Annotated in this window: 37 protein-coding genes; 14 read left to right on the top strand and 23 right to left on the bottom strand. The window is 68.7% G+C overall.

Annotated elements, in window-relative coordinates; all coding sequences use genetic code 11:
- Positions 1-177 precede the first annotated feature (177 nt).
- Positions 178-930, bottom strand: coding sequence for an energy-coupling factor transporter transmembrane component T family protein (locus BPODLACK_RS20345; RefSeq protein ID WP_159406089.1), 753 nt, complete (start codon positions 928-930; stop codon positions 178-180).
- A complete protein-coding gene (locus tag BPODLACK_RS20340; RefSeq protein WP_159406088.1) occupies positions 927-3,020 on the bottom strand; it encodes an ABC transporter ATP-binding protein in 2,094 nt (697 codons plus the stop codon). The genes BPODLACK_RS20345 and BPODLACK_RS20340 overlap by 4 nt, the downstream gene beginning before the upstream one ends.
- A gap of 240 nt (positions 3,021-3,260) precedes the next feature.
- Here BPODLACK_RS20340 and BPODLACK_RS20335 point away from each other — a divergent pair, with 240 nt between their 5' ends.
- The 3 genes from BPODLACK_RS20335 (at position 3,261) to BPODLACK_RS20325 (ending at position 5,543) form a co-directional block, all read left to right on the top strand.
- Positions 3,261-3,782 (top strand): peptidase, encoded by a 522-nt coding sequence (locus BPODLACK_RS20335; protein ID WP_159406087.1) that lies wholly within the window; start codon positions 3,261-3,263, stop codon positions 3,780-3,782.
- Between the two features lie 150 nt (positions 3,783-3,932).
- Positions 3,933-4,661 (top strand): TMEM165/GDT1 family protein, encoded by a 729-nt coding sequence (locus BPODLACK_RS20330; RefSeq protein ID WP_159406086.1) that lies wholly within the window; start codon positions 3,933-3,935, stop codon positions 4,659-4,661.
- Between the two features lie 120 nt (positions 4,662-4,781).
- On the top strand, positions 4,782-5,543 hold the full coding sequence (locus tag BPODLACK_RS20325) for an SDR family NAD(P)-dependent oxidoreductase (protein WP_006437718.1): 762 nt from the start codon (positions 4,782-4,784) through the stop codon (positions 5,541-5,543).
- A gap of 15 nt (positions 5,544-5,558) precedes the next feature.
- Here BPODLACK_RS20325 and BPODLACK_RS20320 read toward each other — a convergent pair whose 3' ends face one another.
- From BPODLACK_RS20320 to BPODLACK_RS20310, 3 genes are all read right to left on the bottom strand, one after another.
- Positions 5,559-6,731, bottom strand: a complete 1,173-nt coding sequence (locus BPODLACK_RS20320; RefSeq protein ID WP_159406085.1) for an MAB_1171c family putative transporter — start codon at positions 6,729-6,731, stop codon at positions 5,559-5,561.
- A 20-nt stretch (positions 6,732-6,751) separates the two neighbouring features.
- A complete protein-coding gene (locus BPODLACK_RS20315) occupies positions 6,752-7,264 on the bottom strand; it encodes a hypothetical protein (protein WP_159406084.1) in 513 nt (170 codons plus the stop codon).
- 181 nt (positions 7,265-7,445) lie between these two features.
- Positions 7,446-8,021 carry a helix-turn-helix transcriptional regulator gene (locus BPODLACK_RS20310; RefSeq protein ID WP_006437721.1) on the bottom strand — a complete coding sequence of 192 codons (576 nt, stop codon included), beginning with the start codon at positions 8,019-8,021 and terminating at the stop codon, positions 7,446-7,448.
- A gap of 295 nt (positions 8,022-8,316) precedes the next feature.
- Between BPODLACK_RS20310 and BPODLACK_RS23665 the strand changes: the two genes are divergently transcribed.
- On the top strand, positions 8,317-9,357 hold the full coding sequence (locus tag BPODLACK_RS23665; protein WP_236577736.1) for a hypothetical protein: 1,041 nt from the start codon (positions 8,317-8,319) through the stop codon (positions 9,355-9,357).
- 27 nt (positions 9,358-9,384) lie between these two features.
- On the opposite strand, the gene BPODLACK_RS20300 is transcribed toward BPODLACK_RS23665, so the two are convergent.
- Positions 9,385-11,025, bottom strand: coding sequence for a TM0106 family RecB-like putative nuclease (locus BPODLACK_RS20300; RefSeq protein WP_159406083.1), 1,641 nt, complete (start codon positions 11,023-11,025; stop codon positions 9,385-9,387).
- A gap of 116 nt (positions 11,026-11,141) precedes the next feature.
- Between BPODLACK_RS20300 and BPODLACK_RS20295 the strand changes: the two genes are divergently transcribed.
- Both BPODLACK_RS20295 and BPODLACK_RS20290 read left to right on the top strand, forming a co-directional pair.
- The gene (locus tag BPODLACK_RS20295; RefSeq protein ID WP_159406082.1) at positions 11,142-11,834 is read left to right on the top strand and encodes a DUF6474 family protein; all 693 of its coding nucleotides are present in this window, start codon (positions 11,142-11,144) and stop codon (positions 11,832-11,834) included.
- A 146-nt stretch (positions 11,835-11,980) separates the two neighbouring features.
- Positions 11,981-12,601 carry a hypothetical protein gene (locus BPODLACK_RS20290; RefSeq protein WP_159406081.1) on the top strand — a complete coding sequence of 207 codons (621 nt, stop codon included), beginning with the start codon at positions 11,981-11,983 and terminating at the stop codon, positions 12,599-12,601.
- A 79-nt stretch (positions 12,602-12,680) separates the two neighbouring features.
- Here the strand turns inward: BPODLACK_RS20290 and BPODLACK_RS20285 are convergent, their stop codons facing one another.
- From BPODLACK_RS20285 to lysX, 8 genes are all read right to left on the bottom strand, one after another.
- Positions 12,681-14,081: a fatty acid desaturase family protein gene (locus tag BPODLACK_RS20285; protein ID WP_159406080.1), complete on the bottom strand. Its 1,401-nt coding sequence runs from the start codon at positions 14,079-14,081 to the stop codon at positions 12,681-12,683.
- 58 nt (positions 14,082-14,139) lie between these two features.
- Positions 14,140-15,237: a ferredoxin reductase gene (locus tag BPODLACK_RS20280; RefSeq protein ID WP_159406079.1), complete on the bottom strand. Its 1,098-nt coding sequence runs from the start codon at positions 15,235-15,237 to the stop codon at positions 14,140-14,142.
- Between the two features lie 253 nt (positions 15,238-15,490).
- Entirely contained in the window at positions 15,491-16,336 is an 846-nt protein-coding gene (locus tag BPODLACK_RS20275) for an alpha/beta fold hydrolase (protein ID WP_236577734.1), read from the bottom strand.
- An 18-nt stretch (positions 16,337-16,354) separates the two neighbouring features.
- Positions 16,355-17,575: a PQQ-dependent sugar dehydrogenase gene (locus tag BPODLACK_RS20270; RefSeq protein WP_159406077.1), complete on the bottom strand. Its 1,221-nt coding sequence runs from the start codon at positions 17,573-17,575 to the stop codon at positions 16,355-16,357.
- Positions 17,576-17,633: 58 nt separating this feature from the next.
- Entirely contained in the window at positions 17,634-19,187 is a 1,554-nt protein-coding gene (locus BPODLACK_RS20265; RefSeq protein ID WP_159406076.1) for a succinic semialdehyde dehydrogenase, read from the bottom strand.
- A gap of 65 nt (positions 19,188-19,252) precedes the next feature.
- The gene (rraA, locus tag BPODLACK_RS20260; RefSeq protein ID WP_006437731.1) at positions 19,253-19,741 is read right to left on the bottom strand and encodes a ribonuclease E activity regulator RraA; all 489 of its coding nucleotides are present in this window, start codon (positions 19,739-19,741) and stop codon (positions 19,253-19,255) included.
- A gap of 34 nt (positions 19,742-19,775) precedes the next feature.
- Positions 19,776-20,699, bottom strand: a complete 924-nt coding sequence (locus BPODLACK_RS20255; RefSeq protein ID WP_159406075.1) for an alpha/beta fold hydrolase — start codon at positions 20,697-20,699, stop codon at positions 19,776-19,778.
- A 244-nt stretch (positions 20,700-20,943) separates the two neighbouring features.
- Positions 20,944-24,378 carry a bifunctional lysylphosphatidylglycerol synthetase/lysine--tRNA ligase LysX gene (lysX, locus tag BPODLACK_RS20250; RefSeq protein WP_159406074.1) on the bottom strand — a complete coding sequence of 1,145 codons (3,435 nt, stop codon included), beginning with the start codon at positions 24,376-24,378 and terminating at the stop codon, positions 20,944-20,946.
- 126 nt (positions 24,379-24,504) lie between these two features.
- On the opposite strand from lysX, the gene BPODLACK_RS20245 reads away from it, so the two are divergent.
- The gene (locus BPODLACK_RS20245) at positions 24,505-24,732 is read left to right on the top strand and encodes an RNA-binding S4 domain-containing protein (protein ID WP_006438786.1); all 228 of its coding nucleotides are present in this window, start codon (positions 24,505-24,507) and stop codon (positions 24,730-24,732) included.
- Positions 24,733-25,238: 506 nt separating this feature from the next.
- Here the strand turns inward: BPODLACK_RS20245 and BPODLACK_RS20240 are convergent.
- The 4 genes from BPODLACK_RS20240 to gltB form a co-directional block, all read right to left on the bottom strand.
- Entirely contained in the window at positions 25,239-25,580 is a 342-nt protein-coding gene (locus BPODLACK_RS20240; protein ID WP_159406073.1) for a hypothetical protein, read from the bottom strand.
- Between the two features lie 193 nt (positions 25,581-25,773).
- Positions 25,774-26,661: a cutinase family protein gene (locus BPODLACK_RS20235; protein WP_159406072.1), complete on the bottom strand. Its 888-nt coding sequence runs from the start codon at positions 26,659-26,661 to the stop codon at positions 25,774-25,776.
- 134 nt (positions 26,662-26,795) lie between these two features.
- Positions 26,796-28,250: a glutamate synthase subunit beta gene (locus BPODLACK_RS20230; protein WP_006438790.1), complete on the bottom strand. Its 1,455-nt coding sequence runs from the start codon at positions 28,248-28,250 to the stop codon at positions 26,796-26,798.
- Positions 28,243-32,826 (bottom strand): glutamate synthase large subunit, encoded by a 4,584-nt coding sequence (gltB, locus tag BPODLACK_RS20225; RefSeq protein WP_159406071.1) that lies wholly within the window; start codon positions 32,824-32,826, stop codon positions 28,243-28,245. Before gltB ends, BPODLACK_RS20230 begins: the two co-directional genes overlap by 8 nt.
- A 558-nt stretch (positions 32,827-33,384) precedes the next feature.
- Between gltB and BPODLACK_RS20220 the strand changes: the two genes are divergently transcribed.
- The 4 genes from BPODLACK_RS20220 (at position 33,385) to BPODLACK_RS20205 (ending at position 37,138) form a co-directional block, all read left to right on the top strand.
- Positions 33,385-34,446 carry an alpha/beta hydrolase fold domain-containing protein gene (locus BPODLACK_RS20220; protein ID WP_159406070.1) on the top strand — a complete coding sequence of 354 codons (1,062 nt, stop codon included), beginning with the start codon at positions 33,385-33,387 and terminating at the stop codon, positions 34,444-34,446.
- A gap of 2 nt (positions 34,447-34,448) precedes the next feature.
- A complete protein-coding gene (locus BPODLACK_RS20215) occupies positions 34,449-35,087 on the top strand; it encodes a response regulator (protein ID WP_024498963.1) in 639 nt (212 codons plus the stop codon).
- Between the two features lie 10 nt (positions 35,088-35,097).
- On the top strand, positions 35,098-36,387 hold the full coding sequence (locus BPODLACK_RS20210) for a sensor histidine kinase (RefSeq protein ID WP_024498962.1): 1,290 nt from the start codon (positions 35,098-35,100) through the stop codon (positions 36,385-36,387).
- Between the two features lie 286 nt (positions 36,388-36,673).
- The gene (locus BPODLACK_RS20205) at positions 36,674-37,138 is read left to right on the top strand and encodes a hypothetical protein (RefSeq protein ID WP_024498961.1); all 465 of its coding nucleotides are present in this window, start codon (positions 36,674-36,676) and stop codon (positions 37,136-37,138) included.
- A gap of 189 nt (positions 37,139-37,327) precedes the next feature.
- On the opposite strand, the gene BPODLACK_RS20200 is transcribed toward BPODLACK_RS20205, so the two are convergent.
- The 3 genes from BPODLACK_RS20200 to BPODLACK_RS20190 form a co-directional block, all read right to left on the bottom strand.
- Positions 37,328-38,056, bottom strand: a complete 729-nt coding sequence (locus BPODLACK_RS20200; RefSeq protein ID WP_442903279.1) for a hypothetical protein — start codon at positions 38,054-38,056, stop codon at positions 37,328-37,330.
- 195 nt (positions 38,057-38,251) lie between these two features.
- Positions 38,252-40,759, bottom strand: coding sequence for a helix-turn-helix transcriptional regulator (locus BPODLACK_RS20195; RefSeq protein ID WP_236577733.1), 2,508 nt, complete (start codon positions 40,757-40,759; stop codon positions 38,252-38,254).
- Entirely contained in the window at positions 40,746-42,452 is a 1,707-nt protein-coding gene (locus BPODLACK_RS20190; RefSeq protein WP_096272707.1) for an Hsp70 family protein, read from the bottom strand. The genes BPODLACK_RS20195 and BPODLACK_RS20190 overlap by 14 nt, the downstream gene beginning before the upstream one ends.
- A 356-nt stretch (positions 42,453-42,808) precedes the next feature.
- Here BPODLACK_RS20190 and BPODLACK_RS23800 point away from each other — a divergent pair, with 356 nt between their 5' ends.
- The 3 genes from BPODLACK_RS23800 (at position 42,809) to BPODLACK_RS20175 (ending at position 49,584) form a co-directional block, all read left to right on the top strand.
- Positions 42,809-45,958, top strand: coding sequence for an IniB N-terminal domain-containing protein (locus tag BPODLACK_RS23800; protein ID WP_159406069.1), 3,150 nt, complete (start codon positions 42,809-42,811; stop codon positions 45,956-45,958).
- Positions 45,959-46,114: 156 nt separating this feature from the next.
- Positions 46,115-48,040, top strand: a complete 1,926-nt coding sequence (locus BPODLACK_RS20180; protein ID WP_006438488.1) for a dynamin family protein — start codon at positions 46,115-46,117, stop codon at positions 48,038-48,040.
- Positions 48,040-49,584 (top strand): dynamin family protein, encoded by a 1,545-nt coding sequence (locus BPODLACK_RS20175; RefSeq protein ID WP_006438487.1) that lies wholly within the window; start codon positions 48,040-48,042, stop codon positions 49,582-49,584. Before BPODLACK_RS20180 ends, BPODLACK_RS20175 begins: the two co-directional genes overlap by 1 nt.
- Here BPODLACK_RS20175 and BPODLACK_RS20170 read toward each other — a convergent pair.
- Together BPODLACK_RS20170 and BPODLACK_RS20165 are read right to left on the bottom strand one after the other, a co-directional pair.
- Positions 49,553-50,089 (bottom strand): hypothetical protein, encoded by a 537-nt coding sequence (locus tag BPODLACK_RS20170; RefSeq protein WP_157228352.1) that lies wholly within the window; start codon positions 50,087-50,089, stop codon positions 49,553-49,555. The genes BPODLACK_RS20175 and BPODLACK_RS20170 overlap by 32 nt on opposite strands.
- Before the next feature lie 103 nt (positions 50,090-50,192).
- The gene (locus tag BPODLACK_RS20165) at positions 50,193-50,618 is read right to left on the bottom strand and encodes a DUF779 domain-containing protein (protein WP_159406068.1); all 426 of its coding nucleotides are present in this window, start codon (positions 50,616-50,618) and stop codon (positions 50,193-50,195) included.
- Positions 50,619-50,864: the final 246 nt, after the last annotated feature.

The raw sequence follows: 50,864 nt of genomic DNA, 5'->3' as shown, positions 1-50,864 counted from the left end.
CACAACACGATCAACTACTCACCCGCCCCCGACTACAACTCCAAGCAACCCCTCCACGGATCCAGGCTCAGGGAGCGACGGGTTGGCTTCGCTCGCACCTCAGGGAGCGACGGGTTGGCTTCGCTCGCACCTCAGGGAACGAGGGGTTGGCTTCGCTCGCACCTCAGGGAGCGGGGTCTAGAGAATCAGCGTCACCGCGACGGCCACGCCGCAGGCGGCGGCGATCACGATGAGCGCCAACAGATCTGCGCGTCCCGGCCGCGCCGGATGAGCCGTGAGCCGGCCGGTGCCACCGCGCGCGGTGATCGCCTCGGCCATCTCCGCGCTGCGGCGGAGCGCCGACGACATGGCCGCGGTGATGAGATCTATGATCCCCATCTCCGCCGACGGGTGGTCGCTGCGCCCCTTCGCCGTCGGGCGCAGCTTGTGAGCCGCGCGCAACATGCGCAACTCCTCGATCAACAGCGGAAGACCCCTGAGACACAACGCGATCGCGACCGCCCATTCGTCAACCGGTAGCCGGAGGCGACGCAGTGGGCCCATCAGCCGCGCGAGCGCGGGCGCGACGTCGGCCATCGGGGTGGTCCAGATGACGAGGATCGAACTCGCGACGAGGACGAGCGCGAGGGTGACGGCACGCAGGAAGATCAGCGCCCCGTGCAGGCCGGCGAAGGAGACGTTGAACGCGACGCCGATACCGATCAGGCCCCAGAACCACCAGGGCGGACGCGGGATGGCACCCAACGGGATCCCGGCGACCAGAGCGGTGAGGACGACGATCGCGGCCACCATCCCCAGTGCCGGCCACGACGGCAGCACCCAGGTCATGACGCCGAGGATCAGCACGATCACCAGCTTGGTTCCCGCCCACAGTCTGTGGACGAAGGAATCGCCGGGGACCTGCCGCAACGGGACCGTGCGCATCGTCATTGGGCACCTCCGTCCCAGCCGGACGGCTGATCCGCGTTCTGATGGGTGTCGGGCAGCAACCGTCCGTCGACGAGCCGAACCCGGCGGGTGCACACCGAGTCCAGTGATTCGAAGTCGTGCGAGATGATCACGATCGTCATGCCCTCGGCGCGCAGACGGGCGAGGAGGGCGACGATCTCTTCACGGGCCAACGGATCGAGACCGGCGAGGGGCTCGTCGAGCACGAGCATGTCGGGGTGGCGCGCGATGAGCCCGGCCAGCACGACGCGACGCATCTGGCCGCCCGACAGGGAATCGACCTTGGTGGCCGCCATCTGCCGTGGCAACCCGACGAGTTCGAGGACACGGGCGACCTCTGCGGTGCCGACCTTCTCGCCACCGGCCGCCATGATCTCGTCGGCGACCGTGACCTTCTGTAGCTGCAGGCGCGCGTGCTGGAAGCCGAGCCCGATCGCGCCGACATGCTCACTGACGGGCTCGCCGGCGTCGAAACCCGCTGCCGGAGTGAACTTTCCGGCTGTGCCGAGCAGGTGGCAGGTGCCGGTTCGCGGTGACAGGAGTCCCGTCATGATCCAGGCGAGGGTCGTCTTTCCCGAGCCGTTGCCGCCGACGATGAGCAACCCCTCGCCGCGGTACACGGTCAAGGTGATGTCGGTGAGGGCGACGACCTCCCAGGGCGATCCGGGCAGGTGCGCGTAGCCCACGTGATCGAGCACCAGCAGCGGCCCACCGATGTGTGGTCCGGGCGCCGCGAGAGATGTCGCGGACTCGGTCGGTGAGGGATGGTCGAGGTCGGCGTGCGGGTCCGGCATCCAGTGCGGCGGATGAGGAACCACGCGACCGGCCTCGAGGTGGATGACACGGTCGGCGGCCGCGGCCTCGCTGCCGCGGTGGGTGATCAGCACGACCGCGATCCCGCGTCGGGCAGGCAACGACGCAAGCAGGTGGAGGAGTTGCCCGCGCCCCTCCGGGTCGACCATCGAGGTGACCTCGTCGGCGATGAGCAGTTGCGGATCCCGGGCGAGGGCCGCGGCGATGGCGAGGCGCTGCTGCTGCCCGCCGGACAGATCGGTGGTCTCGCGGTCGCCGAGACCACTCAGCCCGACCTCGGCGAGGAGCGCTTCGACGTCCACGTCGGCATCCGGCGGCAGACCCCACACCACGTCGTCGGCAACTCGTGACCCGAGCATCTGGATCTCCGGGCGCTGCAGGACGAGCGCGGTGCCGCCGTGGACGCCGAGCCCGGCCAGGCCCGGACGGTGGACGACGCCGCTGGTCGGGGCGCGACCGGCCAGGATCTTCGCCAGCGTCGACTTGCCCGAGCCGTTGGCGCCGACGACGGCGACGGACTCGCCGGGGTCGATGCGCAGGTCGATGTCGTGGAGGACCGGCCTCGCCTCCGGGCTGTACGCGAAACCGACGCCTTCGGCAGTGACCGGGAGCGGCGCGACGTCGGTCGCCGTGGATCCCGGACCGTCGGAGGTGAGCGTGTCCTCGCTGGGCACGTCGCGCAGCCGGGCGATCACCCCGCCGAGGATCCACCAGGCCGCGAGGAGTGAGATCGCGGTACCCACTGTCCCGGAGACCCAGATCCACGCCCACCAATGACTGGCGATGCTGCGGCTCATCGCATCGAGGGCGTCGCCCACGCCGTCGGTGGGTCCCCACCCGTGCAGCCATTTGGCGACGCCGTGGATGGAGTTGGTCATCGCCTCGATGGTCAGTTCGCGCAGGGGCACCAGCACGAGGAGCACCAGTACGGAGACACCGCCGAGGATCGGCGAGGCCACGAGGGTGGCCAGTCCGAGAGCTCCGACCCCACGACCACGGCGTTTGATGTCCCCGACGATCCCGCCGACCAGTGCCGAACCGAGGACGGTGGCCATCGCACCCGTGCCCGCCATGGCGAAGGCGACCGCCGTCGTCGCCACCGTGGCGGTGAGAAGTGCCCGCGGCCGGGTGCGGGCTGCGATGAGGGCAAGAGGAACCGGGGCGAGCAGACCGGCCGCCTGCGCCAGCGGGATGACCGAGGCGATGACCACCGCGGCAACGGTCAGGCCACCGAAGATCGCGACGGACGCAAACTCCATGGGCCGCAGCGCAGGCGAGTTCTTCACCGGTCCAGTGTGCCTGGTGTCCACCCCTGCCCCGGGCGCGGCCATCGGCGACGGCGCCTGGCCGTCGGTCGATCACATGTAAACGAACCGTCACAAGACGGTGGTTCGGGTTGTCCGTTTCGCGCCCGCGGTGGATTCTTTTCACACCGGTGGTCTTCGACGGACCCGGGTCCCGATGACCAGGTCCCCCACCCGAATCGGAGGGAGGACGCGATGCAGCCGATTCCGATCGGACTCACCCCGTTCCAGCACGAAGGCAAGCTGAACGGCATCCTGATCTCCGGTCGCTGGCCGGAATCCACCCTGGAATGGACGCAGACCCTCGTCGGCTCGGTGCGGATCGCTTGCCGGCCGGGTTTCCTCCCGACGACGACGATCTTCGGCGTCGTCGAGCAGCGCCCGGCCCAGGGCGGCGAGAACACGGTCGGGATGATGGTCGCGATCGGGAACGTCATCGACGACAGCTTCGTCGAAGCGGGCAGGTTCCTGAACAATCCCCCGGCCCTGGTGATGCTGCACCCGCCGTCGCAGACACGTCCGTCACTTCCGGAATGCTCGGAGGTCGCGTCCGGCTGCGTCCTGCTGCCCGGACTCCCCGAACTCGGACTCGAGCATCGAGCCGGGTGGGCGGAGGCGGAGGCCGACGGGACGGTCGTGAATCTCCGCAACGAGGTCGGTATCGACCCCAATGCCGATCCCGACACCGCCGTGCTCGCCATGCTTCTCGCAGCTTAGGCACCCCGAGGCACCCCGAAGGTTCTCCGACAGGGCTCCCGCACGCTGGTTTCCGGGTCGCCGAACAATTCTTTTTGTGCCCCCGACCTGCACAGATACGGGTTACTGAGGAGTTGCATTCGCCAGTTAGGTCTCACTAACCTGGCGTTCGTGATTGCTGCCCTGCTCCTGAGTTTCGGCGTGATCTTCGTCGCCGAACTGGGCGACAAATCACAGCTGATGGCCATGACCTACGCCCTGCGATACCGCTGGTGGGTCGTCATCCTCGCCATCACCGTCGCCACCACCGCGGTCCATGCCGTCTCGGTGTTCTTCGGTCATTTCCTCGGAATGTCTCTGCCCACCGATCTGATGTCGGTCCTGGCCGGCCTCGCCATGCTCGCCTTCGGACTGTGGACCGTCTACGGCGACCGCCTCGACGACGAGGAGCGGAACCGTGCGAGCCGGGTCGGTGCGTCGGTGTTCCTCGCCGTGATGTCGGCCTTCTTCCTCGCCGAACTCGGCGACAAGACGATGCTGGCCACCATCACGATCGCCACCGACCACGATTGGCTCGGCGTGTGGATCGGTTCGACGGTCGGCATGGTCGCTGCGGATGCCCTGGCGATCGGCGTGGGCGTACTTCTCGGCAAGCACCTCCCCGAACGCGTCATCGCGATCGGCGCGGCCGTGCTGTTCTTCGGTTTCGCGGTGTGGCTCACCGCATCCGGTCTCGTCGGTGCGTCGACTCCGATGATCGCCGCGACGATCACCGCCGCGGTCGGCATCACCGGTGTGGGCGCGTTCCTCATCCAGCGCGACCGTCGGCTCCGCGGCGCCGACGACGAGAACGCCGAACCAGCCACTCCCGAGCGTTCGCTCGGTCGTCACGAGGGCTGAGCGCGGGGGCTCCACAACCTCTGACTATCGTGAACGTGCACCCTGCGCCGGTGCACGTCGTCCACTTCACCGGGACACGGGTCCGGCGGCAATCGGTACCGCGAAAGGACTATTCAACCCATGGACGTTTCAGGCGCTTCCGTTCTGGTCACCGGCGGGGCATCTGGCCTCGGCGCAGCCACCGCCCGTCGCTTCGCCGCCGCAGGCGCTCAGGTCTTCGGCCTCGACCTGCAGGACTCGATCGACAAGGCGGCCCCCACCGACGGCGTCACCCTGATCCCCGCCGACGTCACCGACGAAGCACAGGTCCAGGGCGCGATCGACACCATCGCCGAGTCGGGCGCACCGCTGCGCGTCGCCGTCAACTGCGCAGGCGTCGGCTGGGCCGCACGCATCCTCGGCAAGGACGGCCCGCACGACCTCGGCCTGTTCCGCAAGGTCATCGACATCAACCTGGTCGGCACCTTCAACGTCATGCGGCTGGCCGCCAACCGCATGTCGGAGGAATCCACGATCGACGGTGACGGCCAGCGCGGCGTCATCATCAACACGGCATCGGTGGCGGCCTTCGAGGGCCAGATCGGTCAGATCGCATACGCCGCGTCGAAGGGTGGCGTCCACGCGATGACCATCTCGGCTGCACGCGACCTCGCCCGCATCGGCGTGCGCGTCTGCACCATCGCACCCGGCACGATCAGCACCCCGATGCTCGCCGGCGTCACCCCCGAGTTCCAGAAGACCCTGGCCGAGGCGATCCCGTTCCCGCAGCGTCTCGGCGAGCCCGACGAGTACGCACAGCTCGCCGAGTTCATCGTCGAGCACAACTACCTCAACGGCGAGACCATCCGGATGGACGGCGCGATCCGGATGGCTCCGCGCTAGTCCGGAGGCCTTGCACTAGGCGGCCGGCTCCGGGTGACCACCTGCGGGAACGTGGGTGGCCTCCGAGAGCCCAAGCGCAGTGGACAACCTGATCAGCGGTGCGGCATCCGCTTCCAGACCCTCGCCGTCGGCGGGGGCGAGGTCGCGGACCGCGCCGCTGGTTTTTTCTGCGACCGCGGGCGACGTCATCCCGTCGACGGCCGCGCGCAGCATCCTGGCCTGGACCCCGACCTCCGCGTAGTCGAACGCCACCGACAGGTGCGGGCTGATCTGGGTCAGCGCGTCTCGGGTCTCGACGACCCGCCGGTGCAGTCGCGTCGTCGGCGACAGCGGACCGGGATCGGGAAGGACGACCTCGGGTACCGCCTCGGTCACCAGGCGCCACAGGGGCAGGAGTTCGATGTCGAGTCGTCGGCGACGCCGGTTCGCGAGGAAGGTCTGCACCCGCGCGTAGACCATGGGGTAGCTGATCCCGGAGAGGAAGACGACGATTCCCAGGATCGCGACGACACGGTTGGTCGTCACCAGCCACGGTGAGCGCACCACGTTGGTCGCCGACACGATCACGAACACGATCTGCCCCACGGCGCTGAGCGCCAGCAGTCCCAGCCCGCCGATCAGCAGACCCAGTGAGACACGCAGATAGCCGTCGGCTGTGGCGTAGAACTTGCGGACGCTGTTGACGCACGCGGCGAATCCGTAGGTGAGATATCCGCTGGCGATCAGCATGAAGAGGGCGAAACCCCAGTTCTGCACCGTCCACTCACTGATGGTCGCGGTACGGATCTCGACCGGGATGACCAGCATGGTGACCTGTAGCCCGACGAGCGAGGCGACCAGAGGCAGGGCCTCCCACCCGGCGCGGCGCTCGCGGCTCACGCGATCCGGGAAGAAGAACACGATGACGAGTGCGGCCACACCGATCGCCAGAAGTGCGTAGAACGCCACCCGCGACAGACCCGGGAAGCCGTTGTCGTCGAGAGCGGCCGACACCGACTCGTCGACGACGACGAACGCCAGCGTCAGCGAGGCGACCGCCACCATCATCGCGAGCGGCTGAAGCCCCCAGCCGGCACGCCGGATCTGATCCAGGCGCCAGCAGAAGGCGAAGGCGAAGACGGCCGCGGCGATCGCGTTGACCACCCCGACGCCGACGTCGATGTTCTGGGAGAAGGCAGTGAACGTCACGGCGCTTTCACCCGCACTGATCACAACCACCCGCGGTGACCGCCCAGGAGTCGCTGAAGTCCGCGTAGTTCATCGTGCGACGCCGTGCTGCCGACGCCGGTGCCGGCCTCCTCTGCCCACGCCAGGATCATCGACGCGAGCATCTCCGCTTCCCACTCGCGATCGTCCGAGTAGCAGGTACGGCGAAGCGCCGCGGCGGACTCGTCGCGGGTGAGCGATGCCAGACCTTCGGCCGACACCTCGCCGAGGATCTGATGGCCGGCGATGAGATGACCGAACTCGTGGATGACGATCTGGTCCCGGTGGAGTCTGGACGTGTTTGCCTGATGGAAGAAGTAGTCCGCGTCGGCCGCGGCCAGCCAGATGCCGTTGGGAACCCCGGTCGGCAGAGGGTGGGCGATCAGGCGAATCGGACGTCCCCGACGCTCGCCGTACCGGTCACACAGCTGTGTGACGTCGAGCGGGAGATCGAGATCGAGCCCCTTCAACGAGGTGCGACACAGCGCCCGTAATGCGCGTTCTGATCGACGCATGCCGTCAATCGAACCATGAGCGCGCACACCGAGGCGATTCGTGTCCACGAAACCAAGGGCCCGCTGCGTTTTCCCAGTTCACACGGCGTCCGAACTCTCCAGGCCGACACCCCACGGCCCGTGATCGTCAGTGACACTCGTGATCGGTGAGAACCCGGATCTGCGGATCCTCCAGACGATCTCAGTCCTCGCCCGAGTCTCCCACCACCCGCAGACGCGAGTCGGCCGACGGCTTCTCGTCGCTGAGCCCTGCCGCGATGACGTCCGGCGGATCCTTCGGCAGACCCTGCTGCTCGCGCAGGACCTTGATCAGTTCGTTCACCACGGTCACCGAATCGCTCGACAGCCCCGCCAGACGGAATGCCGCCAACTGAACGTTGGTGTCCGCCTGCAGCCGCATGAGATCGATCTCGTCGCGAGTGCGCTGCGCGGCCCGATCCTCGAGGAAGTAATGCACGTCGACACCGAATGCGGCCGCGATTCCCTCGACGGTTCGGAACGACGGGGACTTCGCTTTCCCCGATCGCAGCTGACTCAAATACGACTCGCCGAGACGGAATCCCCGCTCCGTCGACCTCGCCGCGATCGCCTTGGCACTGTATGCCCTCCCGTTCGGACCGGGAACGGTCCGAAACAGCTCCTCGAGTCGCCGGGCGAACAGCCCCGGATCGAGTGCATCCGATTCCTTCGTTCTCGAACGATCGGAGTCGGTGCGTCCGGTGTCGCCCATAGGCTTCTCCGCCCCTCCTGCAGTCATGACCATCTTCTCCGAGACGCAAAACTTGAATTTGCAAACATTAAAGCCCGCTGTACACGGCTATCGCAATGACCGGTACGGTCAGAAGGTACCGGAACGCGGCCCACGATGCGTATCACCTGTGGTGATGCTGTAACGAACGTTAGTGTGGCGTTCTTCACATTCTTGGGGGTCCCAGGTTGCCGACACGCTCACGGCAGATGAATGTTTGTCCTCGCTGCGATCCACATGACCCACTGACGCCGGCTGTCGCACCCGCGAACCTCTCCACCGACTGTACGCCTGGGAAACCACGATGACCCACCGCCTGCCGACCCCCCGACGCGACCGCCGACGGCGCCGCTCCCTCGCATCCCTGCTCGCCGCCATCGCGGTGATCGCGCTCGTCGCGCTTGCGCCCGGCGTCGCGTCGACCAGCCCGGTCGGGTCGGGAGGCACCGAATCGGACGCCACGGAATCGGACTCAGCGGGATCGGACTCAGCGGGGCAGGACTCGGTCGGATCCGGGAGTACCGGTGTGGGCGGCTTCGGCACCGACACCAGCGGTGACACCGACACCACCGCCGACGCGGATGATGACGCTGCGGATGGTGACGCCGACTCGACGCCGTCGGGCAATCGGGGACCCGGAGGTCCCTGGCATCACGGTGACGGGCATGGGCACGGCCACCACGGGCACGGACCGACCCCATCGGGAACCGGCACCTCCACCAGCCCGAGCACCTCCACCGACCCGGGCACCTCCACCAGCCCGAGCACGTCCACCGACCCGGGCACCTCCACCAGCCCGAGCACGTCCACCGAGAGCTCGTCGACCGAGAGCTCGTCGACGACCAGCGCGGAGACCGAGACCTCCACAACCGGGGTCTGGGTACCGTTTCCGCCGGTGACCGGTCGGCCGAACGTACCGGCCCCGACCCTGCCGCCGGTCGTGTCGAACCCTCCCCGCTCCGGCGAGGGGAACCTGCCCGCCCCCGCTCAGGTCCCGACAGTTCCCGCGCCCAGCGGATCACCCGCGCCGACGACACCTGCCGCCTCGGTTCCGGGTCCTCCCCCGGCGCCTGGTGCGCCCGCAACCGGCGGGTCCGCAGCGGAGTCCCGCGCCGAATCCGGCGCTTCCGACGCTTCTGCCGCCGACGAGTCAGCCGTCCTCATGGCGAGCCCGCAGGGTCCGTCCGGTCCTCAGGCCCTGCCCGGCGAATCGCCCGACACCGTCCTGACCGGCGTGAAGAAGTTCCTGATCGGTGTCGCCCCCGGTGGATTGTTGCTGCTCGGGGCGGTCGCGCTGTTCGGCAGCGGATCGTTCCTGGACTCGCTGCGGTCACTGCGCTCCTGACGCCGCCCGGTCCTCGGTTCCGAGATATCAGTACCGGGCCAGCAGGTCCCGCTCGTGCGGGATCTCGTCGACGGCACGTCCGGAGATCCACTCGCGGAGCACCTTCGTGGCCCGGACGTCGTCCTCGTTGTACTCGAGGAGCCGCTGCCGCTGACCGACGTCGGGACGTCCGCCGCCGAGCGCGACCGCGGCGCGATACCACTCCATCGACGCCTCACCGCTGGCGTCGTCGTCGCGCCAGGCGAATCCGGCGACGGGAGCGACGCGCTTCAGCCCTTTGCCGCGGGGACAGATGAAGTTGTCGCCGACCGCCTCGTAGATGTCGACCCACTCCTCGGATGCGATGAACGCCTCCACCTCCCGCCGGGTCGGGATACCGGGTTCGCCGGCGAATCGGTCGGCCGAACCCAGCAGCCAGCGATTCTCGGCCTGCTGTGAGTAGCAGTACGCCGCGAACGTCTTCCCGGTCTCGCGGGCGGCCACCCGTTCGGCGGTCAGCCACGCCCAGAACTCCGCGAACGACCTCGCCTCGTCGCGCGTGGGCAGCGGGTCCCAGGTGACGAACGGCCGGTAGACCACCGGTTCGTCGGGCGCGGTGGTGTCGGTACGCAGCGTGCCCCAGAGGTAGGCGCCGTGTTCGCCGAAGCTCTCCATGTCGACGTCGACCTCGATGTCGGCGCGATGCACCCGCGGGGTGTCGCGGCGCCGGACGAGTTCGGTTCCGGTCAGCCAGGCGATCGCACCGATCACCGCATCGTCGAAACGTGCACTGCCCGGCCAGTTCTCCGGCGGGGCCCCGCGTTGTGCGGCGAGCTGGTCGATCGTGGTGATGCCCGCCTCGACGAGTGCGGTCCCCTGATTACCCGTGGCGACGAGCGAGACGTCGCGGCGGGCCTCGAGTTCCGGACCGCACTTCACCCACCAGGGGCACGAGCGGCACTCGGCGACGCGTCGTGGTTCGGTCGGCACCTGCTGCGCGGCAATGGCCCGACGCCGGTCGAGGACCTCGGTGTAATCGTCGAGCATGCCACCGGTGTCGTGCACGACGATGCAGTCGGCGTCGACGCCGATCACCCCGCCGCGCAGGTCGCCGGTCTGCGACGACGGGGCGCGACCGATCTCGACCAGCATCGCGGTCAGCTGGGCGAGGCGCAGGTTGTCGCGACGGTTGGGCCGTGCGGTGCGGTACGGGTCGGGTGTGGGCGCCCACCCCCACAACGGGCTGGTGACCAGCGACGGCGGCCGGCCCGGGTCGGGGGCGGACCTCGCGGGCTGGGTGATCCGGTGGTTGACGACGATGACGGGGACGTAGCCGTCGCCCACTCTCACCAGGAGTTCGGCGTGACCGCGTCGCCCGTGTTCGATGTCGGTGGGCAGCGCCGCATTCCAGATCCACGCGACGTTCGCGTCGCACGCCTTCAGGGTGGCCGCGACCCGCTCCGCCGCCCTCGACTCCGCGTCGATCACCACGAACGCGCCGGGCTGATCACTGTGGATGCCGCGGAGGAGTTCGCGGACCGCGGCCCGATGATCGGCCGCGGCCTCCTTGCGTCGCTGCACGCCGGGCGGGTCGGGTTCGGAGCCGGGACGCCCCTCGTGACCGAAGTCGAGGGCGACCCGGTGCTCGCAACCCGCGAGATCGCGCGGCGACAACACCACAGAGGCCACGCCATCCCTTTCTCGGCTCGAGCGGTCGGACGCGTGGCCCCACCGGACCACGTGTCATGCTTGTACTTGTTACCACGCCCGCAGCGGTCCACTCGGCAGCAGCGAAAGGTCATTCGATGGGTTTGTTCTCCTCCGACGGTAGGTCGCGGGCTCAGCGCCGCGCAGAGGCCAAGGCTCTCAAGGCAAAAGCCAAGATCGAGGCGAAGTTCGACGCCAAGCACCGGCGGAAGGAACAGAAAGCTCGTCGAAAGACCGAGCACAAGTACCTCCAGAAGGACTTGAAGGCCGAACGCAAGACCGCCCGGCAGTTGGCGAAGGCTCAGGAGAAGGTGGTCAAGGCCGAGACCAAGAAGGTGAGTGCCGAGGCCAAGGCGGCCGCGGACGCCAAGATCCTCAGCCCGGCCAGCGTCAAGCGCTACCTCACGGTCGCGCGTCTCGTGGCCCCCATCGCAGTCCCCATCGCCTATCGCGCCGCGGTCGCCGGTCGTGCGCAGATCTCGGCGCTGCAGGCCGGCCGCGCAGGCGTTTCGCCAGAAGTGTTGCGTCAGTTCAGCGGTCACGGCGCGGCGCTGTCCGCCCGGATCGCGACTACACGGACCGCGCTGGAGAAGGTCGTCGCGCAGGACACCAGCGCCGATGCCAAGGACTTCGTCGCCGCGATGACCCAGCGCCTCGACAACCTCGACATCGCGGTCGGCACCGCCGAGACCATGTCCGCCGCACAGCGCCGGACGGCCCACCAGTCCATCGACGACGAACTGGTTGCCATCGACGCCGACATCCTCGCGCGGTTGGGCGTTCGTTCCTGACGCAGGCCGAGGCGGTGGCCTTCGACCCTCGCCGGAGGCGGGTGCGCACCCACTAGGATGGGTTCCACGCGTCGCGTGGGGGGGTTTTCCTTGCGCGCACGCCCCGGAACACACGCAGAGCCGGGACACACGCAAGGGAGCGCCGTATGACCGAGCAGGAGCCGAACGTCACGCCGTCCGACGGCGACGCGAACAACGACGAGCCGACCCTGTTTCCCATGACTACCCCGGAGGCCGACTCCGGGGCTGCCGAATCGTCACCGGCCCCGGCCGAGAAGGCGCCCCCGAAGAAGCCCGCACCCAAGAAGACGCCGGGCAAGAAGGCGGCGCCGGAGCGAGCCGCAGCCGAGTCCGGTGGCGACAGACTGCCATCGAAGAAGGCCGCCAAGAAGGCTCCCGCGAAGAAGACCCCGGCGGCCAAGAAGGCCTCGGGTGCCGGTCCCGCCAAGAAGTCACCTGCGAAGAAGGCGCCGACCAAGAAGGCACCACCGAGGTCGGCACCCCCCGTCGCCGAGGCGCCTGCCGCCGACGCCCCGGCCACGCCTCCTGCTCCGCCGGTCACCTCCACACCGCCTCCGACGTCCGTCCCGGCGCACCCGCCGGTCGATGTCGTCGCCGAATCCGATGCTGCACGAGCCACTTTCGCGCAATTGCGGTCCGGCGCGCCCACCGAACCGCCGACGACCAACCTCACCCCCGCCTACGCGGGACTGGCGGCGGTCGTGGCGATGCTGGTGTTCGTCATCCTGCGTCGCATCCTGCGCTGATCGCCACCGCGGCAGCACAGTCAAAGCCGCTACCGCGGCGGCAGAGTCAAGCCGCTACCGCGGCGGCAGAGTCAAGCCGCTACCGCGGCGGCGGCGAGACCTCCACGCCACCCGACTCGTGCTCGGGTCCGGCGTTGGGATGGTCGGCGGGCAGCCGGCCGCGGAAGCGCGCGGCTTCGCTGACGGCGGGCTCTCCACCCTTCGAGTGCGGCGGCCGGTGGTACGGACCCGGCTTCGGGCGCGGTTTGCCACCGGGAAGTGCCAGACGCGCGATGGTCCGGTGCACCTGGCCCCACTGTTGACCGAAAGGTCCTGTGTTGTAAGGCAATCCGTAGCGCTCGCAGATGTCCTTCACCTTGGGGGCGACCTCCGAGTACCGGGTACTCGGCATGTCCGGGTACAGGTGGTGCTCCACCTGGTAGCCGAGGTTGCCGCTGATGATGTGGAACAGAGGGCTGCCGTCGATGTTGGCCGCACCGACGAGCTGCCGGACATACCAGCCGCCCCGCGTCTCGTTCTCGACCTCTTCCTGGCTGAATGTGTACGTCTGGTCCGGGAAGTGGCCGCAGAAGATGATCGCGTGTGCCCACACGTTCCGGATGATGTTCGCGGTGAAGTTCGCGGCCAGGGTACGCAGGAATGTGCTCTCCGCACCCGGGAGCACCTGGTCGGCGAGCTTCGCGGCCGCACGCGCCCGCCGGCCACCTCGTCGTCGGATCACGTTGCCGATCCGCGAGGTCGACGGCTGCCGGATGGCGCCGCCCGTCGCTGCCTGGCTGAGCAGGAATGCGCCCGCGCTGATCGCCGGCCAGCCGAGGTAGTCCTTCACGATCTGGCGGCGCATCTTGCCCGCGATCCCCTTGAGATCCTCGACCAGCTCGGACATCGGCTTCTCACCGCGCCGGATCGCCTCGAGATCGAGATCGTGCAGCGCGACGCCCCACTCGAAGAACGCCGTGAGCAGAACGTTGTAGAACGGCTGCAGCAGATAGACCGGATGCCACTTCTGGTTCGGATCGATCCTCATGATCTCGTAGCCGAGATCCTTGTCCTTGCCACGGATGTTGGTGAAGGTGTGGTGGATGTAGTTGTGGGAGTGCTTCCATGCCTCGGCAGTGGACGCGGTGTCCCAGTCCCACACCGACGAGTGGATGTAGGGGTCGTTCATCCAATCCCACTGCCCGTGCATCACGTTGTGGCCGATCTCCATGTTCTCGAGGATCTTGGCCATACCGAGGCATGCGGTACCCGCGACCCAGGCTCCCCGCGAGCGCGAGTTGAGCAACACGATGCGCCCGAGGGCGGCGAGTTGCCGCTGGGTGGCGATGACGGTCTTGATGTAGCGACGATCGCGGTCCCCGAGGTCGCCGTAGACCTCGTCGTGGATGGCGTCGAACTCTTCGGCCAGTCGATCGATCGTTTCTTGATCGAGGTGCGCCAACGGGCTGGTCACGCGCTGTCCGGAATCGGTGGTTGTCATGTATTTCGGTCCTCCCGGTCAGAGGTCAGAGGTCTGGCGTCTGGGGTCTGACCTTCGGTCAGAGTTCGACGTCGACGTCTCCCTCGGCGGTGTTCACACAGATGCGGATGCTCTGCCCTTCCGGCGAGCTCACCTCACCGGTGCGCAGATCGCGGATGTTCCCCTGTTTGAGAACCCCGGTGCAGGTGTGGCAGATACCGATCCGGCAGCCGAACTTCAGCTCCAGACCGTTCTCCTCCCCCGCGACGAGGATCGGCATACCCGGCTCACAGGTGACCTCGGTGTCACTGCGGGTGAACCGGACGGTGCCGCCCTCACCCTCACCTGCATTCCCACCGATGATCGGCTGGAAACGTTCGAGGTGGATTCGGTCCCCGACGCCTTCGGCTTCCCAGTGTTCGACGAGACTGTCGAGCAGCTCTCGCGGACCCGAACACATCGCCTCTCGCTCGCGCCAGTCCGGGCAGAGTTCGTCGAGGTCGGTGGCCTTGATCCGCCCGTCCCGACCGGTGATGCGCAACGTCAGGTCGAACCCGTCGTGCCGGTCGTCCATCGACTCGAGGTCGGCCCGGAACATCACCTGGTCGTCACTGTGCGCCGAGTGGATGGCCACCACGTCGTCGACCCGATCGCGATGATCGAGGTCGCGCAGCATGCTCATGATCGGGGTGATGCCGCTGCCGGCGCTGATGAACAACATCTTCTCCGGCAGCGGATCGGGCAGTGTGAACACGCCTTCGATCTCGCCGAGGCGGACGATCTCACCCGGCCGGATGCCATGGACGAGGTAGGGCGAGACCTTTCCCTCCTCGACCAGCTTCGGCGTCACGCTGATCAGGCCGTCGCGCGGATGCGGGTCGGAGGTCAACGAGTAAGCGCGCCAATGGAACACCCCGTCGATGACCACCCCGAGACGTACATACTGTCCCGGTTGATGCCCCGGCCACTCATAACCCGGTTTGATCCACACCGTGGCCGCGTCCGCACCTTCGGGTCGTACCTCGACGACCCGGCCGCGGAGTTCCCGAGTGGTCCAGAGCGGGTTGATCAGCTCCAGGTAGTCGTCGGGGTGCAGGGGATTGAACAGGTGCCGGATCGCGCCGAGAAACCCTCGTCGCAACGGCGACACCCGGGGAGTCGCGCCGCGTTCAGCCATGGGATGGGGTGGGTCGGGAATCGATCAGTGTCACGAGACCTCACAAGGGGTCGTCGGTCGTCTCTTGTGCCTACGCGCTGCTACATAGTCACCGTTCGAGCTGTCTGTTTCGACCATACGGCGTCGGGCATCACCGGAGGGGCGGGTCGCTCGGATCCGGTCTGTGCTGGATTGTCGGTCACCAAAGGTGCAGGTCGCTGCGATGTCGGTTGTTCACTTCGGCAACATCCCGGATGCGAACAGTGACGGATGGTTATGCCCCGTCGCGTACGGCGGCGGTGTTCGCCCGGGACATGATCGCCGCCGCGACCTGGTCAGGCCAGGATTCCGGCAGCCAGTGGTCGGCGCCGGGAAGGACCAGAAAGTCGTACGGCGCATCGACCCACCCCGAGCAGAGCCGGGCGCCGACGTCGCCCAGAGCCGGGTCGTGGTCGCCCCAGACGTATGTCGTGGGCACCTTCACCCGCGCGGGTGCCGACCGCTTGTCCGGCAGGAACATCGCCCGATACCAACCCAACGCTCCGGGCAGCGCGCCGTACTCCGCGATCTCGGCGGCGACCCGCGAGGCGAATGGTTCCGGAAGCCCCATCTGCACACCGAAATCCGGCCGCGTGGTCATCAGCCGGCCGAGTACCTTCTCGGGCAGGGCCGGGATCTGGAACACCAGCATGTACCAGGAACGGAGAATCTGACCGCGCGGCATCGCCTGCATGAACGCCCCTGGATGCGGAACCGACAGCGCGGTCAGCGTTCGCACGCGATCGGGGTGATGAGCCGCGAGTGTCCACGCCACCGCCGCGCCCCAGTCATGTCCGACGATGTGCGCGTCACGGACCTCCGCGGCGTCGAGCATGGCCACGATGTCTGCCACCAGCTCGGCCTGCATGTAGTCGCGCCGCCGGGTGGGTCGAGCCCCCGGCGAGTAGCCGCGCTGATCCGGGGCGATCGTGCGAAAACCTCTGCGGTGCAGGAGCGGAGCGACGAGGTCCCACGAACCGGCACGTTGCGGGAAGCCGTGCAGCAAGACGATCGGCTCCCCCTCGAGCGGACCGGCGTCGATCACGTCGAAGGTGTATGGACCGCGCTGGAAGGTGGTCAACCGCGTCGTTCGCACGTGTCAGCCCGCCCAGCGCACCCGCAGGATCCGATCCGACCCGTCCCCGTCGCTCGTGGTCAAGACCAGCGAACCATCGGGCGCCACGGCCGCCCCGCGCAACCGGCCGTGCACTTTCTCGAGCGCCTCGGTCTTCGAGACCACGCGGCGTCCGTCTTCGGAGAGCTTGAGGAAGACCAGCCGCTGCCCCTTCAGTGCAGTCACCACCAGCCCGCCGCTGTAGGGTCCCCAACCGCTGTCCGGCAGGAACGCGATGCCCGGCGTCGCGATCGTCGGCGCACCCGAACTCCACACCGGACCGATGGCGCCGGGGACCCGGACGGTGTCGGTCATGGGCACCGACTCGTCGTAGATCAGGGGGGTGCGGTCCGGGCGGTAACCGTAGTTGCCTCCCGCGAGGATGAGGTTCAGCTCGTCGTCCCGACTCGTGCCCTGTTCGATCCCATAGACCCGACCGCTGCCCGGAGCGACCGCGACGCCCTGCACGTTCCGATGACCGAGGCTGTACACCGGGCTGCGCGGATCCGGATTCCCCGGCGCCGGCCTCCCGTCGAGGCCGATGTGCAAGACCTTGCCGCCCAGCGACTTCCGGTCCTGCGCTACCGACGGGATACCGGAGTCACCGGTACCGACCCAGATACTGTCGGCGGTCACGGCCAGGCCACAACCGGCACGACTGCCCGAGGAATTGACCGGGATACCGCTGAGCAGGGTCCGTTCCCGAACCATCCGCGTCCAGTCCGCGCTGACGCGCCACGAGACCACCCTGGTGGTCTGGCCCGTCTGCGGCGCCGGAATGGGCGCCCCGGCAAGCGGTTCGGGCACGGTGAACGCGCCGGGCACCATGTACTCCGCCTGACAGGAGTACACGCGCCGGTTGTCGGAGAAGCGAGGATCGAGGGCGAGTCCCATCAGGCCGGCCTCGTTGACCGCGAAGATCTTCGACAGGTTGGCCTTGACGTTCACCCGCTGTCCGCCGGGGCGCACCGCGACGAATCGTCCCGCGCGTTCACCGGTGAGCACCGTGCCATCGGGCGCGACGACCGCACCCCACGGTATGGTCAGTCCGCCGGCGACAGTCGTGACCTGCAGCGGCGCGGCGGCACGGGCTGCAGCGCCGGCGACGAACATCCCGGCGACCGCGGCCGCCGACGCGGTGATCGCCACAAGCCCGCGGGCCGATGTCCGGATGAATGTCCTGCGTTCACGACGAATCGGGGTCACAGGGGCCACCGTAACCACGACCCGGGGCCGGGTCGTGGCAAAACGGCGAGATCGAGATCTAGCGGCCGGGTAGGTACTTCAGCGCGCGGACCGCCGTCGGCGTGATCGCCCGGTAGATGCTCTTGGGCACCAGCGGCGCGCGATCGATGCCGATGAAGCGCTGCTCGGCGATCGTCTGTGCCTCGGTGTACTTGAGCAGGCCCTCTTCGCCGTGGCGTCGGCCCATTCCGGAGATGCCCATGCCACCCATCGGTGCGGCGGTCGAGGCCCAGGCGGCGGCGTAGCCCTCGTTGATGTTGACGGTGCCGGCCCGCAGCCGCTCGGCGACGGCCTGCGCCTCGGCGCTGCTGCCCGCGAAAACGCTTGCGTTGAGCCCGTATTCGGTGTCGTTGGCGAGCTTGACGGCCTCGTCGGTGGAGTCGACCGGATAGATCGAGACGACCGGTCCGAAGGTCTCGTTGCCGTAGCAGACCATGTCGTCGGTGACGTCGGTGAGCACAGTCGGCTCGAAGAAGAACGGGCCGAGGTCGGGGCGGCGCTTGCCGCCGGCGAGGACCTTCGCACCTTTGGCGACGGCGTCCTGGACGTGCGCCTCGGCGGTGTCGATCTGCGCCGCCGACGCGAGCGAGCCCATGTCGGCGGTGAAATCGTAAGTGCCCGAGAGCTTCATCATCGAGACAAATGCGGCGAACCGCTCAGCGAACTCGTCCGCGATCTGCTTGTCGACGTAGATCCGCTCGATGGAGATGCACAGCTGGCCGGAGTTGGAGAACGCCGCGCGTGCAGCCCCCTGCACGGCGTTCGCGATGTCGGCGTTCGCGGTGACGACCATGGGGTTCTTGCCGCCCAGCTCGGCGGAGAACCCGATGAGGCGCCGGCCCGCCTGTTCGGCGAGGGTTGCCCCGGTCGCCGACGAGCCGGTGAACATCACGTAGTCGGTCGAGGCCATGATCGCCTGCCCGACTACGCCGCCGGGTCCCGGTACCACGGCGTACAGCTCACGCGGAAGACCCGCCTGGTACAGCAACTCCGCGAGCGCGAGAGCACAGTACGGCGTCTGGCTGTCGGGCTTGATCACCACACCGTTGCCGGCGACGAGGGCCGCGACCGCATCGGACACGGCCAGCGTCAGCGGGTAGTTCCACGGACTGATGACGCCGATGACGCCCTTGGGCAGATGACGCACCCGGACGCTGGTGGCGCCGGGCAGCATGCCCTTGACCTTGCGATCGGCGAGCAGCTTCGGGCCGTTGGTCGCGTAGTGACGCGCGGTGATCGCGACGTCGAGCACTTCTTCCTGCGCGTAGATCCGGGCTTTGCCCGTCTCGGCCTGCGCGATGTCCATCAGCGACTCGGCGTTGCGATAGACCAGAGCGGAGAACTTGTCGATGACCTGGGCACGCTCGGCCGGGGTCCGGGCGGCCCATCCCTGCTGGGCCTGCCGGGCACGGTCGACCGCGGACTCGAGATCCTCGGCCGTCGCGACCGGGATGGTGGCCATCTCGGTGCCGCTGAATGCCTCCAGCACCGGCCGGGTGGGACGGCTCGCGGCGTCGTCGATCGCGACGAGAGCACCGAGACGGGCGAAATAATCGGCGGTGGGCTTCGGCATGTCGGGCTCCTCGGTGAAGTGCCGGCTCTGGGCGGTTGGTGGGTGTTCGGTCGAGATCCGGACGATCAGCTGTCGGGGGCGACCAGCACGATGCCATCGTCGTCGGAGTAGACGATGTCGCCCGGGTTGAAGGTCTCGCCGCCGATGGTCAGCGGAACGTCACGCTCGCCGGCGCCGGTCTTGGTGGACTTGCGCGGGTTGGTGCCCAGCGCCTTGACGCCGATCGCCATCCCGCCGATGGTCTTGGCGTCGCGGATGGCGCCGTTGGCGATGATGCCCACCCAGCCGTTGGAACGGCCGAGCTCGGCGATGATGTCACCGACCAGCGCGGTGTGCACCGACGCATCACCGTCGATCACGAGCACGCCGCCCGGGTTGGACTCGCTCAGGATGGATTTGAGCAGGGCGTTGTCCTGGAAACACTTGACCGTGGTGACGCGTCCGACAAACTCGCGGTTGCCGCCGTACTGCGTGAACTGGGTGTCGCAACTACGGACATCGGCCCCGATCTCGTCCACGAGATCGGCCGTCGGGGTGAAGGTCAGCTCGCTCATGCCGACCAGTTTAGGTGTTACCGCAAGTAGCTGGTTACTCGCGGGTAGGTTCGGTTCGAACCGCTCCACGCAGACCGTCGATGATCTCCGCGACGTCGTCTGGGCGCTCGGAGACCAGAAAGTGCTTGGCCCGAGGTAACACGACGATCTCGTCGGCGCCCAGGGTGTCCGAGTAACGGCGTTGCTTCCACTCCCAGAACGCCCGCCAGCCGAGCAGCCGCGATGACGCGACCACGACGACGATCGGTACCCGGGGCATCGGATTGCTGCGGCGTAGACCCCGCAGGGTCCTGTTCATCGCGCCGAAGGCCGCGTTCTCGACGAGCATCGCGAGCAGGAACGGCGGTTGCCCGAAGACCCGCTTGCTCCATCTCCGTTGCTGTTCACCGAGCCCCTCCGGAGGTGCCGGCACGACCCGTGTCCACACCTGCACGCTCGGCCATCGTCGGATGCCGACGCGACTGGTCACCGCACGCGCCGCACCGACCGCCCGGTGCGCGTTGCCGACCCGGAAGGACAGCGGGACCAGGCGCCAGGGGACGAGCACATACGAGCCGTCGAGCACCACTACGGCCGCGGTGCGGCCGGGGTACTGCCGGGCGAAAGCCTCCACGTACAGCGACGCGAGTGAATGGCCCACCACGACAACGGGTTCGTCGATCCCACGGGCGTCGAGTACCGCGACCATCCGCTCGATCTCGCCGAGAAGCGTCGGATGGTGCCGACGGTCGACCGGACTCGACAACCCGTAGCCCGGCCGGTCGTACCGGATCACCCGCCACGACGCCGCAAGACGAGCGACGAGCGGGTCGAGGTCGAACCAGTTGCTGCCCAACGCCGCCATCAACAGCAGCGGAGGTCCCGATCCCTCGTCGAGCACGTGGAGACGGTGCCCGCCGACGGTGACGTACTCCCCCGGAGCTGTGTCATCGCCGGGGTCCGGCGTCGTCTCGTGCACCTGACCAGTGTGCCCGAGGTTTCGACACGGTGGCTCGCTCCGCTCGCTACCGGCTCAACCAGCAAAAGCCCACGCCGGTTGAGCCGACACCGAGCCACCCACGCCGGTTGAGCCGACACCGAGCGAGGCGAGGCGTCGCGTCGAAACCCACCGAGCCACCCCCCGCCGGTTGAGCCGACACCGAGCGAAGCGAGGCGTCGCGTCGAAACCCGCTCAGTACGGGCTCGCCAGCAGAAGCCGCGGCTCAGGTGTCCTGCGGCTTGGCCAGCGGGAACGCGAGCGATTCGCGGATCGACTGACCGGTGATGAGCATGACCACACGGTCGACGCCCACCCCGAGCCCGCCCGTCGGCGGCATCGCGTACTCGAGCGCCTGCAGGAAGTCCTCGTCGAGTTCCATCGCCTCCGGGTCGCCGCCCGCCGCCAGGATCGACTGCTCGGTGAGACGCTTGCGCTGCTCCACCGGATCGGTCAGTTCGGTGTACGCGGTGCCGAGCTCCACACCCCACGCCACCAGGTCCCAGCGTTCGGCAACGCCCGGCTTGCTGCGGTGCGCGCGGGTCAGCGGCGAGGTCGACGTCGGGAAGTCGGTGTAGAACGTCGGGAAGGTCGTGCGGTCCTCGCCGAGATGCTCGTAGAGCTCGAGGACGATCTGGCCGGCATCCCAATCCGGGCGGTAGTTGATGTCGAGGCGGTGGCACACGGCCCGCAACGTCTCGACCGGGGTCTCGGGGGTGATCTCCTCACCGGCACCCTCGGAGACGACCCCGTGGACGGTCTTTACCGGCCACTCCCCCGAGATGTCCACGCGGACTTCGTTTCCGTCGGCGTCGGTGCGGATGATGACCGGTTCACCGTAGGCCGCGGTGGCCGCATTCTGGATCATCTCGCGGGTCAGGTCCAACATCTTCAGGTAATCACTGTGCGCCTCATAGGCTTCCAGGCTCGTGAACTCCGGATTGTGACTGAAGTCGACGCCCTCGTTGCGGAAGTTGCGGCCGATCTCGAACACCTTCTCCACTCCGCCGACACACAGACGCTTCAGGTAGAGCTCCGGCGCGATCCGCAGATAGAGGTCGAGGTTGTAGGCGTTGATGTGCGTCTGGAACGGGGTCGCGTTGGCGCCGCCGTGGATCTGTTGCAGCATCGGCGTCTCGACCTCCAGGAAGCCGCGCGCGGCGAGGAAGTCGCGCATCGACTTCACCACCAGGCTGCGGATCGCGAGGTTCTTCCGGCTCTCCTCGTTGATCGCGAGGTCGACGTAGCGCTGACGCACGCGCGCCTCGGGGTCGGTCAGTCCCGCCCACTTGTCCGGCAGAGGTCGCAGGCACTTGCCGTTGATCCGCCAGGCGTCGATGAGGATCGACAGTTCACCGGAACGACTGGTGCCGACGACCCCGCGGGCCTGGATGAGGTCGCCGAGGTCGACGTCGGTCCCGAAGTCGGGTGTTCCCGGGATGACCCGCGAATCCTCGACGAGCACCTGCACCTCGCCCGACCAGTCGTGTATGTCGGCGAACACGACCTTGCCGAAGTCTCGCAGGCGCGTGACGCGGCCGGCGATGGTCACGACACTGCCCGCGGGTTCGGTCCTCGCCTGCGCGACGGTGTGCGTGGGCTGGTCGGCGGGCGGATACGGATCGAATCCGCGCTCGACGAGCCGGTCCATCTTGTCGAGGCGGACCCGCACCTGTTCGGGACGGTGCACGACCGCGCCCTCGGGGGTCGCCGCCTCGGCTTCCAGTTCGGCGATCAACGCAGGTGCGTCGACGCCGGCCGGGATCGACGGCTCCCCTTCGGTGTAGTGCTTGGCCCGTCCGAACTTCGGGAGCGTGATGAACCCCTCGGCGAGAATCGCGGCCAGACCGACGCGCGGCAGGATGCGATTGTCCTCGAAGCACAGGTACCTCGACTCCCAGTCCGGCAGGTACTTGGCGTTCGACTTGTACAGCGACTCCATCTGGAAGAACCGGGAGCCGAACATCAGCACCGAGTAACCCATGCGCATGATCGGGCCGGCACCGATCTGCGGCCCCTGCTCGAAGAACGCGCGGAAGGCGGCGAAGTTGAGCGAGACCTCGGTGATGCCCAATTGCTCGGAGTTGCGGCACAACTCGGCGACCATCGTCTCCACGACACCGTTCGGTCCCTGCCGGTCCCGACGCATCAGATCGAGGGACACACCGCGTCGTCCCCAGGGGACGAACGAGAGCATGCCCACGACCTCCTCGTCGGCGGTGCCTTCACCGACGACGGCTTCGACCAGCAGGCAGTTGTCGTCGGCGCGATCGCCGATGCGCGACAACGCCATCGCGAAACCGCGTTCCTCGTCGGTGTCGCGCCAGTCGTCGGCACGCGCGACGACCTTCTCCATCTCGGACGGCCTTCCGCCGATCGAGCTTGTCGAGATCTCGCCGTGCCGGCGGATGCGTACCGTCACGCCTGCACGGCGGGTGCGGGTCACGGCCTGGCGCACGGCCTTCATCGTCGGACCGCTGAGGCTGAACTCACGCGTGTGCAGAATGGCCTCGTCACCGATGGTGAGCGACATGAAGCCCGCGGCATCGTAGGCGGCCGCACCGCGCGTGCTCGATCCGATGGACGCCGGATGCCATCCGTATTTCTCACAGAGAGTGAGGAACTCGGCGATGGCGTCGGGCCACGAATCGGGATCGCCGATCGGGTCACCGCCGGCGATCCCGACGCCCATCTCCACCCGGTAGGTGATCGCTGCCCGACCGTCGGACGAGAACACGACCGCCTTGTCTCGGCGCGTCGAGAAGTAGGCGAGCGAGTCGTCGTCGTTGAACCTCGTGATGAGGGCACGGATGAGTGCTTCGTCCTCGGCGGTCATGAGCCACCGCAGGCGTTGCGACCGGAACAACACGATAGCCGCGGCGATCAGTGCGAGGGCCCCGAACAAGCCCAGCAGACCGTTGACGAAGACGTGCGTGTGGCGACCGTCGAAGGAGGCGTCCTGATCGATGGCGCTGAAGGCGACCACCCGGTTGAACGCGTACGGCAGCCGGTCGCCACGGGTCAGAGTGTGAGGGAACGCCCACACCAGCGCCCAACCGAGCAACGTGGCGATCCCGAGTCCCACGATCAGGGTCGCGATCGCGGCCGGGATCGCGCCTCGGCGGACGCGGGTGTGGAACTGGCGATACGTGGCCACGAGGAAGACCAGCGCGGCGAGATCGATGACCAGTCCGATGTAGATGTTGGTCCGGTCCCAGGCCGTCACGTCGAGGTCGTCCTCGAGTGCCGGGATCAGGTACAGCACGTTGCCGACCATGAAGAGTACGAGGTAGATCACGCTGATCCACCAGGCGATCCGCTTGCGCGCCGACAGGGCGACCGCGATGAGGGCGAGGACGAACGCCCACGCGAAGCTCGTGTCGGGCAGCGTGATGATGTAGTCGTCGACGTAGCGCCGGGGGTCGTGGATCAGATGCCGGAGAGCCGGCAACAGGCTGGACAGCAACGCGATCGTCGCCAGGACACCGACGACGGTGCCCGCGATGTGCGGCGCATTGCGGCCGAATCCGGTAGGGCGCCTGATCTTGTCGAGGAGGACGAGGGAACGTCGGTCCGCCGCGGTGGGGGTCCGCCGGGGCGCCTCGGGATGTTCGTCGGGGCTGGACGGGTCGACCGGCGCAAGGGGGGTGTCGGTGGCCATGCGTCGACGGTAGTCGTATGCGCGGGTGCGCTCTGCACTCCACGCTGATTCGATCAAGCGGCGGCACACAACCCGGCACATATCTGCGTGGTCGTGCCGGTGTGGCCGGGTGTGCGGACACGGGGCATGATCGGGACCGTGTACGACGTGACGATCCGGGACGACTCAATCCGACTCGGCCAGTTCCTGAAACTGGCCAACCTCATCGAATCCGGCGCCGAGGCCAAAGAGGTCATCGCCGACGGCCTGGTGACCGTCAACGGCGAGGTCGAGACCCGACGCGGACGGCAACTGGCCATCGGCGATGTGATCGAGATCGGCGGAATGGGCGCCCGGGTGGCCCGGGACGAGTGATCACGACGAGTGATCACTGCGGCCTGATCACCGCGGGGATCAGGAACCTACGCCGAGGCGCCGGAGCTCGGCCGGCGTGATGAGACGTTCTGCCTCCGCGGGAAACGTCGATGAGTTGACACGACGTCCGCCGAGTCGCCCCCCGGTGAGCGAATTCAGCAATGAACCCCGGCGGGGTGAGTGAAATGTGTCAGCCAACTTCATGACCAATCACTTCCTGGTGCATTCACATTCGTTACAACGGACTCTGACTTTGACCTACTGTAGCGACAGTACTCATCGTTGTCGCCAAGGTTTTTCGTGGTTTGCACCACTCACCCCGAGCCCCGTCGACATGTGAGAGTCCACGTCTCCGGTGTCCCGGATTCGTGACTGCCGTACATGTCGACTAGATCGATCATGACACGCAGGGCGTTACGTTCCGGGTAGCGACGCGGCATCTACCAGCACCAATGCTACGCAGCGAATGCTGCGGCGTATGCCATCCACTCGGACCAAAATTCGTTCTACGGCTCGGCGGGCGCCAGCAATCCGGCGACGATGTCGTAGGCACGCCGGGCCGTCAGAGCGCCGCCGGAATCGGCGATGGCCGCCTGCATCCCGACGACACCCCAGGACAGGAACGCGATGGTCGCGGCGAAATCCTGTTCGGCGACCTCGAGTCGTCCGGCCATCTGCTCGGTGAGCAGTCGCTCGACGAGATCCCGCGTGGACCGCAGCACCATCCCGCCCGTCGAACGGCCGACGAGGATTCGATAGACCTCGGGGTACTGCTCCGCGAGTACGAGTAGTCGATGAACCGGCGCCAGACGTTCACTGTCCGGAGGCGCCGCCGGGTCCAGGGGCAACGGAACCGCGAGGACGTGCCGCCCGGCGCACCGGCGACCAGGTCGCCGGCCACACCGATCCGGTCGACGCCCTCGATGTCAGGCGCTACACCCCGGACCTGACCCGCCAGGGATTCACGTCGGTCGAGTTCCACACCATCAGGTAATCGACCGGAGCCCTCATCGGCCGAAAGCCCGATCGCGCCGGATGACCTCAGGCGAGGCCGGCGAGGAAGCGGTTGGCCCAGGTGACGGCGCTGACACCGGGATTCACCTGGAAATCGCCGTAGGTGCCGTGTGAGCCGGACTTCAGGAACCGGTTGAACGAGGTGATCTGCTCGCGGGCACGCTTGTTGCCGAGCTCCTCGACGACGGCTCCGGGTCCGCCGAGCGTGAGCAGCTCCCGAACGATCACGGCAGCCTCGGCCTGGTACTGGAGGATCTGGCTCGGCGTCGGATCGCTGGTTTCGGCCAGGTAGCCGGCGATGCGGGTGATGTAGAAGTCTCGCGGCACGTTGCAGTACATGTCCGACGGCTCGCAGAGCGTGAAGGCCCGGGGCAGCACCCACCCCATGCCGTCGAGGCGGGGACCGCCGCTGCCCTCCCCGCGCAGGGCCGGACCGACGAGGTTGTCCTTGCGCGACCGTCGGGGATCGGAGATCAGCACGACGCCGGCAACCTGACCGGGGCGGATCGCCGCACGCCCGGTGCCGATCTCCGACGCGAGGTCGCCGGCCGCGTCGGCGCCCTGGCTGTAACCGACGAGCGCGATCCGGGTTCCCGGGCAACGCTGCAGCATCTGCAGTGCCAGGCCTCGGGTGTTGGCGACGGCCTGCGCCTTCGACTTCCCGTAAACCGCCTTCTCCCACGGGAACGCGGTCGCGTCGTAGCCGACGTACTGGACCTTGGTCTCCGGACCCAGCCCGGACGTGACGGCGCTCAGGACACCCGGGCTGACCCCGTTGGCCCAGGTACCCGGAACGGCGAGGACATAGATCTTCGGGCAGCCGGCGGGCGCCGCGTCCGCGCGCGGTGCCGTCAGCCCGAACCCTCCCAAGACCGCACACAGCAGAGTGCACATGATGGCGAGGATTCGACGCATGGGCTGTCCCTTCGGTAGATGGATCGCGATGAGCCGAGTGTATGGCGGTGCCACTGGGATGTGTAGCAGAGTGAAAAGAACTCCCGCCCAACCTTGTGCGGCGGGCGGGAGTCCTCGGTTCTGGTGGCGACGGGTCAGCGCTGGGCGACCTGGGTCGGCACGATCGGGGCCGGCAGATCGGAGGCACCGGTGAGGTACTCGTCGGCGGCCGCGGCGGCCGAACGGCCCTCGGCGATCGCCCACACGATCAGCGACTGACCACGACCGGCGTCGCCGGCGACGAACACGCCGGGCCGGCCGACCGCGGCGAACTTGCTGTCGCGCTTGACGTTGCCGCGAGGGTCGTACTCGACGCCCATCTTGTCGAGGAGATCCTCACGCTCGGGGCCGACGAAGCCCATCGCCAGCAGGACCAGATCGGCCTCGAGTTCGAAATCCGAGCCCTCGACCTTCTCGAAGCGACCGTCACGCATGACCACCTCGTGGGCCCGGAGGCCGGTGACCTTGCCGTTCTCCCCGATGAACTCCTCGGTGTTGACCGAGAAGACGCGCTCGCCGCCCTCTTCGTGGGCCGACGACACGCGGTACATCAGCGGGTAGGTCGGCCAGGGGGTCGACTCGGCACGCTCGATCGGCGGCTTCGGCATGATCTCGAACTGATGGACGATCTCGGCGCCCTGCCGCAACGAGGTCCCCAGGCAGTCGGCGCCGGTGTCGCCACCGCCGATGATGATGACCTTCTTGCCCTTTGCGGTGATCTGCCCCTCGACGGTGTCGCCGAGCTGAACCCGGTTGGCCTGCGGCAGGAACTCCATCGCCTGGTGGATGCCGTCGAGCTCGCGGCCCGGGATCGGCAGGTCGCGACCGATGGTCGAACCGTTGGCGAGGATGACCGCGTCGAAATCGGCACGTAGCTGCTCGACGGTGATGTCGACACCCACGTTGACGCCGGTACGGAAGACGGTGCCCTCGGCCTCCATCTGCGCCAGGCGGCGGTCGATGTGACGCTTCTCCATCTTGAACTCGGGGATGCCGTAGCGCAGCAGACCACCGATGCGGTCGGCCCGCTCGAAGAGTGTCACGTCGTGCCCGGCACGCGTGAGCTGTTGTGCGGCGGCAAGTCCGGCGGGACCCGAACCGACGACGGCCACCGACTTGCCGGTCTTCTTCGTCGGCAGGACCGGGGTGACCCAGCCGTTGTCGAAGGCGTTGTCGATGAGCTCGACCTCGACCTGCTTGATGGTCACCGGCGGCTGGTTGATGCCGAGCACGCACGACGCCTCGCAGGGCGCCGGGCACAGGCGACCGGTGAACTCCGGGAAGTTGTTGGTCGCGTGCAGACGCTCGATACCGTCACGCCACCGGTCCTTGTAGACCAGGTCATTCCACTCGGGGATCAGGTTCCCGAGCGGACAACCGTTGTGGCAGAACGGGATGCCGCAATCCATGCAGCGGCTGGCCTGAGTCTTCAGGTGCCCCTTGTCGAAGTCGGTGTAGACCTCGTTCCAGTCGAGCAGCCGCAGTTCGACCGGACGACGGTCGGGCAGCTCCCGCTCGGGGTGCTTGAGGAATCCTCTGGGGTCAGCCACGTGCGGCCTCCATGATCGCTTCGTTCACGTCTCGCCCGGTCTTCTCCGCGTCGGAGATGGCCAGCAGCACGCGCTTGTAGTCCCGCGGCATGACCTTGGCGAACTTGGTCTGGGCAGTGTCCCAATCGGCGAGCAGCTTTGCGGCGACCGGGGATTCGGTCTCGGCACGGTGCTCGTCGATGATGCCGGCGAGGAACTCGATGTCCTCGTCGGCGAGCGGCTCGATGTCGACGAGCTCGGTGTTGAGGTTGTCGGCCAGCTCGGCGTCCGGGTCGTAGACGTAGGCGATACCGCCCGACATACCCGCCGCGAAGTTGCGGCCGGTCTCGCCGAGAATGACCACGCGTCCACCGGTCATGTACTCACAACCGTGGTCACCCACACCCTCGACGACGGCCGTCGCACCGGAGTTACGAACGCAGAAGCGCTCACCGACGATGCCGCGCAGGAAGATCTTGCCCGCGGTGGCACCGAAACCGATCACGTTGCCGGCGATGATGTTGTGCTCGGCGACGAAGTCGGCCGGGGCGTTGCGCGCCGGACGGACCACCAGGCGGCCGCCCGAGAGACCCTTGCCCACGAAGTCGTTGGCGTCGCCTTCGAGCCGCAGCGTGATGCCCTTGGGCACGAAGGCGCCGAAGCTGTTGCCGGCCGAACCGGTGAAGTCGACGATGATCGTGCCGTCCGGCAGACCCTGTGCACCATAGGTCTTGGTGACCTCGTGGCCCAGCATGGTGCCGACGGTGCGGTTCACGTTGGTGATCTTCGACGTGAACGACACCCGGGTGCCGTGGTCGATCGCCTCGCGGCTCTGCGCGATGAGCTGCTGGTCGAGCGCCTTCTCGAGCGCATGGTCCTGCACGCCCGAGCAGTACAGGTCCTGGTTCATGAACGGCGATTCCGGCATGGTCAGGATCGACGACAGGTCGAGCTTGCCCGCCTTCTCCGACTTCCAGTGCGCCAGCGCCTTGGTGGTGTCGAGCGCCTCGACGTGACCCACGGCCTCCTGGAGCGTACGGAAACCGAGGCGTGCCAGCAGTTCCCGGACCTCTTCGGCGATGAACAGGAAGAAGTTCTCGACGAACTCCGGCTTGCCGGCGAAACGCTCACGCAGAAGCGGGTTCTGGGTGGCGATGCCCACCGGGCAGGTGTCGAGGTGGCAGACGCGCATCATGACGCAGCCCGAGACGACGAGCGGCGCGGTCGCGAAACCGAACTCCTCACCACCGAGCAGTGCGGCGATCACGACGTCGCGGCCGGTCTTCATCTGACCGTCGACCTGGACCACGATGCGATCGCGAAGACCGTTGAGCAGCAGCGTCTGCTGGGTCTCGGCCAGACCGATCTCCCACGGCGCGCCGGCGTGCTTGAGCGACGTCAGCGGCGACGCACCGGTACCACCGTCGTGACCCGAGATGAGCACGACGTCCGCGTGTGCCTTCGACACACCGGCGGCGACGGTGCCCACGCCGACCTCGCTGACGAGCTTCACGTGGATGCGCGCCTTGGGGTTCGCGTTCTTCAGGTCGTGGATCAGCTGCGCGAGATCCTCGATCGAGTAGATGTCGTGGTGCGGCGGCGGCGAGATGAGGCCGACGCCCGGCGTCGAACCGCGGACCTCGGCGACCCACGGGTACACCTTGTGCGGCGGGAGCTGGCCGCCCTCACCGGGCTTGGCACCCTGCGCCATCTTGATCTGGATGTCGGTGCAGTTCGACAGGTAGTGCGAGGTGACACCGAAACGTCCCGACGCGACCTGCTTGATCGCGCTGCGCCGCCAGTCGCCGTTCTCGTCGTGGTGGAAACGACGCGGATCCTCGCCGCCCTCACCGGAGTTCGAGCGACCACCGAGACGGTTCATGGCGATGGCCAGCGTCTCGTGGGCCTCTGCCGAGATCGAACCGAAGCTCATCGCGCCGGTGGAGAACCGCTTGACGATCTCGCTGGCCGGCTCGACCTTCTCGATCGGGATCGGGTCCCGGTCACCGAAGTTGAAGTCGAAGAGGCCGCGCAGCGTACCGAGACGGGTCGACTGGTCGTCGACCAGCTTCGTGTACTCCTTGAACACCCCGTACTGCCCGGTGCGCGTGGAGTGCTGCAGCTTGAACACCGTGTCCGGGTTGAACAGGTGGTACTCACCCTCACGGCGCCACTGGTATTCACCGCCGACCTCGAGCTCGCGGTGTGCGCGCTCCGAGGGCCGGTCGCTGAAGGCCAGTGCATGCCGGGTGGCGACGTCGGCGGCGATCTCGTCGAGACCGATGCCGCCGAGCTGGCTGATCAGGCCGGTGAAGAACTCGTCGACGGTCGCCTGGGAGAGGCCGATGACCTGGAAGAGCTGCGCACCGGTGTACGAGGCGATGGTCGAGATGCCCATCTTGCTCATCACCTTGAGCACACCCTTGCTGGCGGCCTTGATGTAGTTCTTGCGTGCGGTGGCGAAGTCGATGTCGCCGAGCACGCCGCGCTCGACCATGTCCTCGATCGACTCGAAGGCCATGTACGGATTGACCGCGCCGGCGCCGAAGCCGACGAGCGCAGCGATGTGGTGGACCTCGCGGGCGTCGCCGGACTCCACCACCAGGCCCACCCGGGTGCGCTTGCGCTCCCGGACCAGGTGATGGTGCACCGCCGCGGTCAGCAGCAGCGACGGGATCGGTGCGTTGGTCTCGTCCGACTCACGATCGGAGAGCACCACGATGGACACACCGTCGTCGATCGCGGCGCTCACCTCGGCGCGGATCCGGTCCAGTGCGGCGCGCAGGCCCGCGCCGCCCTCGGCAACCGGGTACAGGCCGTAGATCTGCTTGCTGCGCAGGTCCGGGTAGCGGCCGTCCTCCTCGATCCGAACCAGCTTCGCCAACGTGTCGTTGTCGATGGTCGGTTCGGGGATCTCGATCTTGCGGCAGCTGTTCGGACCCGGATGCAGGAGATCGCCCTCGGAGCCGATCGTGTCGCCGAGGCCGGTCACCACCTCTTCGCGAATGGCGTCCAGCGGCGGGTTGGTGACCTGCGCGAAGAGCTGCTGGAAGTAGTCGAACAGCATGCGCGGACGCTTCGACAGCACGGCGATCGGGGTGTCGGTGCCCATCGAACCGAGCGCCTCGGCGCCGGTCCTGGCCATCGGCGCGACGAGGAGGTCGAGCTCCTCGCTGGTGTAACCGAAGACCTGCTGGCGCAACGCGACCCGGTCGTGGGCCATGTGCTCGTGCGGCAGCGCACGCACGTCGTTGACGTCGACCAGATGCTCGTCGAGCCACTCCTGGTACGGGTGCTCGGCGGCGAGCTCGTCCTTGATCTCCTCGTCGTCGACGATGCGGCCGGCGGCGGTGTCCACGAGGAACATCCGGCCGGGCTCCAGGCGCATCTTCTGCACGACGTCGGCATGGTCGATGTCGAGGACACCGACCTCGGAGGCCATCACGACGAGATCGTCCTTGGTGACCCAGATGCGGCTGGGACGCAGGCCGTTTCGGTCGAGGACCGCTCCGACGACCGTGCCGTCGGTGAAGCACACCGACGCCGGGCCGTCCCAGGGTTCCATCATGGTGGCGTGATAGCGGTAGAACGCACGGTGCTCGGGCTTCATCGACTCATGACGCTCCCAGGCCTCCGGGATCATCATCAGGACCGCGTGCGGCAGGCTGCGGCCACCGAGGTGCAGCAGTTCGAGCACCTCGTCGAAACGTGCGGTGTCCGACGCACCGGGGGTGCAGACCGGGAAGATCTTCGACGCCGCGTCGGCACCGAAGGCCTCGGTGTCGATGAGCGCCTCGCGGGCACGCATCCAGTTCTCGTTGCCCGTGACGGTGTTGATCTCACCGTTGTGGGCGACACGACGGAACGGGTGCGCGAGCGGCCACGACGGGAAGGTGTTGGTGGAGAAGCGCGAGTGGACGAGGCCCAGCGAGCTCTCGACGCGCGAGTCCTGCAGGTCGACGTAGAACTCCCGCAGCTGCGGGGTCGTCAGCATGCCCTTGTAGACGAAGGTGCGTCCCGACAGGCTCGGGAAGTACACGGTCTCGCGGCCGGGGCCGTCGGCGCCTGCACCCTTGTTGCCGAGCTCGTACTGGACGCGCTTGCGCACGACGTACGCCCGGCGCTCGAGCTCCATGCCCTCCGCGCCACCGATGAAGACCTGGCGGAAAGTGGGCATCGCGTCGCGGGCGAGCGCACCGAGCGAGTTCTCGTTGGTGGGCACCTCGCGCCAGCCGAGCAGGGTCAGACCCTCGGACTCGATGACCTTCTCGACGCCCTCGCAGGCGAGACGAGCATCTTCGGAGCCCTGCGGCAGGAACGCGATACCGGTCGCGTAGCTGCCCTCGGCGGAGAGCTCGAAATCGACCGTCTCACGCAGGAAGCGGTCGGGAACCTGGATCATGATCCCGGCACCGTCACCTGTGTTCGGTTCAGCACCTGCGGCACCGCGGTGCTCGAGGTTGACCAGGGCCATGATCGCCTTGTCGACGATGTTGCGACTGCGTCGTCCGTGCATGTCCACGACGAACGCCACGCCGCACGAGTCGTGCTCGTTACGTGGGTCGTAGAGACCCACCGGTCCCGGAGCCTGCTTCATATCCGCCTCACTTTGCGTGCGGAGGGTGCACGCACTAACAGTGGTCAATGTCTGGGGGCCACCCCGCCTGTGTAACCGGCTCCCTTGCCGGCCTGTTCGCCTTGCGGACCTCGATGTCCACAGCGTCGTCATCCTCCCCCGAGGGGCTGACCTGGGGCAGAGCCGACAATCACAAGGCGGTGGCCCCGTCAGCGCCGTTGCTGACGGAATCTCACGGGCCGCATCGTCGAGGCCCGAGCACCATGCTCATCTCGGCTTTGCGCGCAGCACTTCAGAGGGCGCCCGCGGGCTGCCGTATGAGCATTGTGGGTCATTTTTCCATGTGGGGTGCCCACTATCGAAATCCGGCTACCACAATGGACGCGATACTGCACGTCAGAGGAAAATCGGGCGAGTACGGACATCACCGTGCGGACCGCTCGACGTGAGCTGTCTGCCTTCTGTTCGTAACGGGACGGGTCCATCGCGGTGGCCACTCGATCGCGGCGGGGTCGCGGTCAGGTGTCGACCCGCATATTCGTCGCACACCGGACACCAGGCGCGGCTAGCGTCTGAGTGATGAGCATCACCTTACCCTCGGGCGGGGCGCCCATGCCGCCCGCCGATGACGAGAAACCATTCGGAAGCCTCGGCGTCGACCCCCACGGTTCTCGCCGATCGCGCGCCGTGAACGCCTACCTCGCGCGGGTCACCTGGCCGATGATGCTCGCCGCGGGCCGGAGCCATCCCCTGGTGACCGCGCAGATGATCCAGCGGACCCGCCCGGGACTGAACCGCACCATCGAACGGCTCAGTCCACCGCCGTCCGGCACGCAGGTCGAGTTGGTGAGGGAGACCTTCCGCGGGGGCCAGATCCGCGGTGAATGGGTGACCGGCCGACGCGCCGCGGACCCGCAGCCGGGCACCCGGATCATCTACTACCTGCACGGCAGCGGATATGTGGTGTGCTCCCCGCGCACGCATCGCGGTCTCGTCGCGCGGCTGGGAAATCGGACGGAACTCTCGGCGTTCAGCCTCGACTACCGGCTCGGTCCCGAACATCCCTGGCCGTGTGCGGGAAACGACGCCATCCGCGGTTACCGATGGCTGCTCGCGCAGGGTTACCGGGCCGAGGACATCGTGGTGGCCGGCGACTCGGCCGGCGGGCACCTCGCCCTCGATCTCCTCGCCGTCAACCACGCGACCCGCACACCGCAGCCGGGTTCGATGGTGCTCTTCTCCCCGCTCTACGACCCGACTTTCGATCTGGCCGTGGACAATCAGCGCAGCGGCGTCCACGATCCGATCATCAATGCGGTCACCGCGCGCAAGATCCTTCGTCTCTACACGCGGAGCGCCGACCCCGACCATCCGCGCATGCGCATCCGCCTCACCCCGGAGATGAGCCTCCCGAAGACCCTCATCCAGTACGGATCGCTGGAGGTCATGGGCGCCGACGCCCGGGCCACGCACGACGAGATCGTCGGGGCCGGAGGCGTTTCGGTGATCCAGGCCTGGCCGGATCAGGGACACGTGTTCCAGCTCATGCCGCGGCTGTCCACCGAGGCACGACAGGCCGTGGACACCGCGGCGCGGTTCATCACCGTGACGGCACCCACGCGCACCGAGCCGGCGAGCTGAGTGTGGACGACCTCGTGACCGCGGTCGTCGTCGACGACCACCCGTTCTTCCGGGACGGGGTGTCACGGGGTCTGACGCAGAGCGGACGGGTGCGGGTGGTCGGCGAGGCAGCCGACGGGGCCGCCGGACTCGAGCTCATCCGGCACGCGAACCCCGACGTCGCCGTGGTCGACCATCAGATGCCCGGGATGACGGGTGTCGAACTGGCGCATGCGGTCACCCGCGATCAGTTGCCCACGCGCGTGCTGCTGCTGTCGGCGGTCACCGACGGTCCCATCGTGTTCCGGGCACTGCAGGAAGGTGCCGCCGGATATCTGTCGAAGGACGCCGACCGCGACGAGATCGTGGGTGCGGTGACGCGGGTCGCCCGAGGAGAGACGGTGGTGCCCCCGATGCTCGCCGCCGGCCTCGTCGGTGAGATCCGCGCCCAAACCCAGCGCGACACCCCGGCGCTCAGCGAACGCGAGCGCCAGGTGCTCACCGGATTCGCACGGGGACAATCGATTCCGCAGGTCGCCGCCGAGCTGTACATCGGTGCCGCGACCGTGAAGACCCACACCCAGCGCCTCTACGAGAAGCTCGGGGTCTCCGACCGCGCGGCCGCCGTGGCCGAGGCGATGCGTCGTGGGCTTCTCGAGTAGCCGCGGCGTGCTGCGCAACTCCGACATCGAGATCGCCGGACTGACGGTCTATCTCGGGTTCGGCGAGTTCGCCGACGAGCCCCGGATCCATCGCATCCTCGTCGAGCACGCCATCCGCGGTATCCGGGTCCAGGTGCTGCTGCGACTGTTCCTGGCGCTTTTCGTGCTGCTGACAGTGTGTCTCGATCCGCCCGACCATGCGGCAGTGTTCAGCGTCGTCACCGCCGCCCTCTACGCGGCGTGGTGTGTTGCCGGAGCGGTCGTGGTGCGCCGCTACGACACGTGGGTGGTCCGCTACTCGTGGATCGCACTGCCGATCGACCTGCTGCTCCTGACGATCCTGGCCGTCGTCGCGGGGATGTCCAACGAGGTCAGTTGGACCACCGACGCCCTGCTCGCCGGATTCGCCCTGGTCCCGATGATCGCGGCCATCTCCCTGCAGCCGCGACTGTGCGCGATCGTCGTGGTCGCGACCGTGGTGGTCTATGCCGTCGCCAACATCCTCGCCCGGCAGGCGAACGGCGAGCCGTGGTCGATCATCGTGTTGCGCGTGCTCGTCGTGGCGGCCCTCGCGGTCGGGGCGATCCTGTTGTCCCAGCTGCAACGGTCCCGGGTGACGACGATCGGATCGCTTGCCGCCGAACGGGCCCGGCTGCTCGACGCCACGATGGAGATCGAGGAGCGGGAACGACGCGACCTCGCCGACAACCTGCACGACGGCGCCCTCCAGTACGTGCTGGCCGCCCGGCAAGAGCTTGCGACACTTCGGGGTTCGGCCGATCCGGTCATTCTGAACCGGGGCGACGGGGCTCTGCGCGACTCAGCCCGGCTGCTCCGGTCGACGCTGAGCGAACTGCACCCCGCGGTCCTCGAACAGGCGGGCCTCGCCGTCGCCCTCACCGACCTCGCTGCGTCCTACGGCAGTCGCGCCGGCGCTCCGTCGATCTCCGTCGACACTGCCGCCTGGCCGACCGAACTGCGCACATCCGCCGACTCGCTGCTGTTCGCCGCAGCCCGGGAGTTGCTGACGAACGTCGTCAAGCACGCCGAGGCCGACGCCGCGGAGATCACCGCCGAATTCGACGACGGGGTCGCGCGACTGGTGGTGGTCGACGACGGCATCGGTTTGCCCGATGACGTCGAGATCGAGGAGCTGATACAGCGACGCCAGGCTGCCGGCCACATCGGCCTGGCCTCGCGACGCGTACGGATCGAGGGCACCGGCGGCACGTTCTCGCTGGCCAGGCGGCCGAGCGGCGGAACCGCCGCGATCGTCGAGGTGCCCGCGCGCGAGGTCTGACCGGCCCCGCTGAAAAGCACCCCTGAAAACCGCCATCGGAAACCGGCCTGAGCAGCGGATTCGACGACATGGTGTCATCGGCCGGGCTGTGGAGGGCGGATTCCAGGGGCGGTTTTCAGCACCGATCGGTGATCCGTGTCCCCCGATCGGTGGATGCGCGAATCCACCGGTCCATCACCCGGTCGACGGAATCCCGGCGCGGTCCTTTCCGAGGAAAGTCATTGGTGTCACCGAAGCAACCCGGAACAGCCACCCAGAAGCCCTCACCAGAGACTCGGAGAACCCCATGAAGATCGCGTCCCGCATCGCAGCCGGAACCCTCGGACTCGCCGCAGCCACCGGCATCGCACTCGGTGCCGCCGGAGCAGCCCATGCCGGCACCATGCCGATCACCCGCCCGGGCGAACCGACAGTCGCGATGACGATCACCAACCACACCAACAAGCCCGAATACCTGATCGGCAGCAACGCCGACGGCGGTCAGTGGGTCAACGCACCGCAGCAGGTCCTGTACCCCGGCGCCAGCGAAACCATCACGGCCGTCGCACCTTTCAACAACCATCTCGACGTCAACGCCATGTACCGCATCGGACTCTTCGGTCCCACCGCCAACTACCAGCTCACCAACCACAAGTTCAACGTGAACACCGGGATGAGCGGGATCTGGGGACCCCAGTCGCAGCAGTACTGGATGAACAACCACATCGACACCGGCTTCCCACAGGCTCATGTCGGATTCGACCAGTGGTGAGTGGAGGACGCCTGCTGATCACTGGAAAGCACCACAAGCCCGCGACCGGAATGGTCGCGGGCCTGTGGTGGTTTCGACGAGCTCAACCAGCGGGGAGAAACGCTCGACCGGCGGGAAGAAACGCTCGACCGGCGGGAAGAAACACTCGACCGGCGGGAAGAAACGCCGAGATGAGCTCGCCTCTACGCATCACGGGAAGACGTTCTCCAGCGAGCCGAAGGCACCGCCGGCACCTGTGGCCGCGAAGTTCGTGGTGCAGCCGTTGAACGAGACGTTGTCGACGTTCACCTTGCCGGCCTTGCTCTCCGGCTGGCTCGAGATGCCGTAGTGGTTCACCACGGTCGTGTGACCCTCGCTGTTCGCCGCGGCCAGCAAGTCCTTCAGAGTCGCGGTCGCACCGCGCTCGATCCCCGGAAGGGCGCGGGTGGCCCACCACTGGTCGGACGAGGCGGCATTGGTCTCACCAGCCCCCTCCGGAGCGGTCCAGACGAGCGTGAGGAATCCGTCGCTCGAACCGGCGACGTTGGCGCCGGTCACGCGGATCTGCCAGTTGGCCTGGCCTGCGGACTTCTCGAAGGTGAGGGCCTTGTTGTTCTTCACCAGATCGGCGAGCGGGAGGTCACCGGCACTGTGATAAGACGCCTGTCGCGGGGTCTGCTCGGTGGTCACGAGTTCCAGCGAACCGTCCCGGTCCACCACATTCGTGGCGGAAAGCTTTCCGGCCTGACCTTGCTCATCGCCGAACATATTTCCCCAACCGGCCGCATCGACCGGGGTCGACACCTTCGCACAGTTCGTGTCGGACACCGGTGCGGCATTCGCCCCGGCCGGAGCGATAAAGCCTGCAACGCCAAGAGCTGCACCAATAGTGGTAACGCGAATGAGATTTCGTTTCATATGTTTTGCCTCCATATACATTTCGGCTGACGGACTTCGGCGAACGTAACAAACGAAAACGCAACGTACCACCCCTGTTGAGAAATAGATCACACCTTCAATTTCACACGACGCCAATGCAATTCGCCGACTTACGGCAATTCCGACAGAGCGCCGAATTCTCGTATTCGTTCCTCGCGGAACGCGAATGTTCGATGGGAGAAGTAGCCGTGCGAATCAGCTGTATCCGGCGGCCCGCAACGCCGACATCAGCTCGGAGCGCGACCCGGCATCCAATCGACGTCGAATCCGGGACACATGGTGCTCCACGGTCTTCGCCGAGATGAACAGCCGCGCACCGATCTCCCGATATGTGAAGCCCTGCAGCAGTTCTCGGGCGACCTCGGCTTCCCTATCGGTCAGCAATCCGTCGACGGGTCGGGGACGTCGCCGATCCGCGTCAACCGAGCGGGCGGTCTCCAGGAGGTCCGCAGCGGCGCTCGGGTCGGCGGCATGTAACCCCGCGATCCCCGCCAAATGTACTGCTTCCCAGATCAATCCGTTCGACCGTAGGGCCGAGACCGCGCCGGCGACCCGGTCGTCGGTGATGTTCCCGGCCTGCTCGAAAGTGAGTGCCGACCAGGTGCGGGCGGCCGTCGCGAGGCCCGATGCACGCGCGTGCTGCGCGGTCGTGGCGTCGAGGCGCCGTTGTCGCTCGGCTGCGAACTCGGCGTCGCGGGCGATGACGGCTGCTCGAACTCCGGCGAAATGCCAAGGCGCCGACCATGTCACCGGGTTGTCCAAGGCGTCGAGCAATCGATCAGCCGCGGTGATGTACCGGTCGATCGACGCGGTGTCGGCCAGCCGGGCGGCAGCCTGCCAGAACTCTGCGAGTGGACGCAGGAGATAGAGGTCGACCTCGGTCGCGGCGAGCAGTGACAGACCTTCCGGCCACAGCGCCGTCAGCGCCGGGACGTCACCGTTGCGACGCGCCAGGCCGAGGCGGATAGCGTGGACCCGGAGCCGGTCGACCATGCCGATGGATTCGGCGGTCGGCAGCAGACGGGTGACCGACTCGAGGTCGCCGCTGGACAGTGCGATCTCCGCCTCGAGCAGAGCGCCGGCGGCGGATTCACCGGCCGCTGCCCGGAGTGTCCTGGCCGCATGCACGTCGCCGCTGTTCAGCGCGAGCGCGACGGCGGCGTGCAACGTCCTCGTGGCCGCCGGACCCGACCTGCTCGGTACGGCGGCCGCGAGGCCACGGACCACGAGGTCGACCCCGTCGCCGGGACCGCCGTCGTCGGTGCCGCCGACCGAGGCGAGCAGACCCCGGATCGCCAACGATCGCACGGCGCGGACACCCACCGGCGGCTGCCCGTCACCCACGGCGGCGATCGCCGAGGCAGCGGTCCGGTCCCCGACCGCCAGGAGTGCGGTCACCGCGGAGAGCGTCTCCGCCGCAACGTTGTCCGATCCGAGCCAGCGATACAGGTCCGCCGCATGGGAACCGAGACCCCGGTGTGCCGCGACCACAGCCGCGACCCCCACCCAGTGTTCGATCCCGTTCTCGCCCGGGTCGGCCGACTCGAGCCGGGCATCCGCGACCGCACCGGCGCCATCGATGTCACCGGACGCCAGCGCGCGCTGGGCCATCAGGAAACGAACGTCGTCACGTCCCGGTTCGACACGATCGGCGGCCCGGAGAAGGACCACTGCGCGCGCCGCGGTGGCATCGGCCGCACCTTCCAGCAGGGCGTCGACGAGCCGCGGGTCCTCGACCCCCGACTCCGCGGCGTGCAACGCGTCGTCGGCGGTCAGTTCGGTCGCCCGCAGACGCACTGCGGCCGACGTACGGCGGAGCTCATCGAGTCGCCGGTTCCCGAGGACGGCGTGCAGCGGTTCGCGTGCGGACGACACAAAGACGTCGGCGCCGCGGAGCAGACCGCTTCCCCGCGCGCGGTCCAGTGCCCCGACTGCTGCGTCCCGCGGGACGTCCAGGGTCTCGGCGAGGCTCTCGGGGTCCAGCGGGGCCCGTACCGACGCGAGGGCCAGGACGGACAGCGTCGTCGGATCGAGACCCCGGAGCAGTCGATGGTGGCGATCGCGCGCCACGCGTTCGACGACCGCCATCTCGTCGACCGGTTCCCCGGGAGCGGCGGCCGCAGCCGCTTCCCGGATCGAGAGCAGCGCGGCCGTCACGACGGTGCGGGCTCCACCGCAGCGTCGGCGGATCTGCGATGCGGTCGCCGGTGTCAGTGTGAGACCGGTCCGAGCCGCGTGGGTCAGTACGTCCGCCGTGCTCATCGCGCCGAGTTCGAGGAGCGTGCCGGAACGTCGGGCGAGGTCCAGCACCCGGCGGAGGACCTGATCGGTCTCGCGTGGTTCGGTCGTGGCGACCAGCTGGATGGTTCCGGCGTCGACCATCGTCGCCATCCGTGCGACGAGGTCACCCGGCCAGGTGTGGAGGTCGTCGGCGAGTACCACCATCGTCCCGGCCGGGACGTCGGTCGAGGACATGCCGACGCTGACCGGGACGTCGAGACCACGCAAGCGCTCGTGCACGGCCTTCAGCAGACCGGTGCGACCGCTTCCCGGGGTGCCCACGACGACCGCGCAGAGCGGGAGCTTCGCAGGGGCCCGGTCGAGGATGTCGTCGACCCAGGTCGACGCGGGAGTGAGTTCCCGGCGATCGCCGACCGTCGGGATGGGCGAGGTCGCCGCTCGCCCCACGTCAGCAGACGACACGGGTGACGCCACAGACGACCTGACCGGTTCCGTCGAGGACCCTGCCGGGCGCCTGCAGGACACCGCCCGGGGTGATGCCGTTACCGCCCGAACCTTCTTCGGGACTCGGCTCGGGAGAATCCGCCGGGGGGTTCTCGACGGGCGCGGGCGAGGTACCGGGGTTCGGCGCCGGCGGAGCCGCCGGCGCGGGGGCCGGCCCGCCGGGCGCGGGTGACTGACCGCCGCGGGGCGCTGTGGTCCCGGGCGCCGGTGTACCGGCAGCCGGGGCGCCGGCCGTCGTACGGCGCGGGGCGCCGGTGCCCGCGGCTCGGGTGCCCGTGTCGGTGGCGGCGTCGGTGGTGCGGGTGCCCGTGTTGGCTCCGGCCACGGTCGGAGGAGGTGTGCCGGGGGTGCCCGGTGCCGGGCCGGCCGTGGTGGTCACCGCGCCGGCGGGAGGCGGCGTCGCCTCTCCCGTGGACCCGACCAGACCCGTCCCCACCGACAGACCGGTGGCCGAGACCAGCACCAACGCTGCGGCACCGGCCGTGATCAGGATCCCGCGCCGGCGACGGGACAGGCGAGGAGCCGGAGCCGCGACCGGTGTACTGGGAGCCGGCTCGATCTCCCGCAGCGGACGTTCCTCCGGCAACGCCGCGAGCGCCTGCCCGGGGACCGCGGCGGTCGGGACGATCGGCGCGGAATCACGATCACCGATCGCGGCGATGCCGATCAGTGCGCCACCGGCCGCGGACGCCGATTCGGGTTGGGGATCGAGGATCACCGGCAGGCGCAGGGTCGAGGACAGCATCTCGGTGACGAGCGGGATGGACGCGCCCCCACCGCCGAGGACGATCGCCGAGACGGGGGCCGGGTGTCCTCCCGCCTGGTCGCCGCCCGCACTCGCGAGTGCCTCCCGGATCAGTGCCACCGATTCCGCGAGGGGTCCGCGGACCAGGTCCTCGACGTCATCGCGGACGAGCCGAGCGACGGTGGTCACCTCGCCCACTCGGACGTCGACGACCGCGTCGGTGTCGACCGACAGGGATTCCTTGGCGCGGCGGCATTCGGTACGGAGCCGGCTCAGATCGTCGAGAACCGGCGAGGCGGCGCCGGGATCGGCGAGCCCGGCGGCGACACCGGTGACCCGCAACGTGTGCCCGAGCAGCAGTCGGTCGAATTCGTTCCCGCTGACCGAGTCGAGGCGCAGGGGCCGACTCACCACACGCGGTTCGTCACCGGTCGCGAGCACGGTGACGGTCAGGGCTGATGCGCCGAGGTCGTAGCTGATCACCAGACCCTCGCCGAAGGCACCTTCGTGGTGTTCGACGGCTGCCAGCGTCGCCCGCGACTCCGCCACCCAGCTGATCTCGCCTGTGAGCACGTCATCCCGCGCGAGCAGTGCAGCGCGGGCTTCGTCGACCGCCTGCGATGTCCACGTGTCGGGATGCACGACGGTCAGATGCGCGACGGAGTCGTCGCCCAGGTCGAGGCGGGTGACGAGCGCGACGATCGCCTCGGCGTGGATCTGCGCGGCAGGCCGGCTCTGTCCGTGGTCGTCGAGTACCGGGACGGGATCACCGACACGGTCGAGGAAATCACCGGAACCCACCAGCGCGGCGGTCTCGACGGAGAGCGACCTCTCCCACGAGTGCTCCGAGGCGACGACCGCGACACTGTTCGCGCTCCCGATCTTCACACCGATCGCGATCCCCATGTCGGTCAGCTCCTGTTCCCACCTGCGGGGTGGTCGACGGCGATCGCCGGCCGGCCACCGGCGTGGCGTGGGCGATCGTCTGTTGGCGCGTGCCGCGGCCGATGCGACCGTGCACTTCACAGAGTGTGTCGCCGATCATGACCCGGCCGTTAGCCCTTCGGCGACGATTAGGGAGAAACTCCCCTACCCCCTATCGGCCCCGCCCCCTGTCGGGTTGTCCCCCCGGGGGCCGGCCCCCCTATCGACCGTCGCGACAGGACTGGGGATTTACCCCGATGTCGCGCACCGCACCGGCGTTTAGCGTCGGACTCGACACGGGATCGAACTGCGATCTCTCCGACGCAAGGAACGACGCCATGCCGACCAATGCGGTACTCGACTTCATCCTCGGCCTGCTTCGCGACGAGGACGCGTTCAACGCCTACTGCGGCAATCCCCAGGCCGCGATCGACCGTGCCGGGCTCACCGGGATCACGCCCGCACACATCTCGGCCGCGACGCCGCTCGTCGCCGACTCCGGACTGGCCGTCGGCGGCGCTGCCGGTGGTGGCCTCGGCGCCATTGCCGGGGCCGGCGGTGGCCTCGGCGGCGGGGCGATCGGCGGTGCCGTCGGAGGTGGTGCGAGCGCCGGGGGCGGAATCGGGTTCGGTCTCGGTGGACTGGGCCTCGGTGGCATCAACGTCGGAGGTATCAGCGGCGGAGGCATCAACGTCGGTGTCGGTGACATCGGTCTCGGCGGAGTCGGCCTGGGCGACATCGACTTCGGTGGGCTCATCGGTGGGATCGGGCTCGGCGGCGTCGACCTCTCCGGCCTCTCGCTCGCAGACCTGGACCTCGGCGGAATCGCTTTCGGTGACCTCGATCTGGCCGGCCAGCTGGCTGTCACCCTCGGTGCGGCTCTGTCCGCCGGACTGGGCGCCGGAGGCGAGGTGGCGGCGCAGTTCGGCGCCGCGCTGGGTGCCGCCCTCGACACCCTGGTCGCCGGAGGCCTCGAACTGAGTGCAGGCGCCGGGGCGGCGATCGCCGGGGCGCTGGCCGGCGCGATCGACGCGGAAGGTGCGTTGGCCGGTCAACTCGGCGCATCCCTCGACGCCCTCCTCGCCGCGGGCGCCGACCTCGGACTCGGCCTCGGTGGCGGACTCGCCGCCCAGTTGTCGGCGGCGCTCGGCGCGGGCGGCGAACTCGCGGGCGAGTTCGGCGCGACCCTCGGCGGAATGCTCGGCGCCACGTTCGGAGCCGGCGGTGCGCTCGGTGCCGACCTCTCCACGGCGCTCGCCGCCGGACTCGGTGCGGGTGGCGCCATCTCCGCGGTCCTCTCCGGTGCACTCGGCCTCGGGGCCGACCTGTCGAGCGATCTGACCGCCGCCCTCACCTCGACGCTCGACGTCGCCGGCGACCTGTCCGCGACGCTCTCCGGACTGCTCGACGCGCAGGCCGTCGCCGATCTGTCCGGTGAGCTCGGGGCGACCCTGACCAGCGCTCTCGGCTCCACGCTGGCAGCGGGCGGCACGGCCGCCGCGTCGCTCGGGACCGCGCTGGGTGTTGCTCTGACGTCGAGCGCCGCCGCGGCCGGCGGGTTGGCGCTGAGCGGTGCAGCGGGCGCCAACGCGGTTCTCGGCGGTGCGCTGACCGCGGCCCTGGGAGTCGGCGGGGGCGCGCAGGCGGGGCTCGCGGCGACCCTGGAATCGGTGCTCGCGGCCGGCGGTCTCGTCGACCTCGACTCGGCGCTCGCTGCGGGTGGTGACCTGAGTGCGACCCTCGCCGGCGCGCTCGCCGCAGGTCTCGAGGCCGGTGGCGACGCCGCGGGCGCCCTGGGTGCGGCACTCGGCGGCACCCTGGCGGCCGCGCTGGACGGTGGTCTCGCGGCCGATCTGACCAGCGGGCTCGGCGGGGCACTCGAGACCGGACTGGGTCTCGGGGCAGGACTTGGCGCCGGACTCGGCAGCGTCGTCGAGGGCTCCGTCGGGGGCGCCCTCGAAGGCGGACTGATCGTGGTCGGCGGCCTGGGCGGCGAGCTGGGTGCCGCTCTGGGCGGGCTGCTGTCGGCCGGCGCCGGGCTGGACACCGCACTGAGCACCGTGCTCAGCGGCGTCCTGGGAGCAGCCGCCGGCGCCGATCTCGGAGCCGCACTGGGCGGGGCACTCGAACTCGGTGGCGTACTCGGCACCGATCTGACCGGTCTCCTCGACGCGGGACTCACCACCGACCTGGCCGCCCAGCTCGGCGCCGCGATCGGTGGCGGCGGCGACCTCGCTGCCGAGCTCGGTGCCGCGCTCGGCGGGGTACTGGGAGCGACCACGGGTGTCGAAGGCATCCTCGACGCCGCGGCCGGAGCCGGCCTCGGTGTCGGCGAACTGCTGGCCGCCGACCTCGGCGGGGCCCTCGGCGTCGACGGCGCCCTCATCACCCAACTCGGCGGAGCGCTGGACGCCGCACTCGCGGCGGGCGCCGACCTCGGCCTGGTCACCGAGACGGCCACCGACCTCACCGGAACCCTGGAGACCGTCCTGGGTGCCGGCGGCGACGTGGGAGCCGACCTCGGCGCATCCCTGGGCGCGGTTCTCGGCACCGCACTGAGCGGCGAGCTCGGCGGAAGCCTCGCCGGCGAGCTGGCGGGCGGAGCGGACCTGGCGGGCGCCCTGAGCAGCACGCTCAGCAACGCACTCGATGTCGATCTGTCGGCCACCAACGGCCTGGTCGCGACCCTCGACTCGACGCTGGAGGCCACGGGTGGTCTCGGCGATGTGCTCACCGGTGAGCTCGGCGCGGTGCTCAACCCGAGTCTCGTGATCTCCCCGGAGGGCAGCATCACCGTGGGCGGCCCGATCCTGACCACCGTCGGACTGGGTGGCACCGCCGCCGACGATCTCACCGGCACCCTCGAGACCGGACTCGGCGGCGGACTCGCCGGGCTCGGGACGACGCTGGACACGGGGATCGGTTCGGTCCTGGACAGCGGTCCGGATCTAGGCGGTGACCTGGGTCTCGGCGGTGATCTGGGTCTGGGCGGTGGCCTCGGCCTCGGCGGCGACCTGGGCCTCGACAGTTCACTCCCGGCGGAGGTCACCGGCGACCTGACCACCGCCGTCTCCGGCGCGGCCGGCGGCGCAGTGAACGTCGGCGGCGAGGCGGCCGGTGCGCTCGACTCGACCCTGGGTGGCACCCTCGGCGCGACGACCGACGCCGCCGGCAACCTCGGCACCGACATTCCCGGGGCCGACCTTCCCGGGGACGTCTCCGGCGGCCTGACCGGCGGATTCACCGGCGGCGGCGAGGCCGGCGGCGGCGTCGACCTCGGCGGCGTCACGCACACCGACGCCGGACTCGGCGGAGCCCTGGACTCGACGGTCGGAGGCGTGGCCGACACGACGAGCGGGCTCACCGGCGGCCTGACCGGCGACCTCACCGGTGGTCTCACCGGCGGGCTGACCGGTGGACTGGGAGCCGACTCGGATGCCGGTGCGGCCGCATCCGGAGACGTCGACGCCGGACCGGACGCCGGCTGACCCCCGGACACGACGGAATCGCCCCGGCGCCGCCCGACGACCAGCACCTCGCTGGACGCGTGCGGTGCCGGGGCCGACCCCGTCTCCGGGTAGCGCACCCGGACACGTCCCCAATGCCGACCGCGTGCGCCGAGTCACCACTACCGTGAGGACACCATGACCAATTCCCCCGCCGAGTTCCCGCCGGCCGCCCGGCCGGTCGACGTCGCGCAGGTCTCCGCGGCCGCCGCCCCGTCGTCGGCGCCCTCCACCATCGGTGACCTGCTGACCACCATGTCGGAGGTGGCCCGCGAGGCCGGACGAACCGACCTCGTCACCCGCCTCGACGGCGCACGGACCCGCATCTCCGACCCCCGCCTGCGGATCGTCGTGGTGGGGCAGCTCAAACAGGGCAAGAGTCACTTCGTCAATGCGCTGCTCGACCTCGACGTGTGCTCGGTGGGCGACGACGAGACGACCGCGGTGCCGACCGTGATCTCGCATGCCCGGCAACCGACGGCCCACCTCGTCGTCGACGGTCCGTCCGACGACAATCGCATTCCGGTCCCGATGGACGCGATCGGTGCCATCACCCCCGACTCCCCGCTCGCCGGCGGCCGCGAGGTGTTGCGGCTGGAGATCGGTGCGCCCGGTCCGCTGCTGGCGGACGGTCTCGTCCTCGTCGACACACCCGGCGTCGGCGGCCACGGACACCCTTATGCCGCAGCCACATTGGGCATGGTGGCGGCCGCCGACGCGGTCCTGGTGCTGTCGGACGCCAGCCAGGAGTTCACCGCGCCGGAGATGTCCTTTCTCCAGCAGGTGATCGGCCTGTGTCCGACCGTCGCGTGCCTGATCACGAAGACCGACCTGTATCCGCACTGGCGGGCCGTCGCCGATGCCGATCGCGCGCATCTGCGGACCGCCGGCATCGACATCCCCGTACTGCCGGTGTCGTCGGTGCTGCGCTCGCACGCGCTGCGCCTGGGCGACGAAGAACTCAACGCCGAGGCCGGCTTCCTCGATCTCTACCGCTACCTGCGCGACCGCGTGGTGGCCACCGCGCAGCAAGCGGCCCGCGGGGCGGTCGCCACCGATCTCCGGGTCGTCAGTGAACATCTCGCGCTCACCTTGGGCAGCGAACTGGCCGCACTCCGCGATCCGGACACCGCGAACAAGGCCGTCCGGGCGCTGCAGGAGGCCAAGGCCGACGCCGAGGCGATGCGCCGGAAATCGGCACAGTGGCAGCAGACATTGGCCGACGGGGTCGCCGACCTCGCCGCCGACATCGACCACGACCTGCGCGATCGGCTGCGCGCGGTCACCCGCGAAGCCGAACGCGCCATCGACGAGGGCGATCCGGGCGTCGACTGGGAGCAGCTCAGCGAGTGGCTGGCCGACCAGACGGCAGCGGTGATCGGCGACAACTTCGTCTGGGCTCATGAGCGGTCGGTCTGGCTGGCCGAGCGGGTCGCCGACCATTTCGCCGCCGCCGGGCAGAGTTCCCTCCCCGACATCGATGTCGCCGACCTGACCGGCGTGCTCGACTCGGTGGCCGAACTCGCCGAACTCGACAGCGGCAAGGTCGGCGTGACGCAGAAACTGCTGATCGGGATGCGGGGGTCCTACGGCGGCGTGCTGATGTTCGGGCTCATCTCGACGATGGTCGGCATGGCGTTGATCAACCCGGTCTCGGTGGGCGCCGGATTCCTGTTGGGCACCAAGGCATACCGTGACGACAAGCAGGCGAAGGTGCTCGAGCGGCGCGCCAAGGCGAAGGTGGCGGTGCGGGCCTTCACCGACGACGTCAGCTTCCAGGTCGGCAAGGAGTCCCGTGACCGGTTGCGCGTCATCCAGCGCGTGCTGCGCGACCATTTCAGCTTCGTCGCGGAGCAGACCGCCCGTTCCATCTCCGAATCCCTCAGTGCCGCACAGTCAGCAGCGACGTCGACCGAGTCCGAGCGGGCCCGTCGAGCTGCCGAACTCGAGTCCCGGCTGACCGCGGTCGCCGCCCTCCGCAAGGCCGCAGATCACTTCGACCCCGATCATCTCGACCCGGCGCAACCGAAGGCCGGTCGCCACGCGTCAGGACAGTCTCGCTGATGGCCGGGATCGATCGTGCGCGTGCATTTCTCGACGCCGCCCGCGGCGCACTGGCCGACGACCCCCGCGCGCAGGCCGAGCTCGACCTCTGCGAACACCGGATGTATCAGCCGGTCCGGGTCGCCCTGGCGGGATCGCTGAAGGCCGGCAAGTCCACGTTGCTCAATGCACTTGTCGGACAGGACATCGCACCGACGGATGCCACCGAGTGCACGCGCGTCGTCACCTGGTACCGCAGCGGCCGGTCGCCGTCGGTGACCGCGCACATCGACGACGGTCGGACCGTCGGAATCCCGGTGACCCGCATCGACGGGCGCCTGGGCTTCGACTTCGGACGGCTCACCGCCGACCGCGTGGACCATCTCGACGTCGAATGGCCCGCCCGCGCGCTGCAAACCACGACGATCGTGGACACGCCGGGCACCGCGTCGTTGTCGACGGAGTTGTCCGACTCCACGATTCGCCTCCTCGCGCCCCGGGGCGAGTCAGGGAGCGAGGAGCACCGGGGGCGGTCCGGCGTCGACGCGGTCGTCTATCTGCTGCGATCCCTCACCGCCACGGACACGGCCATGCTGCGGCGCATCGGCACCGCGATCGGCGGATCGTCGGGTCCGCTGGGGGTGATCGGCGTCGTATCCCGCGCCGACGAGCTGGGCGCCGGGCGGATGGATGCGATGATCTCCGCCCAACAGATCGCGGGACGCTTCGCCGGGGAGCTCGAACGGACGGGCCTCTGCCAGGCGGTGGTCCCCGTCGCCGGGCTGCTCGCACTGGCTGCCCGGACGCTGCGCGAGGTCGAGTTCCGCGCACTCGCCCAGCTCGCCTCGACGCCGGGGGCCGAGCTCGAGGCGGCCCTGCTGACGATGGACCGATTCGCCCGGCCCGACATCCTGCCCGACATCCCCGCCGATCTCCGACGGTCGCTGGCCGAGCGTTTCGGTGTCTTCGGCATCCGGCTGGCGGTCACCCTCATCCGCTTCGGCGCGACGTCGTCCACCGCGCTGGCCGCGGAACTCGTCGAACGCAGCGGCTTGTCGGAGTTGAGCGCCATCATCGACACCCAGTTCGCCCAGCGCGCCGACGAACTCAAATCCCATTCGGCGCTGGTGACCCTCGATCACCTGCTGGCGGCCTCCGCCTCGGCGCCGGCGGCGCAGCTGCGGGCGTCGGTTCGCCGGGAACTCGCCGACGTACACGGCTTCCGGGAACTGCGGCTGCTCAGCACCATTCGCGTCGGCGGTCTCGACCTGCCCCCGGAACAGATCGCCGACCTCACCCGCCTCATCGGCGGCTCGGGAATCGATCCCGCGACGCGCCTGGGTCAGCCCGCGGACACCGACGTGCCGGAGCTTCGCGCGTCGGCGATCCAGGCCGCTCGCACCTGGCGGTCCCTCGCGGGCCACCCACTGATCGCCCCGGACGTCGCATCCGGATGCCAGGTGGCCGTCCGGAGTGCCGAGGGCATCGTCGCGCGACTCGACGAGCCGCGGTCATTTTCCGGGACAGGCGATTTCAGCGTAGGAACGCACTCACCGCGCGGGTGAACGCGCCCCCGGTGGCGATCAGCGCGATCACCGCCGCGGCCGCCGGCGCCCACAGCACCGGCGTGGGCAACCCGGCGTCGCCGAGGCCTTCTGACGACGGACTGACGGTGAGGTGGAAGGCCACCGCGCCGGCGGTCGCGACCACCGCGCCGAACGCCAGGAGCGTCCGCCCCGATCGTCGGCCGCTCCAGAGTCGCACCGCGCCGGTCACGCCGAGCACCACGACGACCAGGGCGACACCCGCGCCGACGAGCAGCGAGACGTCGACGGCGCGTCCGGCGTCGGTGCCGCTCTCGGGATGTTCGCGGATCAGGTCGGCGGCCAGCACCGCGCGGATGTCGTCGAGCGATGCTGCGATCACCAGCACGGCGACGATCATCAGCGCGACGGTGACGATCCACCCCAGGACGACCCAGCGCACGGTCCCGGGGCGTTCGGTCGTCTGCCGGGGGCGCATGGGCGTGACGGCAACGCGCGGACGAGGTGGCGGTGTATCGCCGGACATCGGCATCCTTCGATGGTAGGCGGTCGACGACATCTTCCGGCGAACCGAGAGTGCGTCGTGAGTATCGGATTTCGACACTCACGACGCACTCTGCGATGGTCACTCAGTCGCCGGCTGTTGCACCCGTCAACGGCGGTGACGCCGCGAGGAGTTCGTTCTCCTCCTCGGTGAACGCCCGCGCACGCGAGAGGAAACGCACGCCTTCGGGCGCTTCCAGACTGAACCCGGCGCCACGACCCTTCACGACGTCGAGGATGAGCTGCGTGTGCTTCCACAACTCGAACTGGTCACCGTTGATCCAGACCCGCACGGCCGGAATGGGTTCGGCGAGTTCGATCTCGCCGACCAACACATCGCGCTGGCCGACCCGGTACTCCCCCACCGGATAACACATCGGGGCCGAGCCGTCACAGCACCCACCGGACTGGTGGATCATGAGTCCGCCGTGCAACTCCGACAACTTGGTCAAGAGCTGCACGGCGGCGTCTGTGGCGACCACCCGATCAGGAGCACTCTGTTCGGTGGTCATTCTCAATCACCTTTCCCGCTCCCTGAGGAGCGAGCTTGCGAGCGTCTCGAAGGGTTGGCGAGTCCTTTCGATACGCCCTCCGCAAGCTCCGGGCTACTCAAGGAGCAGAACCAGCGAGCTTGCGAGCGTCCCCCGCTCCCTGAGGAGCGAGCTTGCGAGCGTCTCCCGCTCCCTGAGGAGCGAGCTTGCGAGCGTCTCGAAGGGTTGGCGAGTCCTTTCGATACGCCCTCCGCAAGCTCCGGGCTA

This window comes from Gordonia sp. YY1, assembly GCF_009872315.1.
Lineage (GTDB): Bacteria > Actinomycetota > Actinomycetes > Mycobacteriales > Mycobacteriaceae > Gordonia > Gordonia amicalis.
This window is presented reverse-complemented; position numbering and strand designations above follow the sequence as displayed.

Bases quoted from the DNA above. Each gene is read 5' to 3' on its own strand.
- BPODLACK_RS20315 (WP_159406084.1), bottom strand. From the start codon at position 7,264: ATGCGTCGATCAGAACGCGCATTACGGGCGCTGTGTCGCACCTCGTTG.
- BPODLACK_RS20205 (WP_024498961.1), top strand. From the start codon at position 36,674: ATGAAGATCGCGTCCCGCATCGCAGCCGGAACCCTCGGACTCGCCGCA.
- BPODLACK_RS20280 (WP_159406079.1), bottom strand. From the start codon at position 15,237: ATGGCTGAACGCGGCGCGACTCCCCGGGTGTCGCCGTTGCGACGAGGG.
- BPODLACK_RS20290 (WP_159406081.1), top strand. From the start codon at position 11,981: ATGACCGAGCAGGAGCCGAACGTCACGCCGTCCGACGGCGACGCGAAC.
- rraA (WP_006437731.1), bottom strand. From the start codon at position 19,741: ATGAGCGAGCTGACCTTCACCCCGACGGCCGATCTCGTGGACGAGATC.
- gltB (WP_159406071.1), bottom strand. From the start codon at position 32,826: ATGAAGCAGGCTCCGGGACCGGTGGGTCTCTACGACCCACGTAACGAG.
- BPODLACK_RS20340 (WP_159406088.1), bottom strand. From the start codon at position 3,020: ATGGAGTTTGCGTCCGTCGCGATCTTCGGTGGCCTGACCGTTGCCGCG.
- BPODLACK_RS20285 (WP_159406080.1), bottom strand. From the start codon at position 14,081: ATGACAACCACCGATTCCGGACAGCGCGTGACCAGCCCGTTGGCGCAC.
- BPODLACK_RS20180 (WP_006438488.1), top strand. From the start codon at position 46,115: ATGACCAATTCCCCCGCCGAGTTCCCGCCGGCCGCCCGGCCGGTCGAC.
- BPODLACK_RS20220 (WP_159406070.1), top strand. From the start codon at position 33,385: ATGAGCATCACCTTACCCTCGGGCGGGGCGCCCATGCCGCCCGCCGAT.
- BPODLACK_RS23800 (WP_159406069.1), top strand. From the start codon at position 42,809: ATGCCGACCAATGCGGTACTCGACTTCATCCTCGGCCTGCTTCGCGAC.
- BPODLACK_RS20325 (WP_006437718.1), top strand. From the start codon at position 4,782: ATGGACGTTTCAGGCGCTTCCGTTCTGGTCACCGGCGGGGCATCTGGC.
- BPODLACK_RS20175 (WP_006438487.1), top strand. From the start codon at position 48,040: ATGGCCGGGATCGATCGTGCGCGTGCATTTCTCGACGCCGCCCGCGGC.
- BPODLACK_RS20200 (WP_442903279.1), bottom strand. From the start codon at position 38,056: ATGTATATGGAGGCAAAACATATGAAACGAAATCTCATTCGCGTTACC.
- BPODLACK_RS20170 (WP_157228352.1), bottom strand. From the start codon at position 50,089: ATGTCCGGCGATACACCGCCACCTCGTCCGCGCGTTGCCGTCACGCCC.
- BPODLACK_RS20295 (WP_159406082.1), top strand. From the start codon at position 11,142: ATGGGTTTGTTCTCCTCCGACGGTAGGTCGCGGGCTCAGCGCCGCGCA.
- BPODLACK_RS20345 (WP_159406089.1), bottom strand. From the start codon at position 930: ATGACGATGCGCACGGTCCCGTTGCGGCAGGTCCCCGGCGATTCCTTC.
- lysX (WP_159406074.1), bottom strand. From the start codon at position 24,378: ATGGCCACCGACACCCCCCTTGCGCCGGTCGACCCGTCCAGCCCCGAC.
- BPODLACK_RS20165 (WP_159406068.1), bottom strand. From the start codon at position 50,618: ATGACCACCGAACAGAGTGCTCCTGATCGGGTGGTCGCCACAGACGCC.
- BPODLACK_RS20310 (WP_006437721.1), bottom strand. From the start codon at position 8,021: ATGACTGCAGGAGGGGCGGAGAAGCCTATGGGCGACACCGGACGCACC.
- BPODLACK_RS23665 (WP_236577736.1), top strand. From the start codon at position 8,317: ATGACCCACCGCCTGCCGACCCCCCGACGCGACCGCCGACGGCGCCGC.
- BPODLACK_RS20265 (WP_159406076.1), bottom strand. From the start codon at position 19,187: ATGCCGAAGCCCACCGCCGATTATTTCGCCCGTCTCGGTGCTCTCGTC.
- BPODLACK_RS20235 (WP_159406072.1), bottom strand. From the start codon at position 26,661: ATGCGTCGAATCCTCGCCATCATGTGCACTCTGCTGTGTGCGGTCTTG.
- BPODLACK_RS20190 (WP_096272707.1), bottom strand. From the start codon at position 42,452: ATGGGGATCGCGATCGGTGTGAAGATCGGGAGCGCGAACAGTGTCGCG.
- BPODLACK_RS20335 (WP_159406087.1), top strand. From the start codon at position 3,261: ATGCAGCCGATTCCGATCGGACTCACCCCGTTCCAGCACGAAGGCAAG.
- BPODLACK_RS20245 (WP_006438786.1), top strand. From the start codon at position 24,505: ATGATCGGGACCGTGTACGACGTGACGATCCGGGACGACTCAATCCGA.